51 protein-coding genes, 3 tRNA genes and 1 pseudogene (2 of these 55 only partly in view) are annotated in these 56,651 nt (G+C 56.6%); 30 read left to right on the top strand and 25 right to left on the bottom strand.

The annotated features are described in order from the left end of the window. On the top strand, positions 1-343 hold the 3' end of the coding sequence (gene hda / locus R3F64_RS11860) for a DnaA regulatory inactivator Hda (protein ID WP_085919333.1). It extends 362 nt beyond the left edge of the window; only the last 343 of its 705 coding nucleotides appear in the window; its start codon lies beyond the left edge, outside the window; its stop codon occupies positions 341-343. A gap of 121 nt (positions 344-464) precedes the next feature. On the opposite strand, the gene R3F64_RS11865 is transcribed toward hda, so the two are convergent. Beyond that, positions 465-839 carry a phasin family protein gene (locus R3F64_RS11865; RefSeq protein ID WP_332611631.1) on the bottom strand — a complete coding sequence of 125 codons (375 nt, stop codon included), beginning with the start codon at positions 837-839 and terminating at the stop codon, positions 465-467. 277 nt (positions 840-1,116) lie between these two features. Here R3F64_RS11865 and R3F64_RS11870 point away from each other — a divergent pair, with 277 nt between their 5' ends. Continuing rightward, positions 1,117-2,505: a class II fumarate hydratase gene (locus R3F64_RS11870; RefSeq protein WP_085919334.1), complete on the top strand. Its 1,389-nt coding sequence runs from the start codon at positions 1,117-1,119 to the stop codon at positions 2,503-2,505. On the opposite strand, the gene R3F64_RS11875 is transcribed toward R3F64_RS11870, so the two are convergent. Then, entirely contained in the window at positions 2,502-3,575 is a 1,074-nt protein-coding gene (locus tag R3F64_RS11875; RefSeq protein ID WP_332611635.1) for an endonuclease/exonuclease/phosphatase family protein, read from the bottom strand. The genes R3F64_RS11870 and R3F64_RS11875 overlap by 4 nt on opposite strands. Before the next feature lie 187 nt (positions 3,576-3,762). On the opposite strand from R3F64_RS11875, the gene R3F64_RS11880 reads away from it, so the two are divergent. The 3 genes from R3F64_RS11880 to R3F64_RS11890 all read left to right on the top strand — a co-directional run bounded on the left by R3F64_RS11880 (position 3,763) and on the right by R3F64_RS11890 (position 4,079). Further along, positions 3,763-3,839: transfer RNA gene (locus R3F64_RS11880), tRNA-Val, on the top strand. 43 nt (positions 3,840-3,882) lie between these two features. After that, positions 3,883-3,959: transfer RNA gene (locus R3F64_RS11885), tRNA-Val, on the top strand. A gap of 43 nt (positions 3,960-4,002) precedes the next feature. Further along, positions 4,003-4,079, top strand: a tRNA-Val gene (locus tag R3F64_RS11890). A 109-nt stretch (positions 4,080-4,188) separates the two neighbouring features. Here R3F64_RS11890 and R3F64_RS11895 read toward each other — a convergent pair. The 4 genes from R3F64_RS11895 to R3F64_RS11910 form a co-directional block, all read right to left on the bottom strand. Then, positions 4,189-4,668, bottom strand: coding sequence for a GAF domain-containing protein (locus tag R3F64_RS11895; RefSeq protein ID WP_199285250.1), 480 nt, complete (start codon positions 4,666-4,668; stop codon positions 4,189-4,191). 91 nt (positions 4,669-4,759) lie between these two features. Beyond that, the gene (locus tag R3F64_RS11900) at positions 4,760-5,545 is read right to left on the bottom strand and encodes a MetQ/NlpA family ABC transporter substrate-binding protein (RefSeq protein ID WP_332611638.1); all 786 of its coding nucleotides are present in this window, start codon (positions 5,543-5,545) and stop codon (positions 4,760-4,762) included. A gap of 93 nt (positions 5,546-5,638) precedes the next feature. Then, positions 5,639-6,292 (bottom strand): methionine ABC transporter permease, encoded by a 654-nt coding sequence (locus R3F64_RS11905; protein WP_199285251.1) that lies wholly within the window; start codon positions 6,290-6,292, stop codon positions 5,639-5,641. Beyond that, positions 6,273-7,316, bottom strand: a complete 1,044-nt coding sequence (locus R3F64_RS11910; protein ID WP_085919339.1) for a methionine ABC transporter ATP-binding protein — start codon at positions 7,314-7,316, stop codon at positions 6,273-6,275. Before R3F64_RS11910 ends, R3F64_RS11905 begins: the two co-directional genes overlap by 20 nt. A gap of 435 nt (positions 7,317-7,751) precedes the next feature. On the opposite strand from R3F64_RS11910, the gene R3F64_RS11915 reads away from it, so the two are divergent. The 10 genes and pseudogenes from R3F64_RS11915 to moaE all read left to right on the top strand — a co-directional run bounded on the left by R3F64_RS11915 (position 7,752) and on the right by moaE (position 15,556). Continuing rightward, complete coding sequence (locus tag R3F64_RS11915) at positions 7,752-8,381, top strand: riboflavin synthase subunit alpha (RefSeq protein ID WP_199285252.1); 630 nt, start codon at positions 7,752-7,754, stop codon at positions 8,379-8,381. Positions 8,382-8,597: 216 nt separating this feature from the next. After that, complete coding sequence (locus R3F64_RS11920; RefSeq protein ID WP_085919341.1) at positions 8,598-9,896, top strand: NCS2 family permease; 1,299 nt, start codon at positions 8,598-8,600, stop codon at positions 9,894-9,896. Between the two features lie 30 nt (positions 9,897-9,926). Continuing rightward, positions 9,927-10,472, top strand: coding sequence for an adenine phosphoribosyltransferase (locus R3F64_RS11925; protein WP_066315382.1), 546 nt, complete (start codon positions 9,927-9,929; stop codon positions 10,470-10,472). 7 nt (positions 10,473-10,479) lie between these two features. Next, positions 10,480-10,959, top strand: coding sequence for a xanthine phosphoribosyltransferase (gene gpt / locus R3F64_RS11930; RefSeq protein WP_085919342.1), 480 nt, complete (start codon positions 10,480-10,482; stop codon positions 10,957-10,959). A 2-nt stretch (positions 10,960-10,961) separates the two neighbouring features. Beyond that, positions 10,962-11,645, top strand: a complete 684-nt coding sequence (gene ung / locus R3F64_RS11935; protein ID WP_176243687.1) for a uracil-DNA glycosylase — start codon at positions 10,962-10,964, stop codon at positions 11,643-11,645. 91 nt (positions 11,646-11,736) lie between these two features. After that, positions 11,737-12,366, top strand: coding sequence for a uracil phosphoribosyltransferase (gene upp / locus R3F64_RS11940; protein WP_085919344.1), 630 nt, complete (start codon positions 11,737-11,739; stop codon positions 12,364-12,366). An 89-nt stretch (positions 12,367-12,455) separates the two neighbouring features. Further along, a pseudogene (locus tag R3F64_RS11945) lies at positions 12,456-13,699 on the top strand (uracil-xanthine permease family protein). 27 nt (positions 13,700-13,726) lie between these two features. After that, entirely contained in the window at positions 13,727-14,290 is a 564-nt protein-coding gene (mobB, locus tag R3F64_RS11950; RefSeq protein WP_199285253.1) for a molybdopterin-guanine dinucleotide biosynthesis protein B, read from the top strand. Between the two features lie 4 nt (positions 14,291-14,294). Continuing rightward, positions 14,295-15,101, top strand: a complete 807-nt coding sequence (moaC, locus tag R3F64_RS11955; RefSeq protein ID WP_085919347.1) for a cyclic pyranopterin monophosphate synthase MoaC — start codon at positions 14,295-14,297, stop codon at positions 15,099-15,101. A 2-nt stretch (positions 15,102-15,103) separates the two neighbouring features. After that, positions 15,104-15,556 (top strand): molybdopterin synthase catalytic subunit MoaE, encoded by a 453-nt coding sequence (moaE, locus tag R3F64_RS11960; RefSeq protein ID WP_085919348.1) that lies wholly within the window; start codon positions 15,104-15,106, stop codon positions 15,554-15,556. 27 nt (positions 15,557-15,583) lie between these two features. Here moaE and R3F64_RS11965 read toward each other — a convergent pair whose 3' ends face one another. After that, on the bottom strand, positions 15,584-17,179 hold the full coding sequence (locus tag R3F64_RS11965) for a ribonuclease J (protein ID WP_332611644.1): 1,596 nt from the start codon (positions 17,177-17,179) through the stop codon (positions 15,584-15,586). A 261-nt stretch (positions 17,180-17,440) separates the two neighbouring features. Here R3F64_RS11965 and purU point away from each other — a divergent pair, with 261 nt between their 5' ends. Beyond that, positions 17,441-18,295, top strand: a complete 855-nt coding sequence (purU, locus tag R3F64_RS11970) for a formyltetrahydrofolate deformylase (RefSeq protein ID WP_085919350.1) — start codon at positions 17,441-17,443, stop codon at positions 18,293-18,295. Here purU and lexA read toward each other — a convergent pair. After that, the gene (gene lexA / locus R3F64_RS11975; RefSeq protein WP_085919351.1) at positions 18,292-18,957 is read right to left on the bottom strand and encodes a transcriptional repressor LexA; all 666 of its coding nucleotides are present in this window, start codon (positions 18,955-18,957) and stop codon (positions 18,292-18,294) included. The two genes, purU and lexA, sit on opposite strands and share 4 nt — an antisense overlap. 302 nt (positions 18,958-19,259) lie before the next feature. Between lexA and R3F64_RS11980 the strand changes: the two genes are divergently transcribed. From R3F64_RS11980 to R3F64_RS11995, 4 genes are read left to right on the top strand one after another with little or no spacing between them, the layout of a single operon-like run. Beyond that, positions 19,260-19,937 carry a TetR/AcrR family transcriptional regulator gene (locus tag R3F64_RS11980; protein ID WP_085919352.1) on the top strand — a complete coding sequence of 226 codons (678 nt, stop codon included), beginning with the start codon at positions 19,260-19,262 and terminating at the stop codon, positions 19,935-19,937. Further along, complete coding sequence (locus R3F64_RS11985; protein ID WP_085919353.1) at positions 19,915-20,439, top strand: L,D-transpeptidase; 525 nt, start codon at positions 19,915-19,917, stop codon at positions 20,437-20,439. Before R3F64_RS11980 ends, R3F64_RS11985 begins: the two co-directional genes overlap by 23 nt. Positions 20,440-20,497: 58 nt before the next feature. Continuing rightward, on the top strand, positions 20,498-21,523 hold the full coding sequence (gene nagZ, locus R3F64_RS11990; RefSeq protein WP_332611648.1) for a beta-N-acetylhexosaminidase: 1,026 nt from the start codon (positions 20,498-20,500) through the stop codon (positions 21,521-21,523). 32 nt (positions 21,524-21,555) lie between these two features. Next, complete coding sequence (locus R3F64_RS11995; protein WP_085919355.1) at positions 21,556-22,134, top strand: hypoxanthine-guanine phosphoribosyltransferase; 579 nt, start codon at positions 21,556-21,558, stop codon at positions 22,132-22,134. 11 nt (positions 22,135-22,145) lie between these two features. On the opposite strand, the gene ppsR is transcribed toward R3F64_RS11995, so the two are convergent. Further along, positions 22,146-22,979: a posphoenolpyruvate synthetase regulatory kinase/phosphorylase PpsR gene (gene ppsR, locus R3F64_RS12000; RefSeq protein WP_085919356.1), complete on the bottom strand. Its 834-nt coding sequence runs from the start codon at positions 22,977-22,979 to the stop codon at positions 22,146-22,148. Positions 22,980-23,206: 227 nt separating this feature from the next. Between ppsR and ppsA the strand changes: the two genes are divergently transcribed. Beyond that, positions 23,207-25,582: a phosphoenolpyruvate synthase gene (gene ppsA, locus R3F64_RS12005; RefSeq protein WP_085919357.1), complete on the top strand. Its 2,376-nt coding sequence runs from the start codon at positions 23,207-23,209 to the stop codon at positions 25,580-25,582. A 195-nt stretch (positions 25,583-25,777) separates the two neighbouring features. Next, positions 25,778-27,490 carry a gamma-glutamyltransferase gene (gene ggt / locus R3F64_RS12010; RefSeq protein WP_422823625.1) on the top strand — a complete coding sequence of 571 codons (1,713 nt, stop codon included), beginning with the start codon at positions 25,778-25,780 and terminating at the stop codon, positions 27,488-27,490. Between the two features lie 2 nt (positions 27,491-27,492). On the opposite strand, the gene R3F64_RS12015 is transcribed toward ggt, so the two are convergent. The 3 genes from R3F64_RS12015 to acnB form a co-directional block, all read right to left on the bottom strand. Continuing rightward, entirely contained in the window at positions 27,493-29,376 is a 1,884-nt protein-coding gene (locus R3F64_RS12015; protein WP_332611651.1) for a glycerophosphodiester phosphodiesterase family protein, read from the bottom strand. 60 nt (positions 29,377-29,436) lie between these two features. After that, positions 29,437-29,928 carry a ribonuclease E activity regulator RraA gene (gene rraA, locus R3F64_RS12020; RefSeq protein ID WP_268902141.1) on the bottom strand — a complete coding sequence of 164 codons (492 nt, stop codon included), beginning with the start codon at positions 29,926-29,928 and terminating at the stop codon, positions 29,437-29,439. A gap of 149 nt (positions 29,929-30,077) precedes the next feature. Next, the gene (gene acnB / locus R3F64_RS12025; RefSeq protein WP_085919360.1) at positions 30,078-32,681 is read right to left on the bottom strand and encodes a bifunctional aconitate hydratase 2/2-methylisocitrate dehydratase; all 2,604 of its coding nucleotides are present in this window, start codon (positions 32,679-32,681) and stop codon (positions 30,078-30,080) included. Positions 32,682-33,099: 418 nt separating this feature from the next. On the opposite strand from acnB, the gene R3F64_RS12030 reads away from it, so the two are divergent. Continuing rightward, entirely contained in the window at positions 33,100-33,753 is a 654-nt protein-coding gene (locus tag R3F64_RS12030; protein WP_264826264.1) for a tRNA-(ms[2]io[6]A)-hydroxylase, read from the top strand. Between the two features lie 30 nt (positions 33,754-33,783). Then, positions 33,784-37,683 carry an AAA family ATPase gene (locus tag R3F64_RS12035; RefSeq protein ID WP_085919362.1) on the top strand — a complete coding sequence of 1,300 codons (3,900 nt, stop codon included), beginning with the start codon at positions 33,784-33,786 and terminating at the stop codon, positions 37,681-37,683. A gap of 74 nt (positions 37,684-37,757) precedes the next feature. On the opposite strand, the gene R3F64_RS12040 is transcribed toward R3F64_RS12035, so the two are convergent. The 4 genes from R3F64_RS12040 to queC are packed head-to-tail and all read right to left on the bottom strand — an operon-like array spanning position 37,758 to position 40,199. After that, the gene (locus R3F64_RS12040; protein ID WP_085919363.1) at positions 37,758-38,012 is read right to left on the bottom strand and encodes a YkgJ family cysteine cluster protein; all 255 of its coding nucleotides are present in this window, start codon (positions 38,010-38,012) and stop codon (positions 37,758-37,760) included. Next, positions 38,009-38,842, bottom strand: a complete 834-nt coding sequence (locus R3F64_RS12045; RefSeq protein ID WP_085919364.1) for a 6-carboxytetrahydropterin synthase — start codon at positions 38,840-38,842, stop codon at positions 38,009-38,011. Before R3F64_RS12045 ends, R3F64_RS12040 begins: the two co-directional genes overlap by 4 nt. Beyond that, entirely contained in the window at positions 38,842-39,486 is a 645-nt protein-coding gene (gene queE / locus R3F64_RS12050; RefSeq protein WP_199285263.1) for a 7-carboxy-7-deazaguanine synthase, read from the bottom strand. The genes R3F64_RS12045 and queE overlap by 1 nt, the downstream gene beginning before the upstream one ends. Further along, complete coding sequence (gene queC / locus R3F64_RS12055) at positions 39,486-40,199, bottom strand: 7-cyano-7-deazaguanine synthase QueC (RefSeq protein ID WP_332611658.1); 714 nt, start codon at positions 40,197-40,199, stop codon at positions 39,486-39,488. The genes queE and queC overlap by 1 nt, the downstream gene beginning before the upstream one ends. Positions 40,200-40,380: 181 nt before the next feature. On the opposite strand from queC, the gene R3F64_RS12060 reads away from it, so the two are divergent. Next, positions 40,381-40,797, top strand: coding sequence for an SRPBCC family protein (locus R3F64_RS12060; RefSeq protein ID WP_085919367.1), 417 nt, complete (start codon positions 40,381-40,383; stop codon positions 40,795-40,797). A 77-nt stretch (positions 40,798-40,874) separates the two neighbouring features. Here R3F64_RS12060 and R3F64_RS12065 read toward each other — a convergent pair whose 3' ends face one another. The 9 genes from R3F64_RS12065 to R3F64_RS12105 form a co-directional block, all read right to left on the bottom strand. Beyond that, complete coding sequence (locus R3F64_RS12065) at positions 40,875-41,114, bottom strand: DUF2789 domain-containing protein (RefSeq protein ID WP_085919368.1); 240 nt, start codon at positions 41,112-41,114, stop codon at positions 40,875-40,877. Positions 41,115-41,206: 92 nt separating this feature from the next. Beyond that, positions 41,207-42,244, bottom strand: a complete 1,038-nt coding sequence (locus tag R3F64_RS12070; protein WP_085919369.1) for an asparaginase — start codon at positions 42,242-42,244, stop codon at positions 41,207-41,209. Beyond that, complete coding sequence (locus tag R3F64_RS12075) at positions 42,244-43,464, bottom strand: MFS transporter (RefSeq protein WP_085919370.1); 1,221 nt, start codon at positions 43,462-43,464, stop codon at positions 42,244-42,246. Before R3F64_RS12075 ends, R3F64_RS12070 begins: the two co-directional genes overlap by 1 nt. A gap of 9 nt (positions 43,465-43,473) precedes the next feature. Beyond that, positions 43,474-43,977 carry a hypothetical protein gene (locus tag R3F64_RS12080; protein ID WP_199285266.1) on the bottom strand — a complete coding sequence of 168 codons (504 nt, stop codon included), beginning with the start codon at positions 43,975-43,977 and terminating at the stop codon, positions 43,474-43,476. Positions 43,978-44,052: 75 nt separating this feature from the next. Further along, positions 44,053-45,306 carry a DEAD/DEAH box helicase gene (locus R3F64_RS12085; protein ID WP_085919388.1) on the bottom strand — a complete coding sequence of 418 codons (1,254 nt, stop codon included), beginning with the start codon at positions 45,304-45,306 and terminating at the stop codon, positions 44,053-44,055. Between the two features lie 230 nt (positions 45,307-45,536). Further along, positions 45,537-46,019: a hypothetical protein gene (locus R3F64_RS12090; protein ID WP_085919372.1), complete on the bottom strand. Its 483-nt coding sequence runs from the start codon at positions 46,017-46,019 to the stop codon at positions 45,537-45,539. A gap of 16 nt (positions 46,020-46,035) precedes the next feature. Beyond that, complete coding sequence (locus R3F64_RS12095) at positions 46,036-46,626, bottom strand: PqiC family protein (protein WP_085919373.1); 591 nt, start codon at positions 46,624-46,626, stop codon at positions 46,036-46,038. 9 nt (positions 46,627-46,635) lie between these two features. After that, positions 46,636-48,321 carry an intermembrane transport protein PqiB gene (gene pqiB / locus R3F64_RS12100; protein ID WP_085919374.1) on the bottom strand — a complete coding sequence of 562 codons (1,686 nt, stop codon included), beginning with the start codon at positions 48,319-48,321 and terminating at the stop codon, positions 46,636-46,638. Further along, positions 48,314-49,678: a paraquat-inducible protein A gene (locus tag R3F64_RS12105; RefSeq protein ID WP_332611665.1), complete on the bottom strand. Its 1,365-nt coding sequence runs from the start codon at positions 49,676-49,678 to the stop codon at positions 48,314-48,316. The genes pqiB and R3F64_RS12105 overlap by 8 nt, the downstream gene beginning before the upstream one ends. 220 nt (positions 49,679-49,898) lie before the next feature. On the opposite strand from R3F64_RS12105, the gene R3F64_RS12110 reads away from it, so the two are divergent. From R3F64_RS12110 to cydC, 5 genes are all read left to right on the top strand, one after another. Further along, on the top strand, positions 49,899-50,873 hold the full coding sequence (locus tag R3F64_RS12110; protein ID WP_085919376.1) for a calcium/sodium antiporter: 975 nt from the start codon (positions 49,899-49,901) through the stop codon (positions 50,871-50,873). A gap of 235 nt (positions 50,874-51,108) precedes the next feature. Continuing rightward, positions 51,109-52,518: a cytochrome ubiquinol oxidase subunit I gene (locus R3F64_RS12115; RefSeq protein WP_085919377.1), complete on the top strand. Its 1,410-nt coding sequence runs from the start codon at positions 51,109-51,111 to the stop codon at positions 52,516-52,518. Beyond that, positions 52,515-53,516 carry a cytochrome d ubiquinol oxidase subunit II gene (cydB, locus tag R3F64_RS12120; RefSeq protein ID WP_085919378.1) on the top strand — a complete coding sequence of 334 codons (1,002 nt, stop codon included), beginning with the start codon at positions 52,515-52,517 and terminating at the stop codon, positions 53,514-53,516. Before R3F64_RS12115 ends, cydB begins: the two co-directional genes overlap by 4 nt. Before the next feature lie 4 nt (positions 53,517-53,520). Further along, the gene (cydD, locus tag R3F64_RS12125; RefSeq protein WP_085919379.1) at positions 53,521-55,197 is read left to right on the top strand and encodes a thiol reductant ABC exporter subunit CydD; all 1,677 of its coding nucleotides are present in this window, start codon (positions 53,521-53,523) and stop codon (positions 55,195-55,197) included. 35 nt (positions 55,198-55,232) lie between these two features. Beyond that, positions 55,233-56,651: the 5' portion of a thiol reductant ABC exporter subunit CydC gene (gene cydC, locus R3F64_RS12130; RefSeq protein WP_332611672.1), read on the top strand. Its footprint extends 246 nt past the window's final position; the window shows 1,419 of its 1,665 coding nt (coding positions 1-1,419); it begins with the start codon at positions 55,233-55,235; the stop codon falls past the right edge of the window.

The following is a 56,651-nucleotide window of genomic DNA, read 5'->3' on the forward strand; positions in this document are numbered from 1 at the left end:
TGCCTTCAATCGCCTGCGCGATGCCGGCAAGCATCTCGTGATTGCCGCCAATGCGCCGCCCCGCCAGTTGCAGGTGGTGTTACCTGACCTGGCATCGCGGTTGACGTGGGGCACGGTGTTCCACCTGCATCCTTTGAATGACGATGACCGTCTGGCCGCGCTGAAGCTGAGGGCCCATGCCCGCGGGATGCAATTGCCCGACGACGTAGGCCGCTATATTCTTCATCGCGGGCCACGCGAACTTGGCGCGCTTTGTCGAGCGCTGGAAACGCTGGATCAAGCGTCGCTGTCCGCCCAGCGTAAATTGACCATCCCGTTTGTGAAGTCCGCACTGGGCTGGTAATGCTGGTCGGCTAATAAGGCCACGGCCATAAAAAAAGCCACCAGCGGTGGCTGGCGGCTCATCAATCATCGTCTACTTACTGCGCATGACATTCGGTCATGCGAGTGACCCGTTATTCCAATCAGGCCGATTTACCCATCTTGCTGGCCGCTGTCTGTGCCTGCTTGATGTTGTCTTCAGTAATCTTCTGACTTTTCTGAACGAAGTCCTGCTGTAGAGAAACCACGTTATCAGCATCGCTTTTGAGGCGCTCTGCCACTTCTTTGGCGACTTTCTGCTGGTTTTCCATGTAGCTGCGTAGTTCCTCGGCGTCTTTCACGCTCATCAGCTTGCGTGCCTGGGCAAGACTGGTATCTACGTAGGCTTTCTGCGCATCAAGTTGCGCATTGAAAAGCTTTTCTGTCATGTCGACACTCAGCGCAGCGTAAGCGCGTGCTGGGGCCATGAAGAAATTATCGAACTGCTGTGTCCATTCGTTGGTGTTGAAAGTACTCATAATCAAAAATCTCCTGTTTAGCGGTGCTAACGCGTTTCGATGAAATGGGTAGCAGCGCCAGACGAAGTGTCGTCCTGTGGTGCTTTCCCTGATGTTCTGCGATGCAGCATAGCAGGCGTTTTTGTGCAGTGCAACATGGTTGGATAATAAAGCTGATGCCAGATCGCTTGAGTTTTATACTGCGGCCACTAGGCTAGAAATGACGCCGTTTCACGATTGCCCGTCGGTAAATTATCGTACCGACGTTTATCCGCCGATATCGACAAGGAGGACTACCATGAAAACGCGCATTGAACGCGACAGTATGGGGGAACTGGATGTTCCTGCCGAGGCGTTGTACGGCGCCCAGACGCAACGCGCAGTGAATAATTTTCCGGTCTCTCACACCCCGATGCCGGTTGCGTTTATTCATGCGATTGCACGCATCAAGCTTGCCGCCGCTCAGACTAACCAAGCGCTGGGTGAACTTGATGCTGATCGCGCCGACGCGATCATGCAAGCCGCCCGGGAAGTGATCAGTGGCGAGCATGACGAGCACTTTCCGGTGGATGTGTTTCAGACCGGGTCGGGCACTTCCAGCAACATGAACGTAAATGAAGTCATCGCCACCCTGGCCAGCCGTCGTGGTGTTGAGGTCCTGCCCAATGATCACGTCAATATGGGGCAGTCGAGTAACGATGTGATTCCGACAGCGATACATGTGTCGGCCGCATTGGCTGTACATGAGTCGCTTCGTCCGGCGCTGGTGCATCTTCGCAGTACGATTGATTCACGAGCTGCCGAGCTTTCGGATGTGGTCAAGACCGGCCGTACGCATCTTATGGATGCCATGCCGCTGCGCATGGATCAGGAACTGGGCGCCTGGTCGAGCCAACTGGGTCAGGCCATCGAGCGGCTGGACAGCTGCCTGACGCGGCTATGTCGGCTGGCGCAGGGCGGAACAGCTGTCGGGACAGGCATTAACGCACCCCAAGGGTTTGCCGACCAGGTGGCCTCCCAGCTAAGTGAGCAAACGGGACTGTCGTTTAAGCCCAACGATAGCTTTTTCGCCAGCATTGCCTCCCAGGACGCGGCCGTGGAGCTTTCCGGCCATCTCAAAGGCCTGGCGTGCATTGTCATGAAGATCGCCAATGACCTGCGCTGGATGAACTCAGGCCCGCTTGCCGGACTGGGTGAAATCGAGCTCGAGGCGCTGCAACCGGGCAGTTCGATCATGCCCGGTAAAGTGAACCCGGTGATTCCGGAGTCGGCTGCACAGGCCGCCGCGCAGGTTATTGGTCTGGATGCCGCGATAACGGTGGCCGGGCAGAGCGGGAATTTTCAGTTGAACGTCATGCTTCCCCTGGTGGCCTATAACTTGCTGACGGGCATCACACTGATGACTAGTACCACGCGGCTGTTAGCCGACCGTGCCATTGCGACGTTCACGGTACGTCGGGACAGCATTGAAACACCGCTCGCTCGTAATCCCATTCTGGTCACGGCGCTTAACAGCGCGATTGGTTACAATGCGGCAGCGGCCATCGCCAAGGAAGCTTATCAAACAGGGCGGCCGATCATTGATGTCGCCGAAGAGCACACCGACCTTGGGCGTGACCGCCTTGAGCGCTTGCTTGACCCAGAGGCGCTTACGCGAGGTGGCGTGCCTGATAACGACAAGGGCTAGGTCGTCTGTTGCTCTTCGCGCTGACCCTGGCGGATGGTCTGACTTGCCTCGCTTTCCTCCTCCGCGCTTGCATCGGGTGTTTCATGCTCGTGCTTGCGGGTGGGGCGGTAGCAAAGCGTGGCAAGCATTGGAAAGTGATCCGAGCCAAAGTCTTTCAAGCGATGCATACGGCCAAGTGTGAAGTGCTCGCTGACGAAAATGTGGTCGAGAGGCCAGCGCAGAATCGGGTAGTGAGCGTGAAATGTACTGTACATCCCCCGCCCCCGACGAGGATCCAGCATGCCGGCAACGCGGCAGAAGCGCCGAGTAGTGCGTGACCAAGCAACATCGTTAAGATCGCCGGCGACCAGTGTCGGCTGCGGCGTCTTCTGGATCTTCTTACCCACCCATAACAGCTCGGCATCCCGCCAGAGCGACTTTTCGCTTTCACCCGGCGCTGGAGGGCGGGGATGCACCGCAAACAGTCGTATTGCCTCACCACCCGTCAGCCTGATGTGGGTATGGATAGAGGGAATGTCGTCCTGGATAAGCCACTCGACGGATGTGTTCTCAAGCGGCAGCCGTGAGTAAAGATGCATGCCGTAGAGGTTGTCGAGGGGAATCTTGACGCTATACGGCCACTGCGCGTCCAGCGCCGGGTCCAGTTGGTCCTGCCACCACTGATCAGATTCCAGTGTGAGAATGATGTCGGGCTGATGTGCGTGGATCTGATCGATAAGGTCAGAAGACCGGCGGTTAGGGGTCAGGACATTGGCGACGAGCAGCGTAATGTCCCGGGCTTCATTGCAAACGTTGGCTGAGCGGACCTGTTTGGGCCAGAGCCGCGTCCAGGGCAGGATATAGCACGCCTGGATGATAATGACGGCCAGGCAAATGACGAGCGTGATCATTTGCCATGTAGGTGAAACAGGCATGAGCAACGCTGCTATAAAGCAGGCAATGGCGAGGCTCGCAATCTGTAAGCGTGGAAATTCACAGCTACGAATCCACCACCAGCGCAGTCGTATGCGGGCAACCAGTGTTGTGAGTAATAAGACGATCGCGATGCTTCCCAGCAATAGGCCTGGCATGGCCGGTCTCCCGTGTTGTCTTGCGTTCGTCGATGGGCGCTGTTCCAGTGTAGCACCCGGTTTGTTCGGGCAGCGTGATAAGTTCCCGGCGGCGAAGTGACCGTCAGTGACTGCCGATGCTTTGCTAAGTCGATAAATAGCTTGCAATTCAGTGGCGGAAACGTAAAATACGCATCCGTTGCTCGGCAGGACCATAGCTCAGTTGGTTAGAGCGCCACGTTGACATCGTGGAGGTCGGCGGTTCAAATCCGCCTGGTCCTACCATCTTGGTTGTCGTTAAACGGCCAGGCAGCAATGACACTTTTTCAGGACCATAGCTCAGTTGGTTAGAGCGCCACGTTGACATCGTGGAGGTCGGCGGTTCAAATCCGCCTGGTCCTACCATCTTGGTTGTCGTTAAACGGCCAGGCAGCAATGACACTTTTTCAGGACCATAGCTCAGTTGGTTAGAGCGCCACGTTGACATCGTGGAGGTCGGCGGTTCAAATCCGCCTGGTCCTACCAGATTCTCGATTACGCCCCGTCATTCTCGTCATGACGGGGCGTTTTTGTTTTTGTGCGATTTGTCTGGCGTGAGGAAGTATCGCGTTGCTTTGTCAGTGGGGTCAGTCCGTCAGTGATCCCAGACAGGCAGGTCGGTTTGGCGTTTAAAAGTATTCAGTAATGCTTCAATGCCGGCTTGGTCCTCTTGGCTAAAGCGTGCTTCCTGCGGGCTGTCGATATCCAGCACCCCCCATAGCTGATCATTGCTGACAATCGGCACGACCAGCTCCGCCCGGGAGTCGATGTCGCAGGCAATATGGTCGGCAACGCTGTGAACATCATCAACGCGCTGGGTGGTACGCTTTCGCGCGGCAGCACCGCAAACCCCCTTGCTGAACGGAATGGGGTGGCAGGCAGGCTTGCCCTGAAAAGGCCCTAACGCCAGCATCTCAGGTGAGCGTTGCAAATAAAAGCCGACCCAATTCAAGTGGGGTAGTGACTGCATGATGAAGGCGCAGGTTTGCGCACTATTGGTTAGCCAGTCGCGGGTATCCAGCAACGCGGCGAGCTGGCGATCGAGAAGGTCATAGTTGACGCTATCAAGTGACATGACGGCTCCCTGGTTATGCATATCCATAACGACACCGGGCCGACAGTTGTCGGCCCGGTGTGGTTGGTCTCTTGTCTGACAATGGTGAGGATTATTTCCAGCCGGGTACGGCGGCACCATCGAAGAGTTCTTCGGCTTTCTCGATCACTTCTTCGCTCTGGTAAGCGCTGACCAGCTGCTGGATCTCTTCACGGTCTTCATCACCGCCGCGGACGGCAATCAGGTTGACGTAGGGCGATTCGGGACCTTCTTTGATCAGCGCGTCGTCAAGGCTCAGGCCTGCGGGCTGCGCGAAGGTGTTGTTGATGAAGGCCATGTCGACATCCGGCAAAACGCGCGGTAGCTGGGCGGCTTCGATTTCGCGAAAACGGAAGTCTTTCGGGTTCTCGGCGATATCGATAGGTGTCGCTTCCAGGTTTTCGGGGTCATTCAGCGTGATGAGGCCTTCATTATGCATCAGGATCAGCGCGCGACCTTCATTGGACGGGTCATTGGGTAGCGCGATCTGGGCACCTTCAGGCAGTTCGTCAACGCTGTCGTACTTCTCTGAGTAAGCGCCGATGGGGTAGACAAAGGTGTAGCCTGCAATGGCGAAATCATAGCCACGATCATTCACCATGGACCGCATGTAGGGCTCGTGCTGATAAGCGTTAGCGTCCAGGCTGCCGTCTGCCAGTGCTGCATTGGGCGTTACGTAATCAGTGAATTCGATAATTTTGACGTCAAGGTTGTATTCTTCCTTGGCAATTCGGGCAGCAACTTCCATGACTTCGGTTTCAGGGCCGGCAACGGTGCCCATCTTGATGCTGGCGGCTTGAGCACTGGCGCTAACGGCCAGTGCGAGTGCGGTAATGGTGCCGAGGGCTAATGTCTTCATGGCAACTCCTGTTGGATGTCAATTTTGGTGAATGGTGATAATGAGGGTAATTTTAATGCTTTTTCGTTATATGTCCACTGGAAAGCAATGCGGTTATTTGCGGTCAGTTTTGCGCACCAGGTAATCCCCCAGGCTCTGGAAGCCCTGTACCATGACAACGAGTACCACTACGGTGATCAGCATGATGGTTGGGTTGAATCGGTTGTAGCCATAGCGGATACCCAGATCACCGAGTCCGCCGCCGCCGACAGCGCCTGCCATTGCGGAGTAGCTGACCAGCGTTACCAGCGTAATGGTAAGGCCGGTGATAATACCGCCACGCGCTTCGGGGATTAGCACCTTGGTGATGATTTGCCATGGTGTAGCGCCCATGGCCTGGGCAGCCTCGATTAAACCCGGTGAGATTTCATTGAGGGCGCCTTCGATCAGCCGGGCGACGAAGGGAATCGCGGCAATGGTCAGCGGCACTGAAGCCGCATTGATGCCGATGGACGTGCCCACCAGCATCCGCGTAAACGGAATAATCGCCACCATCAAGATAATAAACGGAATGGAGCGGCCAACGTTGGTTACAATGCCCAGGGCGTGGTTCAGTAATGGCTTGGCCAGAATCTGCCTGGGTCGCGTTACATAGAGCATCACGCCCAGCGGTAGCCCGAGTAATGTCGAGATCAATCCCGATATGCCGACCATGTAGAGGGTATCGAGCGTTGCCTGAATAATAAGCTCAATCATTGCGCTGGACATAGCCTAATACCTCTACCTGTAATTGATGGTCTGCCAAGTAGTCCATAGCGGCTTGCGTCTGCTCAGACGTGCCCAGCAGTTCGGCAATCATCAAGCCAAGTGTTCTTTCCTGAATCGATTCCACCTTGGCCTGCAGAATGCTCACATCGACGCCGCAGTCCCGTGCCAGGCGGGAAATAAGCGGTGTGGAGACCGCATCCCCCGAGAAAGTAAGCCGCACGACCGGGTGTGCGTTGGTGTCGGGGTTGTCGCTGAGGCGTTCGAGCAGCTCCTTGGGAGGAGACAGTTGCAGAAAATCGTTGAGAAAATCGCGCCCCAATTGGGTTCGAGGTGCGGTAAAGAAATCGCCTACTACGGCGTCCTCAACCAGCTCGCCATTGGATATCAGGCCGACACGATGGCAGATCGATTTAACCACTTCCATTTCATGGGTAATCAATAAAATGGTGATGCCGAGCTTATGGTTGATATCGCGCAGCAGTTCCAGGATTGAGCTGGTTGTCTGGGGGTCCAGTGCGGAGGTGGCCTCATCGCAGAGCAGGACGCGAGGGTTGCTGGCCAGCGCCCGGGCAATCGCAACGCGCTGTTTCTGCCCGCCGGATAGCTGCGCCGGAAATTGATCCGCCTTGTCGGACAGGCCGACCATTTCAAGCAGTGGGCTCACGCGATCACGAATATCTCGCCTGGGTTGGCCCATCAACTCCAGTGGCAGTGCTACGTTGTCAAACACGTTGCGTGTGGTGAGCAGATTAAAGTGCTGGAAGATCATGCCGATGCGGTGGCGTGCTTGGTTCAGCGCCGTGTTGCTCAATCGTGTGATCTCTTGTCCATCGACGGTCACCGTGCCCTGGGTGGGTCGCTCAAGCAGGTTGACGCAGCGAATGAGCGTCGACTTGCCCGCGCCGGACAGGCCGATAACACCGTGAATGGCCCCTTTGGGGATCGCCAGATTCACGCCCTTGAGGGCGTGAACGGCGTCGCGGCCGGTACCGTAGGTTTTGCTGACATTATTCAGTTCGATCATGGCGTCTGCCTTTTCTATAGGCCGAAGACGAAGGTGAGCGCGCAAGCGTAGGGGAGGGAACAAAAAAAGGCCACCCTTTCGGGTGGCCATCAACGCTGGACACACCCTTTTAGCTGCACTTCACCAAGCATTCACTCGGCGGACGCCCGCAATCTGGGTACAAATCGGCGCCTTTACATTTGCGGCGGGAGTCTAGAGAGCTAGCCAGGCGATGTCAAACCAAAAGAATAACATCTTATATTGCTGTTCAATTTAATAATTTTTTTAACTGATTTTTGTTTCTTTAAAAGTGTTAATTTCTCTTTTCTGGAGGCCCGGGTTTTCTGCAGGCATGAATACTGAGTTACGTTGATTGATCGCGCATGCCTTTGGGGTGCACAAATAGGTTTGTGCAGTAGTAAGCTTGCGCACGGATCAAATTAGAGCGAGGGCGCTATGTTTACTGGCATCGTGCAAGGCAAGGTAGAAGTCGTAGAAGTGCATGAGCTTGATAAGTTTCGTACGCATGTTGTGCAAATGCCCGATGCATTGCGCGAGGGATTGGCGACCGGCGCTTCGGTGGCGCACAACGGTGTGTGTTTGACGGTCACGGACATTTCAGGTGATCGGGTGAGCTTCGATTTGATGCGTGAAACGCTCCGGCTGACCAATCTTGGTGCAGTCGAGGTCGGGCAGTGCGTCAATATCGAGCGAGCGGCACGCTTTGGCGATGAAATTGGCGGGCATTCGATGTCGGGCCATGTGATTTGCATGGCGGAGGTGATCGCCATTGATGAGGCGCCCAATAACCGTCGGCTGTGGTTTGCGTTACCGGCTTCAGTGGGGCGGTTTGTATTTGAGAAAGGCTATATTGGTGTCGATGGTATCAGTCTGACGATTGGCGATGTGCGACCTTCGGCCGAGGGCGAAGGGGTCGAGTTCAGCGTTAATCTGATCCCTGAGACGCTGGACCGCACCATCCTGGGTGAGCGGATGCCAGGTGACCGTGTCAATATTGAAATTGATCCCCAGACCCAGGTGATTGTTGAAACAGTTGAGCGTGTTCTGGCTAGCCAGATGCGCTGATGGGCGGTATTGCCCAGGGGGCTGCGTTTCTGACCGATTGGTTAGAAGGTGGCCTGAAGTTTGCTTATGCTAAGCGATGGGAAGTAACAGGCGGGCATCAGCCCGCGTTCGACAGCTGCACAAGGTGTTCGCATCAGGCGTGACCTTTCGGTAATATGTGCGGCTTTTCGCGCTGCCAGGGTGCATTCAGCGTTTACGCGAAGGATAAAAATACCTATGAAGTTTCTGGATAAGCAGTTCGGGCTCACTGAGCACAAAACCAACGTTAAAACAGAAGTCATCGCCGGGATAACCACTTTCCTGACAATGGCCTACATCATTTTTGTCAATCCCAGTATCCTTTCCGAGGCCGGGATGGACTATGGTGCGGTGTTTGTTGCTACCTGCGTTGCTGCCGCCATCGGCTGTCTGATCATGGGGTTGTGGGCGAACTATCCCATCGCTCAGGCCCCCGGTATGGGGCTCAACGCCTTCTTCACTTACGGTGTCGTGCTCGGGATGGGGTATACCTGGGAAGCAGCGTTAGGCGCTGTCTTCTTCTCCGGGTTGTGTTTTTTCCTGCTGAGTGTTTTCAAGATCCGTGAATGGATTATCAACTCTATTCCGCTTTCACTGCGACTGGGCATTGCCGCGGGTATTGGCCTGTTCCTGGCCATGATCGCGCTCAAAAATGCCGGTATCGTGGTCGCCAATGACGCTACCTTTGTTGCGCTGGGAGATCTCTCCGAGCCTGCTGCCCTGTATGCGCTCCTGGGCTTTTTCGTGATAACCGCGATGTCCTATTTAAGGATCACCGGTGCCGTCATGATCGGTATTCTTGGCATTACCATTGCGTCGACGCTGCTTGGTCACAATGAATATGGCGGTCTCATGTCCATGCCGCCCTCTATTGCACCGACCTTCATGGCAATGGATCTGATGGGGGCGTTGGATGTCGCCATGCTCAGCGTTATCTTTGCTTTCCTGTTTGTCGACCTGTTCGATACATCAGGTACGCTGGTGGGGGTTGCGCATCGCGGCAAGCTGCTGGACAAAGACGGCAAACTGCCGCGTCTTGGTCGTGCCATGATGGCCGACAGTACGGCATCAATGGCCGGCGCTGCCCTGGGTACCTCCACCACGACCAGCTATATTGAGTCGACGGCAGGCATTGCCTCGGGTGGACGGACTGGTTTGACGGCGGTCGTCGTGGCCGTACTCTTCCTGGTCAGCCTGTTCTTTGCGCCGTTGGCAGGCTCCATTCCTGCTTTCGCCACCGCCGGCGCGCTGCTCTACGTGGCTGTGCTGATGGCTGGCAGCCTGGCCCATGCCAACTGGGAAGATCCCACTGACGCCGCGCCGGTATTGATTGCCGCCCTGGCAATGCCGCTGACCTTTTCGATTGCCGAGGGCATCGCTCTCGGGTTTATCAGCTATGCAGCGATCAAAACCCTGTCGGGCCGTTTCAAAGACCTCAATCCAGCAGTGATTATTCTGGCGCTGCTGTTTGCGGTGAAATTTCTGTTTCTAGACTAACGTGGTTTTATTAATCCAATGAGAGACGCGATGAGCATCTACGGCGATTACATCAAGTCCGTGATTCGCACAGTGCCTGACTGGCCTGAGCAGGGGGTCAACTTTCGTGACATTACCCCGCTGCTGCAAAACAGCGCGGCATTTCGCAAGCTGATCGACAGCTTTGTACACCGCTACCAGGAAATGAACCTGGATGCCATCGCGTCGATTGATGCGCGGGGGTTTATCATCGGGGCACCTCTAGCCTATGAGTTGGGCTGCAGCTTTGTCCCGGTCCGCAAAAAAGGCAAGCTTCCGTTCAAGACCATCAGCGAAACCTACACGCTCGAGTACGGTCATTCAGAGGTCGAGCTTCATTCGGATGCGTTTCAAAAAGGTGACCGAATTTTGCTGATGGATGACCTGATTGCCACCGGCGGGACCATGTTGGCGGCGGCCAATCTTATACAGCGCAGCGGCGGGCATGTGGTCGAAACAGCGACCATTATTGATCTACCCGAACTGGGTGGTTCGCAAAAAATTCGCGATGCGGGCTATAGCGTCTTCGCGGTTTGTTCTTTTACAGAAGACGAGTAACGACCCTATGAGCAGTGAACGCTATCATCAGCACTTTACCGTCTCCTGGGATCAGCTCCACCGTGATGTTCGCCAGTTGTGCCATCAGTTGGTCGAGCGTGATTTTAAAGGGATTGTCGCGATTACCCGGGGAGGACTCATTCCTGCCGCCTTGATCGCGCGCGAACTTAACGTTCGGTTGATCGATACCGTGTGCATCAAAAGCTATGACCACATGGACCAGGGCGGGCTGGATATCCTGAAAGGCGTTGATCATGACGGCGAGGGTTGGCTGTTGGTCGATGACCTGGTGGATACCGGCAAGACGGCGCGGGCGGTAAGCGAGATGTTGCCCAAGGCACATTTTGTCACTATCTACGCCAAGCCGGAAGGGCGCCCGCTGGTTGACCAGTACCTAACCGAAGTGGCTCAGCACTGCTGGATCCAGTTTCCCTGGGATATGGGCGTTGCCTACGTTGAACCTCTGGTGGACCAAGTGAAGAAATAATCATGTCGACCCCGCTTCCTGAAGACTGGAATCAGTGGCTTGGCGATGAGTTTCAGGCCGACTACATGCAGTCACTGAAACGTTTTCTGGCCGAGGAAAAAGCGGCCAAGAAGATCATTTATCCCCACTCGTCGCAGTGGTTTCGCGCCTTCGAACTGACGCCGCTCAATGACGTCAAGGTGGTGATCCTGGGGCAGGACCCTTATCACGGACCCAATCAAGCGCACGGGCTATGTTTTTCCGTTCAGGCAGGGGTCCCGGTTCCGCCGTCGCTGGTCAATATCTACAAGGAGCTGGCTAGCGATGTAGGCGCTGAACCCGTCAAGCACGGGCATCTGGAAGCCTGGGCGAAGCAAGGCGTCTTGCTGCTCAATACCTCGCTGACGGTCGAGAAGGGCAACGCTGCCTCGCACCGGGGTAAAGGTTGGGAGTCTTTCACGGATAGCGCGATCAAGACGGTAAGCGCGCATGCGCTGCCCAGCGTCTTTCTGCTCTGGGGTAGCCACGCCCGGCAGAAAAAAGCCCTGATAGATACCCAGCGTCACTTAGTCCTGGAAGCGCCGCACCCCTCGCCGCTGTCTGCCCACCGAGGCTTTTTTGGCACCCGCCATTTTTCCCGGGCGAATCAATTCCTTGTTGAGCAGGGGCGCGAACCTGTTGAATGGCAATTACCCGCCACCCCTTAACCTGGTGACGGCTTAGGGGTAGAATACCGCCCGATTTTGCATGTTTGTGATCACCCGCGTTGCCCATAACCACCTGCTGTGAGGAAGTCCCATGAGTGTCCATGCCATTAACCATCCGCTTGTTCAGCATAAGTTGGGACTGATGCGCGAAATGGATTTAAGTACCAAGAGCTTTCGCGAGTTGGCGGGGGAAGTGGCCAAGCTGTTGACGTATGAAGCAACAAAGGGACTTGAACTCGAAGATCATACGATTGAAGGATGGAATGGGGAGCCGATCGGGACACGTCGCCTGAAAGGCAAGAAAGTAACGGTGGTGCCGATTCTGCGTGCCGGGCTTGGCATGCTCGAGGGCGTTACTGACTTGATCCCCAGCGCACGCGTCAGCGTTGTCGGGTTGTACCGTGATGAAGAGACGCTGCAGCCGGTCCCTTACTTTGCCAAATTCGCCAACGATATCGAAGAGCGTATGGCCATCGTCATTGACCCGATGCTGGCCACCGGCGGCTCAATGGTCGCGACATTGGACATGCTGCGTGAACGTGGCTGCGAGCATATGAAGGTGATCGTATTGGTGGCAGCACCCGAAGGGATCAAGCGAGTCCAGGAAGCCTATCCGGATATCGAGATTTATACGGCGTCGGTGGATGATCGGTTGGACGATAACGGCTATATCGTTCCTGGTCTGGGCGATGCGGGTGACAAGATTTTCGGCACCCGATAAGCATTGATGATTCAGCAGCCCCTGGCGTTATACGTTAGGGGCATTTTTTTGCCCATCATTACCCCAAAGACCTGTGAGGAGTTTGCATAATGAATGATACGCCTAGCCAGCCTGAATCCTGGCCTCGGGTGTTGCTAACCGGCGCACAAATGCTGTTTGTGGCGTTTGGTGCTTTGGTCCTGGTGCCGCTATTGACCGGGCTTGATCCAAGCGTTGCGTTATTTACCGCTGGGATAGGCACGCTGCTGTTTCATACCGTAACCCGCCTGACGGTCCCCGTCTTTCTGGCCTCATCATTTGCTTTTATTGCGCCGATCCAGGGGTCGATCGCCAACTTTGGCGTGTCGGCCACGCTGGGCGGACTGATGGTGGCCGGTTTGGTGTACGTCGCGATTTCCATGGCGGTACGCGTCAAAGGCACCGGCTGGCTTCATCGCCTGTTGCCACCGGTGGTGGTGGGGCCGGTTATCATGGTAATCGGGCTGGCCCTGGCCCCGGTGGCGGTAGAGATGGCGACCGGTGAAACCAGCGATAACATCGGTTATGGCGCGGCGCTGTTCCTGTCCATGGCGAGCTTGCTGGTGACCCTGATCCTGGCTGTATTTGGTCGCGGGCTGTTGCGCTTGATTCCGATCATGGGCGGTATTGTCGTGGGTTATTGCCTGGCGTTGCTGATGGGGCTGGTCGACTTCACGCCTGTCCAGGACGCTGGCTGTCCATTCCGGCGTTTACCGCGCCGAGTTTTCACTGGGCGGCGATTCTGTTTATGATTCCTGTCGCCATCGCGCCGGCGGTGGAGCATATTGGTGACATGGTGGCCATCGGATCGGTGACCCGGCGCAATTACCTTGAAAAGCCGGGGCTGCACCGAACCTTGCTGGGGGATGGCCTGGCGACGACAGCGGCCGCTTTATTCGGCGGCCCGCCTAATACCACCTATTCAGAGGTGACCGGGGCCGTCACTCTGACCCGGGCTTTCAACCCGCGCTATATGGTGGTGGCCGCAGTGCTGGCCATATCGCTGGCGTTTATTGCCAAGCTGGGTGCGCTGCTGCAAACCATCCCAGGCCCTGTCATGGGGGGAATCATGACCCTGCTGTTTGGCTCTATTGCGGTGGTGGGTATGAATACGCTGGTCAGGGCAGGACATTCATTGACCGCGCCGCGTAACCTGGTCGTTGTGTCATTGATTCTTGTCTTTGGCATTGGTGGCATGCAGGTTGGCGGTGGTCAGTTTACGCTGCAAGGCGTTAGCCTGGCGGCGTTGGTTGGGATTGTGTTGAACTGGTTGCTGCCTGACGAGCCACAAGATGAACCTGATCATGCCCACTAACCTTTCTTCATTGGGAGCCGAGCGTTTATGCCGTTAGATTCATCGCTACCCTTTCCCGTGCTGGGAATTGCTGCCTGGAGTGGGACTGGGAAGACGACGCTGCTTGAGCAGTTGTTACCGCGGCTGCGGGCAGAGGGTATCCAGGTAGCGGTGATCAAGCACGCTCATCATCGGTTTGATATCGATCAGCCGGGAAAAGATAGCTATAAGCTACGTAGTGCAGGCGCTACGCCCATGCTGATTGCCTCGAGCCAACGCCTGGCACTGATGCAGGAAACGCCAGACGGCGAAGAGCCGGATTTAAATCAGTTGTTGGCAATGGTGGCCGTGCATCAACCTGACCTGGTGCTGGTAGAAGGCTTTAAAGCTTGGCCACTGCCCAAGCTGGTGCTTTATCGTGAGGGGATAGGTGATGCGCAAATCCTGCAGGGTCAGGGTGTCGAAGCCGTCGCCCTTCAGGGGGCTTCTCCCATCTCTCTGTCGGCCACGACGACGCAACTGGCACTCGATGATAGCGACGGGATTGCACGCTGGATAATCGATTGGATGGCGGGCCAACGGCTCAATGATGTTTCACGCACTGATAGGTGACCCCATGCAGTTAACGCATCTCAATAGCCGCGGCGAAGCCCGCATGGTGGATGTTGCAGACAAACAGGAAACGCGCCGGGAAGCGGTGGCTTCCGGTCGTATTGTGATGCAACCCGCTACCTTGAAACAGCTCAGCGAGGGTGCTTTACCCAAGGGTGATGTGTTGGCCACCGCCCGTATTGCGGGAATCCAGGCAGCAAAGCGCACCCATGAATTGATCCCGCTGTGCCACTCGCTGGCACTTTCCAAAGTGGCCATAGAGTTTGATGTCGACCCCGATGAAAGCTGTGTTCATGTGACCGCGAACTGCCGGTTGAATGGCCGCACAGGTGTCGAGATGGAAGCGTTGACGGCCGTCTCCGTGGCCTGTTTAACGCTTTACGATATGTGCAAGGCGGTCGACAAAACCATGCGCATCGACGCGGTGCAACTGGATAGCAAAAGCGGTGGTCAGCGGGGAGATTATCAGCGCGAAGAAGCGCCTGAAACGGCGACACCGATTGTAACGGGTCAGGGAACAGCCGGCGAAGTGAGCCTGGGCGGTCGCTGTCATTCGCCCTGCGTGCTGGTCAAGTTTCTTGCCGAACTACGCGAGCAGTTGGGTGAAAATGAGCGTGTAGTGACTTTCGATCAACTCGAAAGCCGCGATATAGCGGGCCTCAAAGTAGCGCTGGCGACTCAGGATGAACGTTTTCAGCTGTTGCAGGACCAGCGCACGCTATGTGCCATCAATCAGGTCATGGCCAATGATGATGCGCGAATTACCGACGATGACGAGGTTGCTTTCTTTCCGCCGGTCACCGGGGGCTGAAAATGGACATTACCATCCGCGTTCAAGAGGCGCCTTTTGACATGGCGTATGGCTATGAAGCCAGCATTGGGGGCCGCACGGATATTGGCGGCGTCGTCAGCTTTACCGGCCTGGTGCGTGATTTTAACGAAACACCCGATGTCACGGGATTGACCCTGGAGCATTATCCAGGCATGACCGAGTCAACCTTACAGCGTATTGCGGAAGAGGCGGGAGAACGCTGGGCACTAAGCGCCGTTACGATTATTCACCGTGTCGGCCACATGCGCCCCGGCGATGCGATCGTCAGAGTGCTGGTAGCGAGTGCCCATCGTCGCGAAGCCTTCGAAGCCTGCGATTTCATCATGGACTGGCTAAAGACTCAGGCACCGTTCTGGAAGAAAGAACATGGTCGCCACGGGGACTACTGGGTCAAGGAACGCCACTCGGATATCGAGGATGCTGCCCGCTGGTAGTCTCCGGGGAGCCAGCTTTGGGGTCGGCTAATCGTCCGCCACTGTCGCTGGCAGCTCGCTGGCCATAATCTGCAGGTGGACTTCAGGTAAATGCTGCAGCCGTTCTGCCAGCCAGGCAATCAAGCGGGGCTGAAGGCCCAGGCGCAGATCCGCCAACGTGTCGGCGTGGAGTTCGGCAAGCTGATCATCCAGCCATTCGCTGAAACTGTCTTCGTCGAATGAATTGGCACTTGTATTGTCCAGCATCAGGCGCCCGACGCGCGCCCACCCGGTTTGAGTGGCGGTCACCGGTAACGCAAGATAGAGGCTGCCGCGTCGTGGGAGGGTGCTGTTTTCGCTCTCCAGTCCAGGGTGGGGTACTACGCTGTTCTGGCTGACGATGCATGGCGGTTGCGGGTAGTGCTGCTCGTGATGCAGTCCATGCTGATCGAAGCGGATCAAGTCGCCATTGACCGGCGCCAAGGGGGCTTGAATACCCAGGGACGCGGCCAGCTGCTGGTGGGCCTGTTGATGAAGGCTTTCACCATGAACCGGCAACAGGTGGCTTGGCGTCAGCCATTGATAAAAGCGGGTGATTTCGTCCTGTGCCGGATGTCCGGTCGCGTGAAGCTGCGGATGACTGAACTCATCGAATAGCTCGACGCCCAACTGCTGAAGGCGCTTTTTCAACTGCCCGATGGGCCTCTCGTTACCCGGAATGGCCTTGGCGGAAAAAATCACGTTGTCACCAGGCTGTAAATCCACGTGAGGATGACGCCCCTGGGCAAGTCGCTGCAGGGCGGCGCGTGGCTCACCTTGGCTGCCGGTGGCAATGACCACGACTTCATCGGGCGGCAAATAACCCAGGTCATGGGCGGGCACGATGGCAGGAAAATCGTCCAGATAGCCGAGGCCGCGTGCGACACCCACCATGCGCTCCATCGAGCGCCCCATCAGGCTGACGCGCCGCCCGCACTGGTAGGCGGCACGGCCAATCGCCAACACCCGGGCGAGATTACTGGCAAAGCAGGAGACAATGATCCGGCCTTCGCAGTTGGCGAGCGTCTCGACCAGCGCTTTGGCGACATCGCCTTCGCTGCCTGAGTGGCCGGGTAGAGGGGCATTCGTGGAATCCCCCACTACCAAATCAACCGGCGCTAAGGCCTTGAATTGCGTCTGATCGATCGGCGCGCCGATAATTGGATCAGGGTCGAGCTTCCAATCGCCACTGTGCAATACACGATAGCGGCCTGCCATGACCATCAGCGAGCAGCTCTCGGGTATCGAGTGTGGAACCGCCAGGAAGCGCAGGGTGAAAGGCCCGCTTTCCAATGCCTCACCTGGCTCGACCACATGAATGGCGGCGCTTGAGAGCTGATGTTCGGCAAACTTCAGGCGCAACAAGCCTGCCGCCAGCGGCGTTGCATAAATGGGGCATTGCCAGTGGGGCCAGAGCCAGGCGACCGCCCCAATGTGGTCTTCATGGCCGTGGGTGATGTAGAGCGCTTGCGGGGCAATGCCCAGGGCTTTGGGGGTTTCCAGGTTGGGCACCTGCAGTGGCGCATTGGGTAGATCCTGGCGAATCATCATGCCGCAATCCACGACGATCCAGTGATCTTCGTACCCATACAGCGTCAGGTTCATGCCAATTTCCCCGCAGCCGCCTAACGGCAAGAGGCGTAAGGGAGGGCGACGACGGGGACGAATATGAACGCGCGGTGGATGCATCAGATTAATAAAGCCTAGAAAGTAATTGGTTAACTATACGGGATGGGGCGGGCGGCTAACAATCACTGCCATTAAGGGCGGTGATTGCGAGCGCTTCATTCGGTACACTAGACGTTTGTTTAATGCCAGCGGACGGCCCGATCATCGTCGCCCGGCAAACCGTGAAGAGTAATGACTATGTCGCATTTTTATCGTTTGGTGGTGTCCTGCCCGGACCAGGTGGGGATCGTCGCGAAGGTATCGAGTTTTATCGCGGACCAGGGAGGGTCGATTACCGAGGCCAGCCAGCATTCCGATCTGGAAACCGGGCGTTTTTTCATGCGCTACGAAATATTGGCGGATTCGCTGGGTATGTCGGCAGAGGCATTACGTTCAGCCTTCGAGCCGGTGGCGGAGCGGTTTGACATGGACTGGGCGCTGGTCGATACCCGGAAACGGCAGCGGGTTGTCCTGATGGTTTCGCGAGAATCCCATTGCCTTGTCGATTTGCTTTACCGCTGGCAGGTGGGTGAGCTGGACTGCGATATCGTGGGTGTGATTTCCAACCATGACGACATGCGTTCGTTAACGGAATGGTACGGAATACCGTATCACCATGTGCCGGTGGATCCGGCAGACAAGACTGCGGCCTTTGAGCAGGTGCAGGCGCATATTGATGATGCCCGGGCCGACAGTATCGTGCTGGCTCGCTACATGCAGATATTACCGCCAGCGTTGTGTGAACGATATGCGGGGCAGGTCATTAATATCCACCACAGTTTTCTGCCGTCTTTTGCTGGCGCCAAACCCTATCACCAAGCCTACCAGCGTGGCGTCAAGTTGATAGGGGCTACCTGCCATTACGTGACTCAGGAGTTGGATGCAGGGCCCATCATCGAGCAGGACATTCACCGGGTCAGCCACTGTCATACGCCGACCGATCTGGTACGTTTTGGCCGCGATGTTGAAAAAGCCGTCCTCGCGCGCGGTCTTCGCTGGCATCTGGAAGACCGCGTGCTGGTGCATGGCAACAAGACCATCGTGTTCAGCTAGCCGAGCGCCTGGCCATTGCCACCGCGAATAACGCCGACCCCAACCCCTTCGATATCAAGTGGTTGGGTGCGTAGGTCGATATGGATAGGGTCGAAGTCGGGGTTTTCAGCGATCAGGGTGACGTGATTCCCGTCGCGTTTGAAACGCTTGACGGTGACTTCGTCTTCCAGCCGGGCGACGACAATCTGGCCATCCCGAACGCGCTGGGTGCGGTGGACGGCGAGAAGGTCGCCTTCGAGGATGCCGACGTTCTGCATCGACAGCCCGCGAACGCGCAACAGATAATCTGCTCTGGGCGTGAAGTAGTCGGCGGGCAGCGGGCAGTAGCGATCAATATGCTCAGCGGCCAGGATAGGGCTACCCGCCGCGACTTCGCCAATGATAGGCAGGCCGTTGGCAGGGTCTGCACCTGAGGCTGGCAGCACGTCTGGCGTTTCCTGGTGTTCCTGGTTGGGCAGGCGTATGCCGCGCGACGTATTGCGAATGATGCGAATGACGCCTTTACGCTCAAGTGCGCGTAAGTGTTCTTCTGCCGCATTGGGTGAACGGAACCCCAGTGCCTTGGCTATTTCAGCCCGGGTGGGCGGATAGCCGAGCTCAGCCATGGTCTTGACAATAAAGTCGAACACGTTTTGTTGACGAACAGTTAATGGCCGCGACATACCAGCCTCCAGATTGAATAAGTGAGCAAGACTGCGTTCCTGTTTACCTATCAGTATGTAGTCAACAGTCAGTATGTAGTTAACAGTATGTGGTTAAGTATACAGCATGTTCTCCTGTCCAGTATATAATGGGGGTAAGGCAGCTAACAAATTGATGTATATGAAGATGCAAAGCGGCGTTGGATAAGGGTTGGGTGTTCAGGTATACGTTGAGAGGTAACAAACGATAACGTAGTATCCTGGTTTGTTTAAAACATCCGTTTTTTATGGCCCGCTTTTTGGCCCGTCTTATGGAGAGCAGCATGGCTCAATCGGATACGGTGACCCGCATTCTGGATACTGCTGAAGTGCTTTTTGCAGAGCGCGGCTTTGCCGAAACCTCTTTACGCAACATCACCAGCAAGGCTCGGGTCAATCTTGCTGCGGTGAACTATCACTTCGGATCCAAGAAGGCGCTCATCCAGGCGGTGTTTGCTCGCTACCTGGATCCGTTTTCCCAACGTTTTCATGGCGCTCTGGACGAACTCGAAGCGCGCTACGAGGGTCGTGACATCCCCCTTGAAGTGCTCCTCGAAACCATGGCCACAACCGTGCTGACGGTGCCTGCCGAACGCAATAGTCTCAAAGTCTTCATGCGTTTGCTGGGGCTTGCGTACAGCCAGGCTCAGGGGCATTTACGACGCTACATCCAGCAGCAATACGGTGATGTGTTCAGCCGTTTCACCGAACTGGTTCGCCGTGCGACACCGGATCTGCCCGACGCTGAGCGCTTCTGGCGGCTACACTTTATGCTGGGTACCGTCATCTTTACGCTTTCGGGACTGGATGCGCTGCGCGATATTGCCGAAAAGGATTACCACCAGCATGTCTCGGTCCGCGACCTGGTTCGCCGACTGCGGCCGGTAGTGGTGGCGGCGATGAACGCGCCATTACCTGATGAGAAGGACATTGAGCACCATGCAGACACCGTCGCTCATTGAAATGCCGCCCCGCGAGGGGCTATGGCTGGAAATCGCCGCCCAGTCGCAGAGCTTGCGCGTCTGGCAAGGCGATATGTGTCGCCATGAGTGTGAAATTTCTACCGGGCGCCAGGGCATGGGTAATCGGCAGGGCAGTGGTCAAACGCCGCTTGGCTGGCACTATATTCGTGCCGCCATTGGTACTGATGCCCCGGAAAACGCGGTCTTTAAAGGCCGCCGCTGGACGGGCGAAGTATTTGACGCCGAGCTGGCGGCGGCGTTTCCCGAGCGAGACTGGATTCTGACGCGCATTCTATGGCTGTGTGGCCTGGAACCGGGGATAAACCGCGGTGGTCAGGTCGACTCCCAGCGACGCTATATTTATCTGCACGGTACGCCGCCGAATGAGCCCATGGGTCAACCAGCCTCTCATGGATGCGTGCGGCTGCGTAATGCAGATCTTCTTTGGCTTTTCGAGCATGCTGGACCTGGAACGCCTGTCTGGTTACACGACAGCCGCTGATCGTTGGACTCCTCGCTAATCATCGTCTAGAGTTAGCGCCTTTTTTGGACACCCCGCTATGACACATCCTTTGGGCTCGGTCATGTTGGACCTTGAAGGGACAACGTTGACCACCGCAGAAAGGCAGTTGTTGAAATCGCCCTCGGTGGGTGGCGTCATCTTGTTTTCGCGCAATGTGGAAGATGCCCACCAGGTCAGAGACCTGTGCAGCGAGGTGCGTAAGCTACGCCCCAACGTGTTGCTGGCAGTGGATCAGGAAGGCGGTCGCGTTCAGCGTATCAAGCAAGGACTGACGCGCCTGCCACCAATGGCTCGGCTGGGTGAGTATTACCAGAAGAATCGTGCGGCGGCTCTGGGGCTTACCCAGGACACCGGTTGGCTCCTGGGCATGGAAATGGCCGCCTGCGGGTTGGATATCAGCTTTGCTCCGGTACTGGATATCGATAGCGGTCTCTCCAGCGTCATCGGCGACCGCAGTTTTGGCTCGGAGGCCACGCAAGTCAGTGAACTGGGTGGCGCGCTGGTAGCCGGGCTGCATGAAGCCGGTATGGCAGCGATCGGCAAGCATTTTCCCGGTCATGGCGGCGTAGCGGCAGACTCGCATCTCGCCTTGCCCGTCGATGACCGGCCTTTTGAGACGCTCAAGCAACACGATCTGGTGCCTTTCAGCACCCTGGCCAAGAAGCTTGATGGTGTCATGCCAGCCCACATTGTGTACTCGGCATTTGACAAGCGACCCGCCGGCTTTTCGCCCAGTTGGCTGGGGATGCTGCGTCAGTCGCTGGGGTTTAAAGGCTGTATCTTTTCCGACGATTTGAGCATGGCCGGCGCCCATAAGGTAGGAGGGCCGCGCGAACGCGCAGCGGCTGCTCTCGCTGCCGGCTGCGACATGTTGCTGGTATGCAATGACCGCGAGGCGGCGCTTGAGGTCGTTGCCGCCGTTCCAACTTCAGCGTCTGTCAGGCCCGGCAAGCTTCGCTACAAACGCGCACGTCCCGATTTGGACGCGCTATCCGCGCTTAGCCGCTGGCGGCGCACGCATGCCCAGTTAGAGGCCATGGCCGCTGATTCACGCAGCAGTTAACGATTGTTTTTACCAAGTAGACTGGAACTTCAATGGCAAAGCTAGACAAAGAAGCGCTCGCATCCCTCGACACCATGCGCGAGCTCATGGACAACGCGGACTGCTTGATTTCCCAGCAGCAGGTGGAGCAGGCGCTGGACCGTATGGCCGAGCAGATCAGTGCGGATCTGGGCGATAAACTACCGGTCTTCTATTGCGTCATGAATGGCGGCTTGATCACCACGGGCCATCTGTTGACCCGGTTGGGCTTTCCGCTTGAGGTCGACTACCTGCATGCCACACGCTACCGCAACGAGACCCGCGGTGGAGAGCTTTTCTGGCGGGTATCGCCGGAGATTCCCATGGCCGGTCGGCATGTCGTTATCGTCGACGACATTCTGGATGAAGGCACGACGCTATCTGCGATTCTGAACTATTGCCAGGAAGCGCAAGCCGCCAGCATTACCACGGCGGTGCTGGTCGATAAACGGCACGATCGCAAGGCAGTACCCGGATTGAAAGCCGACTACTGCAGCCTGGAAGTCGCCGATCGTTATGTCTTTGGCTTTGGTATGGATTACAAAGGCTATTGGCGCAATGCCCCGGGAATCTTTGCCCCCAAGGGCATGTGATCTGAGGCGGTTTAGCGGGGTGAAAAGCGCCGCGCCAACCCGGTTTCAGCAATCATGCGGGTGGATATCTCTTCCACGGAAAAGCGCGTGGCGTCGATAAAAGGAATGTGCAGGCGACGGTATAACGCTTCTGCCTGCTCGATCTCCTGCATGCATTGATCCATCGAACTATAGCGGCTATTGGGCCTGCGTTCGTTGCGGATGGCGGCCAGACGCCTGGCGTCGATTGTCAGGCCAAACAGCTTGTGCCGGTGTTGAGCGAGCACCGGCGGCAGTTTCAGCATGCCGTCTTCGTCCAGGTCGTCTTCCGTTAGCGGATAGTTGGCGGCGCGAATGCCAAACTGCAAGGCCAGATAGAGCGACGTGGGGGTTTTGCCGCAGCGCGATACCCCGACCAGAATAATATCGGCTTTATCGTACTGATGAGTGCGTGCTCCGTCGTCATTATCCAGTGCGAAGTGCACCGAGTGGATGCGGTCCATATAGACATCGTCGCTGCCAATCGAATGCGTTCGTCCAACGCTGTAGGAAGAGTGCGTGGCGAGCTCCTGTTCGAGTGGCTCCAGAAAGGTGGAGAATATATCCACCTTGAAGCCTGCGGCCTTGCGAATCACATCGCGAATCTTCTGGTCGACGATGGTGTCGATAATGATCGGTCGTTGCCCGTCACGGACCGCCGTCGCGTCAATAATTTCGGCCAGGGCCTCGGCTTTATCCAGGGTGTCGATATAGGGCTTGGTTTGCATGTTGATATCGACATCGCTGAACTGCGCCAGCAGGCTCCTCCCCAGACTCTCTGCGGTAATGCCTGTCCCATCCGAAATAAAAAAAGCCGTGCGCTGCATGGTGTTTGCTCTCCTGAACGTTGCGCATATTGTGTGCCGGGATGACGCTTGGCACAACGGTGCTTGAGTCGCGACTACAACAAATGTTCAAAAATGCCGCCTGTTGTAAAAATCCTCCATGCCCTTCGCTATTAGACCAATGGCGAATACACCGGGGCGGTGCTAGGGTGACCGCATTCATCACTGGCGGTTGTCATGATCGCTGGCCTATTGAGCGAGGGGGTTGCGTGAACAATTACATTCTATGGTTCGATCAACTGGGTATGGCTGACGTCGAACGCGTGGGTGGTAAAAACGCTTCGCTTGGCGAAATGATCTCTAATTTATCCGGAGCGGGGGTCACGGTTCCCGGCGGCTTTGCCACGACGGCCCATGCCTACCGAGAATTTCTTGCCCACGAAGGCCTCAACGAGCGTATCAACCAGACGCTGGCGCGGCTGGATGTTGATGATGTCAAAGCATTGGCCGAAGCCGGTAAAATGATACGCCAGTGGGTGATCGACACGCCGCTACCCCCGACGTTCGAAAGCGAATTACGTAGTGCCTATGAAAGCCTGCAGCAGCGTCACCCAGCGTTGAAGGTCGCGGTGCGTAGCTCGGCCACCGCGGAAGACTTGCCCGATGCTTCCTTTGCCGGCCAGCAGGAAACCTTTCTGAATATCGAAGGGTTCGACAATATCAAGCGTGCGGTCCATGAAGTCTTCGCTTCGCTGTTCAATGACCGGGCCATCTCTTACCGAGTTCATCGCGGCTATGCGCATGAAAATGTCGCGCTATCTGCGGGTGTGCAGAAAATGGTGCGCTCGGAAACGGGCGCGTCGGGTGTCATGTTCACGCTGGATACCGAGTCGGGCTTCCGCGATGCGGTCTTTGTGACAGCTTCCTGGGGGCTGGGTGAAACCGTCGTCCAGGGGGCGGTGAATCCTGATGAGTTCTATGTTCATAAGCCGACCCTGGCTGCGGGCCGACCCGCTGTGCTGCGCCGCAACCTGGGGTCCAAGCTGATCAAGATGGTCTATACCCAAGATGCCAGCGCCGGCAAGTCGGTCGAGACCATTGATGTGCCCCTGCAGGACCGTGGTCGTTTCTGCCTCAACGACAAGCAGGTCATGGCGCTGGCGAGTCAAGCGGTGACCATAGAACAGCATTACCAGCGGCCCATGGATATCGAATGGGCACTGGATGGGGACGATGGTGAGCTCTATATTGTGCAGGCGCGGCCGGAAACCGTTGTATCGCAGCAGGAAGGCGGCAAGCTGGAGCGTTTCCAGCTACGCGAGAAAGGCCGCACCCTGGTCACCGGTCGCGCTATCGGCCAACGCATCGGCCGCGGTACCGCCAAGGTGGTCATGACGCCCGATGACATGGACAAGATCCATGACGGCGATGTGCTGGTAACCGACATGACCGATCCCGACTGGGAGCCGATCATGAAGCGTGCTTCAGCCATCGTGACCAATCGCGGTGGCAGAACCTGCCACGCGGCGATCATTGCCCGTGAACTGGGCATCCCGGCTGTCGTTGGCTGTGGCGATGCCACCACACGATTGAATGAAGGCAGTGATGTTACTGTTTCCTGCGCTGAAGGTGATACCGGGCATGTGTATGAAGGCCTGCTGGATTTTGACTGCAAGGTCTCCAACGTTGACACCATGCCCGAGATTCCTTTCAAGATCATGATGAACGTGGGCAACCCGGATCGTGCCTTTGGGTTTGCCAGCCTTCCCCATGCCGGGGTAGGGCTCGCGCGGCTTGAGTTCATTATCAACCGCATGATTGGCGTTCATCCCAAGGCATTGCTGGAGTACGACACCCTGCCGTCCGACCTTCAGCAGGTGATCGACATGCGCACGGCCGGTTATACCGACCCGGTCAGCTTCTACGTCGATAAACTCGTTGAAGGCATTTCGACACTGGCCGCTGCTTATTATCCTCAGCGCGTTATCGTGCGGCTTTCGGATTTCAAATCAAACGAGTACGAGAACCTGATTGGCGGCAAGCTCTACGAGCCCGGCGAAGAGAATCCCATGCTGGGCTTCCGGGGGGCCTCGCGTTATGTCTCGGAGGCGTTCCGTCCGTGTTTCGAGCTGGAATGCCGGGCGCTCAAGCGTGTCCGCGAAGATATGGGACTCGACAACGTCGAGATCATGGTGCCCTTCGTGCGCACCACGGAAGAAGCCCGGGAAGTGGTCGAGCTGCTGGCGACCAACGGGCTGAAGCGCGGCGACCACGGCCTCAAGGTCATCATGATGTGTGAGCTGCCTGCCAATGCGTTGCTGGCCGACGAGTTTCTCGAGCATTTCGATGGTTTCTCGATTGGCTCCAACGACCTGACACAGCTCACCCTTGGGCTTGATCGCGACTCGGGTATCGTGGCGCATCTGTTTGACGAGCGTAACGAAGCCGTCAAAAAACTTCTTTCCATGGCGATTCAGGCCTGTAGAGCTAAGGGTAAGTATGTCGGCATCTGCGGTCAGGGGCCGTCCGACCATCCTGACTTTGCCAAGTGGTTGATGGAGCAGGGGATTGATTCGATATCGCTGAACCCGGACGCGGTGCTCGAGACCTGGTTCATGTTGGCAGGTGAAACCATCGCAGACTGATCGTTAGTGAGGTAGTTAGCAGGCTAGATGAAACACGCCCAGCCATTGTGCTGGGCGCTTGGGTTTAATAGGCTACGCTTTTATTTCGGTCTGTATACATTGGCGGAGTCGGTCGTGATGCCCTCTAAAAGAATGCGGTGGTTACTACCCAGTCTCTTGATAGTGCCTTTATATGGTTGGGGCTTTGACTATGCAATGCCCTCCATCTCGCCGGAAAGTGAGTCTGGTTACGAAGAAAAACCTGGCTGGTCTGCCGATTCCTTCGCGGTGGCGGCTGCCAATCCGCTGGCCACCGATGCGGGCTACCAGATATTGAAGGCCGGCGGAAACGCGGTCGACGCGGTCATTGCCGTCCAGATGGTGCTGGGACTGGTGGAGCCACAATCGAGTGGCCTTGGCGGCGGGGCGTTCTTGCTTTATTACGATGGTGATGACGTACGCGCCTACGATGGGCGTGAGACCGCACCCGCCGCTGTGGATGGTGGGCTCTTCATGCAGGATGGCGAGCCGTTGGCGTTCATGGATGCCGTGGCAAGCGGCCGATCGGTCGGTGTGCCGGGAACGCTGCGGCTAATGGAAAAAGTCCATGCGGCTCACGGCAGTCTGCCCTGGGAAGACCTTTTTGTGCCTGCGATGACGCTGGCAGAAGAAGGCTTTGCCGTCAGTGAGCGGCTTCATTTGAGCCTTGCCAATGACGATGCCTTGCGCAATAACGAACGGGCGCGGGACTTCTATTATGACGCTGAAGGCGAGCCCATTGCAGTGGGTGAAACCCTCAAAAACCCGGCCCTTGCGGCGATACTAAAGCGTATCGCCGAGGAAGGCAGCGCCGCGTTTTACCAGGGTGACGTTGCTCAGGATATTGTCGATCAGGTGGTTCAGCATCCGGCCCGGCCCGGCGCGATGACGCTGGATGACCTGGAAAGTTATGACGCCATTATCCGCGACCCTATCTGCACACCCTGGCAGCAATGGGACGTATGCGGTTTCCCGCCTCCCTCATCCGGCCACATCACTATCATGCAGATCCTTGGCATGCTCGATCAGCAGCCACTGCTTGAAGCCCCTTTGGATGACGGTGTCACCAGCAGCGGCTGGTTGCACCAGTTTTTGGAAGCCTCCCGGTTAGCGTTCGCCGATCGTAATTACTATATAGCCGATCCGGATTTCGTTGAGGCCCCCGGTGGTGATTGGTCGACAATGCTGGCGCCGGACTATCTCGCCAAGCGCAGCGCGCTGATCGGTCAAGAGAGCATGGGGGATAACGCCGAACACGGTCGGCCCGGCGATATTGAAACAAGTTGGGCGGCGCAGCCGACCCAGCCTGAATATGGCACCAGCCATATCAGCATCGTGGATGCTGAAGGCCGATCGGTTGCCATGACCACGACCATTGAGCAGGCATTTGGCTCACGCATCATGAGTGATGGGGGGACCGACTTGCCGGGCGGCTTTCTGCTCAACAATGAGCTGACCGATTTTGCCTTCGAGCCAGAGCAGAACGGTGAACCGGTGGCCAATCGAGTTGAACCCGGCAAGCGCCCGCGTTCCAGTATGAGCCCCACGCTTATCTTCGATCATGACAGCGGCGAGCTGGTCGGTAGCCTTGGGTCGCCCGGTGGTGCAGCGATCATTCATTACACCGCGCGTACGCTGATGGCACTGCGTGACTGGGGGATGAACGCGCAAACGGCGTTGAACCTGCCCCACGCCGTCACCCTGGGCGACGATGTATGGGTTGAGAAAGGGCGTTTTCCTGATGCCACTATCGATGCTTTGAGAGAGCGAGGTCATGACATCAGCGAGCGCGAGCTGACCAGCGGCCTGCAGGCCATCATGCGCCTGGAAGATGGCACGCTGTTTGGCGGCGCTGATCCCCGCCGAGAAGGTGTGGTGATGGGCGATTAAGTTTAACGTCGCAGCCAATTGCGCAGTTTCACCAACATCAATGCCCCGTCGCTCAGTGAGCGACGGTCGTTCCGCAGAGCGACCAGTCGTTTTGGGTAGTCGGTAATGATCGCGTCCACGCCCAGATCGATGAGCGTGGACATTCGGTCCCGGCTGTTGACCGTCCAGGCATGCACTTCATAACCATAGAACCTCGCCAGCTTTATTTCCTGTGTGCTAATACGATTATGGCGAAGGCCCAGGGCGTCAAAGGCTCCGCGATCCAGCGTGCCCGGCAAAATTAGCTGAGCGATGAGCGTGACCTTGAGTTCTGGCGCTTGCTGTTTGATGAATGGCAGCAAGCCGGGGGACATGGTGGCCATACGCATGCTGTGCATGGCATTCGGGTAGCCGCACTGGACGTAGGCCGCGATTGGGCTATCAGCCGATGCCCAGCATTGATAGCGGGCATCGGTCTCTTTTTGCAGCTCTCTCAAGACGGCACCGCTAAGCGCCTGACCCTGGCCGGGCAGGGGCTTTATTTCGATCATCAAGTCGGCTCGCCCACGTACCAGCGCAAGCGCGTCGTCGAGTCCTGGAATGGGCTCCCCCTCATACACATCGCCAAACCAGCTGCCAACGTCATAGCGCTCGAGTTCCTCGCGCGTCAAGTCCCCGAATTCCTGCTGGTCGCCTGTCAGGCGAGCCATATTGCGATCATGATAAAGCATGACCTCCTGGTCGGCTGTCAGGCGGACGTCGATTTCGATGGCGTCGGCCCCGTCCACGATCGCCTGATCCAATGCCGCCAGGGTATTTTCCGGCGCTGCCATTGAGCTGCCGCGATGGGCAATGATCGCCACATCATCGCGAATTTCGAAACTTGTCAGTATCCACCAGGCCTGAAGGCCTGCAAAGGCCAATACGCTGAGCTCCACGGCCCAGGCAAAGCGCCCCGGGTGGGCATCGTTAGGCGGCGCCGGGCGCGCTTCTCGATGGGCCAACTGAAGGTACAGGCAGGCCGACAAAAGAGCATTCACGGCAATGCCCAGAAAGGTAATCGCCAGCGTGATCAGCACATAGCCGGTCAAATAGCCCAGCATGGCCGGCACCAGGACAGCCGTATGCTCGGGTAACCACCACAATAGCGGCGTAAATAAATGATCAAACAAAAGGGTGGTCGCAATCGGCAGCGCGATAATTAGTACCAGAACCAATATGACGGCAATGCCAATCGAGCGATGCCAGCCTCGCGTGAGAACGACGCTGCGGCGAAGCGCCTGCCACGGCGAGTATTCATCCAGGGCGACCAGGGGGAGCGCCAGTAACCAGCGTAAATAAAGCCTGGCGGCCATGACCGTCCATAAAAGTAACAATGGGGTTGCGCTGGCGAGGAAGTACCACAAGACGGGGGGCTTGATGCGCTGAAGATAATAGGGATCGATACCGCTCAGCCATATGTCATACAGCCAGGTCAGGGCGAGCATGAAAGGGGCGAGCAATATCAAGTGGCTACCTACCTGCAAGACGACCAAGCCCGTCAGCGCAGGTAACCGCCGACTGCTTAGCCAGAGCGCTTCAAACGCAAGTCGATAGTGATTGTCACGCGGCCTTGAAGCTACCTGAAGCATGCCGGCCTGCTGCCAATAAATCACTACAAAGAACAGCCCGATACCGACCAGCATGCCCAATAGCCCCAGAGGGCTGAATACGAGCGAGACCAGATCGTTATTGGTCACTACGCTACGCCGCAACTGGGCGAGCAGGGCACGCATGACCCAGGCGATGGCGGGTAATAGAAGGGCTGACGCGAGCAGGGTGAAAAATAAGTGAAACGCAATCAGCGGACGTAGATGATCGCGTAACGTGCGGGCAAGGGCATAGCCAAGCTGATTCAAAGGCTGCATGGACACAAAAAGATAATGAAAAGAGGCTTCAGGGTGGCAGTAAGCGCCACCCCAGGCAAGTCACACTTGATCAAGCGGAAGTTCGCGATCGGCGATCAGGATGCCGTTATTGTCAGCGTACAGCCAATTGCCCGACGTGATGGTGGCGCTTGCGAAGCTTATGGTGACATCGCGCTGTCCTTCACCACGTTTTTCGCTTTTACGCGGATGGCACCCAAGTGCCTGTACGCCCAGAGGCAGCGTAGCGAGGATGTCCACGTCGCGAACACAACCGTACATCACGACGCCAGCCCACCCATTCTCGACCGCTTGTTCGGCCAGCAGGTCGCCGAGCATGGCACATCGTGGGGAGCCTCCGGCATCGACGACAAGGATGGCCCCGTCGCCTGGTTCAGCGACGGCTTGCTTGACGAGAGAATTATCTTCAAAGCATTTGATGGTCCGGACGGGGCCGTAAAAGGCATCAACGCCGCCAAAGTTGGCAAAGGTGGGTTCCAGTACCTGAACGTCTGGAAAGGCATCGCATATATCGGGGGTAATGATTGTCGGCATGGCGAATCCTGTCATTGGTCTCTGGTAATCGTAAGAAAAAACGCCCCGCCCTGTAGAACAGTGGCGGGGCGTTCGTTCATCGGCTCAAAAGAGCGCAGTGCTCTTTTGCGATGTTGCGAGCATCGGCGATGGAGCGGTAGCGTTGAAGCTTACGCTTCTTGAGCCACCGGAATCACGTTTGAGGCAATCTTCTGATACTCCTCAATTTCGTGAAAGTTCATGTAACGATAGATCTCGCTTGCCATGGCGTCAAACTCTCCCATGTAACGGCGATACTCGTCGACCGTGGGCAGGCGACCCTCAACGGCGGCCACTGCCGCCAGCTCTGCTGACGCAAGATAGACGTTCGCGCCATCGCCAAGACGGTTGGGGAAGTTCCGCGTGGAGGTCGATACGACGGTACTTTTCGCAGCGACGCGCGCCTGATTACCCATGCACAGCGAGCAGCCGGGCATTTCCATGCGCGCACCGGCGCGACCATAGATGCCGTAGTAGCCTTCTTCGGTAAGCTGGTGCTGATCCATCTTGGTCGGAGGCGCTAACCACAGGCGGGTCTTAAGGCTGCCTGCGGGCTGTTTCTCGAGCAGCTTGCCGGCAGCGCGGAAATGACCGATGTTGGTCATGCACGAACCGATAAACACCTCGTCGATTTTCGTGCCGGCAACGTCAGAAAGTAGACGGGCATCGTCGGGGTCATTCGGTGCACAAAGTACCGGCTCTTTGATATCGTCGAGGTCGATTTCGATAACTTCGGCGTATTCGGCATCCTTGTCGGCACGCATCAATTTCGGATCGGCAAGCCAGGCTTCCATTCCTTCGATACGACGGCTGATGGTGCGCTCATCGCCGTAGCCATTGGCGATCATCCACTTGAGCAAGGTGATGTTCGACTTGAGGTACTCGGTCACGCTCTCGTCGGAAAGCGTGATGGTACAGCCGGCTGCCGAACGCTCGGCAGAGGCGTCGGAAAGCTCGAAAGCTTGCTCAACGGTCAGGTCTTCAAGACCTTCGATTTCCAGGACACGGCCCGAGAAAGCGTTCTTCTTGCCGGATTTTTCCACCGTCAGTAGCCCCTGCTTGATGGCATACAGCGGAATAGCGTGAACCAGATCGCGCAAGGTGACGCCAGGCTGGCGCTTGCCTTTAAAGCGCACGAGCACGGATTCCGGCATGTCCAGCGGCATGACGCCCGTGGCGGCGGCAAACGCGACCAGCCCTGAGCCTGCCGGGAAGGAAATGCCCAGCGGGAAACGGGTATGCGAATCACCGCCTGTGCCGACCGTGTCCGGCAGCAGCATGCGGTTGAGCCAGCTGTGAATAATGCCGTCGCCGGGGCGCAGCGAAACGCCGCCGCGGTTCATGATGAAGTCGGGCAGGGTATGGTGGGTATCCACGTCGACCGGCTTCGGATAAGCGGCGGTATGGCAGAACGACTGCATGACCAGATCGGCCTGAAAGCCCAGGCACGCCAGGTCTTTTAGTTCATCGCGGGTCATGGGGCCGGTCGTGTCCTGAGACCCCACCGTGGTCATCTTGGGCTCGCAGTACATGCCAGGGCGAACGCCGTCCATGCCGCAGGCCTTGCCGACCATTTTCTGGGCCAGGGTAAAGCCTTTACCTGTGTCGTTGGGTTGCTCGGGCAGGCGGAATACATCTGAAGGTGCAAGACCCAGGGATTCCCGGGCTTTGCCGGTCAAACCCCGACCGATGATCAGCGGGATACGCCCACCCGCACGGACTTCGTCGAGAATCAACTGTGTCTTGAGCTCGAAGGTTGTCAGTACGTCGTCAGTCCCATGCTTGCAGACCTTGCCTTCATAGGGGTAGACATCGATGACGTCACCCATGGATAGCTTTTCAACATCCATTTCTACCGGCAGGGCGCCAGAATCTTCCATGGTGTTGAAGAAGATGGGAGCAATTTTGCTGCCAAAACAGAACCCGCCTGCGCGCTTGTTGGGCACATGCGGGATGTCATCACCGAAGAACCACAGTACTGAGTTGGTGGCTGATTTGCGCGAAGACCCGGTGCCGACGACATCACCCACGTAAGCGACAGGGAAGCCTTTGGCTTTTACATCTTCGATCTGCTTTAGGGGACCGGTCTTGCCCGGCTCCACGGGATCGATGCCATCACGCTCGTTCTTGAGCATGGCATTGGCATGCAAGGGAATATCCGGACGCGACCAGGCATCCGGTGCCGGCGACAGGTCGTCGGTGTTGGTCTCGCCAGGTACCTTGAAGACGCTCAGTGTGATCTTTTCTTCAAGCGCCGGCTTGGAGAGGAACCACTCGGCGTCGGCCCATGACTGGATAACGTCCTTGGCGACACTATTACCTGCCTTGGCACGTTGCTCAACGTCATGGAAGGCATCGAACATCAGTAAGGTATGCTTAAGCTGTTCGCCGACTTCACGGGCTAGCTCTTCGTTGTCGAGCAACTCGACCAGCGACACGATGTTATAGCCGCCCTGCATGGTGCCTAGCAGTTTGACGGCATGTACTTTATCGATGAGGGGCGATGTCGCTTCGCCTTTGGCGATGGCCGTTAAGAAACCGGCTTTTACGTAAGCCGCTTCGTCAACACCCGGGGGAACGCGGTTGGTAATCAGGTCGAGAATAAATTCTTCTTCGCCAGCCGGGGGCGTTTTCAGCAGCTCGATTAGAGCGGCGGTTTGCTCGGCATTCAGGGGCTTGGCGGGGATGCCCTCTGCAGCGCGTTCCTCGACATGTTGGCGGTAAGCTTCAAGCACGTTTGGGGCCCTCTCATCTGCTTTAATGGTGGCGACGGCACGTAGGCTATGCGCTTCACGATGCCATCGGACACCGACATACGCTTGACAAACAGCGTTGGTTGGATGCCAGTAATTCTACGTGAAACTGTCGACAATGTTAAGGTGAGTCCGCTGCCATGGCGTTGTACTTTGTGATGATGAGCCTGTTCAAAAGTGTGAAACACGCTGGGACCAAACGTTCTGACATGCTTTACTAGCAAAAAAGCACTCGCTATCGACAGAGGTTTCATAAAGTGTGATTCTCGTAACGCCGCGTTACCTCGCCTGGGCTGATAGCCTGCCTCAGGCTGAGCAGTTGGCCGTGATGGCATATTCGAATTACCCAAGGCGTTATGATTGTTGTACAATTATGTGATAGCTATTTAGTGATGGTGTTATGTCGATACAAGTAATTCCTGACAAAGCGGGTCATTCGATCGATGCGAACGACTTGTTGCCTGACAGCTTGAATGACTTTCTGGGATGTACAACACCAGATGCCTGGCTGACCTGGGCCCTGGAGAATCCCGAAATTCTTCTGATTGACCACGCTCAGTGTGAGAAGAAGGCTGCCTCCACGGCGATGAGCCTGTTGTATCGCTATGTGGATCAACCGCTGCTACTGAGCAAGATGTCGCAACTTGCCCGTGAAGAACTGCTGCATTTTGAGCAGGTAGTGACCCTTATGGAAAGCCGGGGGGTAACGTATCGGCACTTGACCGCTTCACGCTATGCGGAAGGGTTGCGCCGACATGTCCGTCCTCAGGACCCTGAGCGGTTGATAGATGTGCTGATTATTGGCGCCCTCATCGAGGCCAGAAGCTGCGAACGCTTTGCTTGCTTGATTCCTTACCTTGATGAAGAACTGGCGAAATTCTACCGCACCCTTGTCAAGTCTGAAGGCCGACATTTCGAAGATTATCTTTTGCTTGCCCGGCAGCAAACCGACCACTCGATCGACGAGCGGATCGCGTTCTTTGTTGCTCTTGAAGCAGAGCTGATCAGTTCGCCGGATACAGCTTTTCGTTTTCATAGCGGCGTGCCAGCGTAAGATGCCGTTCGTCCAGACAGGATGTTTACCATGCGCGATGCTCAAAAGTATGACCAACTGACCCTGTTCGGTCATTTTGCCCTGTCTCAGGGTGATGATGTGCTGACGCACTTTAGCTACGATAAAGTGAAAGCGTTGCTTGTCTACTTGCTGCTGCATCGACAACCTGTCAACCGCGCTGCGCTGGCAGAACTGCTGTGGCCAGATCAGGGCCTTTCATCAGGCCGCACCAACCTTCGACACGCGCTGCATTGCCTACGTCAATCATTGGGCGAAGATGCAGAACAAGTGCTCAATGTGTCGCGCCAGACCATTGCCTTTCAGCTGCCGCCCAATTGGCAGGTCGATCTGCATGAGCTGCAAACGCTACTTGAAGGGCCGCGGGATCTTGCCACTCTGGATGAGGTGCTGTCTTGCTACCAGGGCGATTTGATCGAGGAATTGCAGCTCGCCAACTGTAGTGAGTTCCAACGCTGGCTGGTGCAGGCGCGCAACGAATGGCGTCAGCGGGTTATCCGTTTTGCTGAACAGGTGCTTGATAATCATCAGGAAGTACCTGACGGCCTTCTGGAAACGCTGGTCAGCCGGTTTTCCGGTTACGGTCCTTTTCATGAACGGTTGGTTAAACAGCTTGCCGAACAAAAGCAGATGGCGGCAGCTCACGAGCAATACAACAGCTATTTGCAGCTGCTTGCCCTGTCAGGCCAGCAGCCCGAGCCTAGCTTTTTACAGCTGGCGAGCTATTGGTCCGATGGTCACCATGACGCCCGCGTCATGTCTCCCCAAGGCGCCTTTTCGCGAGCGCTTGCTACCGACAGCCAGCCTTTGCGCGAAGATGAAATTGAGCTTCGTCAACTCTCGGTAATGGCCATTCGATTGCGCCTCCAGGGGGACTGGCAGGATCGCGCCGCGACGCGTAACTGCCTTGCACTTCAACTGGAGTTGCTGCGGTGGCTTGAGCAGCAATGCCATCATTTGGGTGGTTTCTGGTTGCCTGGCGCTACTGGCGGCCTGGGGCTTGCCTGTTTTGGTACCCATGGCCCTGCCCATCAGTTGGCTGAACTGGTCGCGCTTTATGAGCATTGCCGTCAGACGCTCCCTCAAGAGTCGGCCAGGCACTGGACGGGTGAAGGTGAGCCGCCACAGTTTGAGTTGGCAGCAGGGCTGCACAGCGGGCGTGTCGTTTATTTGCCTGAACGCCAACTGGCTGACCCGTTGGGCCAGGTGACGCAAATATCCCTCGAGTTGATGAGCGCGGCAGAAGGCAGCGAACTGGTCATCTCGCAGGAGTCGAGCCAGCACATGCCACCGGCGCTCGACCTTCAGCCCCGGCTGGTCTCGCGAGTAATGTCGAGCGATGGTCGTGTGCGCCAGCGCGCGTTGGTGCTGGGCCAGAATGAAGGTGGTCCTGATGCACTGCCGCCGAGCCTGGTAGGGCGCGAAACCTCGTTAAGAACGCTGAGGGATGCCCTTGCCCGAGCCGGTATCGGGCTTCGCCAAAGTGTGCTGGTACGTGGTGCGTCGGGCATGGGTAAATCGGCCTTGATGGTAGGTTTTCGTCAGCTTGAGATCAGTCGCGACGCTGCTATTTGCTGGCAGCCCACCACGCGACTTTCGGTGCTGGAGCCCTATGGCGTCGCCCGCACGCTTCTATCATGGTACCTGGGAGGGGCGCCGGATCAGGATGCACTGTGCGCTCTGCAAGCCGACCTGGCTTTCAATGCGTTAAGCGATGAGCAGCAATGTCTGCTCGAAGAAGCCCTCGGCGTGCGTAGCGTGCAGGAAGTGTCACAGCTGACGCAAAACGGTGAAGCGGTTGAACTGGTGGTAATGCTGTTACACCGCTTGATCGAACGTCAGTCGGCGACCCATACGCTCGTTCTGATGGTGGATGACCTGCAGTGGCTCGACGAACCATCGTTCAAGGTACTGTCAGGCCTTCAGGCGCGGTTGCCCATCAATACGGCCTTTATGCTGGTGGCCAGTCACCATGGTCGTGAACCTCTGCCCGTCAAGCTGCACTGGGATCAGCAAATCACGCTGGGCCGGCTGGATGGACTGGAGTCCTCGCGACTGTTATCGCAACTCTCGCGTCGTTATCGTATTCACCTAAGCCCGCGATTGCGTAATCAGATTATCGAGCGCTGCGACGGTGTTCCACTGTATTTGCAGGAAATTTGCCGACGCCTGGACATGGATCGCCGAGAAGGGCGAAGCGTTCAGTTTGACGAGTTGCCCAAGGGGTTGCTTGGGCTGTTGGCCAGCCGAATCGACCAGTTGGAAGCGGATCGTGAAATTGCCCATATTGCCGCGGTGCTGGGAAAACGGTTCCGGCTTGACTTCCTCAGCGAGTGCAGTGGCTATGACACAGCGCGTCTGCAGCAGGCGCTGGATCATATGCGCCAGCTCGAAATCATTGAGCCGGTGGACAACGGCTCAAGCGAACATGAATTCCAGTTCAGCCACCAGCTGCTTCAGGAAGCGGCCTACCTTTCCTGCCCCCGCGATGTCCGCGTCACGCTTCACCAGCAGGTGGTTAGCCTTATAGAAGAGCGCTTCCCGATGTGGATCAGCCGCCACCCTGGTGACTTTGCCACCCACCTCCGGCGAAGCGGGCACTACGCACGCGGCGCACGTTATTTTGAGCTTGCTGCCCGGGAGGCACTAAAAGTAAGTGCCAATCGTACCGCCTTACGCATGGCGGATTTTGGCCTGGCTAGCCTGCGCCACGTAGAGCATGAGATAGAGCGCGAGGTGAGTCTGTTAACGGTGCGGGGGCAGGCTGCTTTTGCGCTTGAAGGCCATGGTTCTCCCACCGCCCACGAAAGTTTCGTTCGTGCCCGTGAATTATTGCGCCACTCAGGTGCGGATGCGCTGGAAGATCCTGAAGACCTGGAACAAATCTTTCTGGTCAAATGGGGGCTCTGGGTAGGGCGCAGCCAGCGCTACGCCCATGCCGATGCCTTCGCGTTGGCATCTACCCTGGCTGATATAGCTGCTCGGCTCGAGGACCCTCGTTACCAGCGGCTGGCTGACTATGCGCGTGCGCACTGTGAATACTGGGCGGGGCGTGTGCAGCAGGCCAACGACCATCTGAATGAAATCGACCCGCTCAACTCACCGATGATGATCGAATGGCTGCCGTTCTCTGACCATCCACAGGTGACTGCGGCGTGCTTCCAGGGTTGGGCGCTATGCCTTTGTGGTGATTACCAGCGTGCTGAAAGACAGGTTTCCGCGGCGATACGGCTGGCGGAGAAGCTGGGTCACCCCGGTACGCTTGCCATGGCGCTATTGTTTGCCGCCTCACTCTATCGCCAGCTTGGCCATGTGCATTTAGCAGCGCGTCATGCGGAAAAAGCAGCGGCAATGACCGCTACGCCGGATTTACAGTTATGGCAAATTACTGCCCAGGGAATTCTCGGCTGGCAGCGCGCGCTGGCGGGCGATCACGGAGGGCTGACTCAACTGCGCGATAGCCTGGATCAAATGGCAGAGCTTAATGGGCGTGATCGCTTCAAACGTCCTGTGCTTTGGTACTCGGATGCCTGTATCGCCCTGGGAGAACTGAGTGCCGCAGAAGATTACCTGGATCAGTGCCTGGTGATTGCCAAGGAGAGGTCCACGCTGTTTCTACCTGAGCTTGCCACCCAACTTGCCCGGGTTCGTATCATGCTCGATCACCCTGCCAATGAAGTGCGCGCCTTGGCCGAGATGGCGATTTCACAGGCGCGGGAGCACGGTAATCGCCATCAGGAGTTGGCAGCATTGGAGTTATGGTTGACGCGGATCGCCCCCGACGACGAAGCGGCGCGGGATGCCTTCCATCGTCTGTTAAGCGACGTTAGCCATAGTGACGCGCCGGTTCTGGTCCGTTGGGTAAGCCTGGTGGATCATCGTCTGGCATACCCCGAGCGACTGGAGAGTTAGCAGCCTGCCGGACTTAACACTGATCTACTGCGAATCCGTGCTTCTCGCGACGATCGGCCAAGCCCGACAGGCTGCTAGGTGTTATCTTCCAGCCATGTCAGGGTGATCAGTGCTTCTTCCCGCTGCCGTCCGCAGACGGCAGTGTCAAATTGAAACTGCTCGCATACGGCAGGTCGGCGGGGATCCCCGAACAGGCGGCATAAATTGTGCTCGTCCAGTTGGGCGCAGCGCACGCCTGCCGGTTTGCCTTCAGGCATGCCTGGAATGGCTGAACTGATCGACGGCGCAATACAGCATGCCCCACAGCCTGCCCGGCACCCATCACTCATGGGGTTGCCTTTGCCATCGCGCCTTTATTAACTCCCTCAAACGCATGTACCGTTGTGGTTTCAAGGGTTTGGGCGGCGAGCTGTTCGGCTAACCAACGAGCGATGTTTTCCACCGTGGTGGGAGTTGCCAGGACAGCGCAGCGTTCACCGGGCAGTGTGAGGCTGAAGGTTCCCTGATCTGCTTGATAGCGGCACGTCAGTGTCTGCTTATCGAGCGCGATAATGTCATTTTCTTCTACCAGATAGCGATTATCGAGCCAGGCCGCCCACTGTTGTTCAAGTTCATGCTGACGGGTTCCCCGTTGCCAGATATGCAGGCGTGAGCGATGGCCATGGGCGATTCGCTGGCAGTTGCCATTATGCAGCTTCAGGCCATGACTGTACCCATAGGCCGCACCTTCAATGGCTTCATCGCTGAGGCTTAGCTGAATCCGTGTGACGTTTTCCGGTCGCTGATCAGTGAGTGTCTGGCTTAAATTGGCGGCGACTGTGTCGCGCTCAATGGTGGCAACGGGAAGCAGGGTAAAAGCTTGTTTCGGCCCTTTTACTTCCATGGCATAAGGCGTTGTGGTGCGCACACACAAGCCTTCCTCGCAGGGGCTGACCGTGATCCCGGAAGCTTCGATAGGAACCAGAAGCGTATGGTCCAGGCCGCTATCGAGGTGATGCTTGATCCATGGCTTGACCTCGCCAAAATCGAGCAGCATGCCGTCTTTGCCAAGCTCGCCTTCAAGCACCGCGTCTACTTGCCAACTGACGCCCTTGAGGCCCTCTTCAGGGCACCACAGCGACGCATCGATATGGGTGAGTTGATTAACAAATAAAGACATCAGTCAAAGCCTGCGATTTTGTGCGTCTGAAGCGATAAACGCCATTGCGGGTTGGCCAAACAATAGGCGGTGGTGCGCGCGACAGTGTCGTCGTTGGCGTCTAAGGGGGAAAGGTCCATCGGCTGAAGAAAAAAGTGTCGGAAGTCGAGCTGTGCAAATGCCTCGGGCGGTGCTTCGGTCTGGGGATAGACCAACTTGAGTTCGTCGCCCTGATCAATGACCAGCGGGTTCTTGCCCTTGGGACTCACGCACAGCCAGTCAATGCCGGCGGGAGGCGTGAGTGTACCATTGGTTTCAACCGCTACTTCAAAACCCACGCTGTGTAGAGTGGCAATCAGTGCCGGGTCAAGCTGCAGCAGCGGCTCGCCACCCGTAAACACCACGTAAGGGACGGCAGTACCTGCGTCACTGGGCCACAGTGCGCTGATGTGCTCGGCCAGGGCGGCAGGCGTTGCAAAGCGGCCTCCGCCCTGGCCATCGGTGCCGACAAAATCGGTATCGCAGAAGGTACACCGGGCTGTGGCTCGGTCCCGTTCGCGACCGCTCCATAGGTTGCAGCCGCTGAAACGACAAAAGACGCTGGCCCGGCCGGCCTGAGCCCCTTCGCCTTGCAGCGTGTAGAAGGCTTCTTTCACCTGATACATCAGCGTACCTCCGGGTGCGGGGCATAGGGGTTTGGGGCATAGGGGAGTGGGTCGGTCACGCCATTTGCTGCAAACGCGGCCAATCGTTCGCGACAGCTTCCGCAGCGCCCACAGGCCAGCTCGCCTCCTTCATAGCAGGTCCAGGTGTATCGGTAGTCGAGCCCCATGGCCAGGCCTTGCTGAAGAATGTCGGCTTTGCTGGCATGCAGGTAGGGAGCATGGACCTTTACAGGGGAGAAATTGGCAATTCGTGCGACCTGATCCATGGCCTCCACAAAAGCCGGACGACAGTCGGGATAAAGGACGTGGTCACCGCCATGGGCACCGTAGTCAACCCGTTCTGCGCCGATGTTGACGGCGTTCGCAATGGCCAAGGATAACAATATCATGTTGCGGTTAGGGACGACGGTCGCCGCCATGTTGTCGGCGTCGTAATCACCTTGCGGCATTACCTGGTCGGTGTTGGTCAATGCTGAGTTATCAATCAGCGAATGAATCGCCCGGATATCCACGACCTGATGGGGAATACTCAGGTGTTGGCATACCTGGCGGGCAGCATCGAGTTCACGGGCGTGGCGCTGGCCGTAATGAAATGACAGCGCATGAACGTGATAACCTTCATTTAGCGCCCGGTGGAGAAGGGTGAACGAATCCATGCCGCCGGAATAAATTACCACGGCGGTGGCCCCATGCGGGGTTTGGGAAGTTGACATGATAAGCACTCTTATGCCGGAGAATTTATTGATCGTAGCGTGAAAAAAGCCGCTACTGCGTTCCGGGGTCCGGTCCGGAAGGTCGCAAGTGTACGCAATTGAGGTGTTTCTGGCTAGCGCAAGCATGCTCACAACATGGGCTGAAAGTGCTACGCTAGGGGCTTCATTCAAGGGGTTTTATATGGCCACTATCGAACACAGCGCCATCGTCAGGGCAGCGCCCGAACGGGTATTCGCGCTGTTAAGGCGCGTTGAGGACTTTGCCGATTATTCGGACCTGATCAGCGATATCGAACCGCTTGGCGACGAACGCTATCGGTGGCATGTTCGCGCACTCAGCATGGACTGGACATTTGACGTAGTGATTACCGAGGTTAAATCGCCGGATGTGCTCGCCTGGGAGTCGGTCAATGGGGTCAAAAACCAGGGACGCTATCATTTGCGTGAGGTGCCGGAAGGCACAGAAGTGGCGCTGACGTTGAGCTATGAAATAGGTAACCGTTTCATGGCAAAAGCCGTGAACAAGGCGGCAACGCCACTGGTGGGCAAAGTGAGTCGGCAAATTCTCGAGCGGGTAGAAGCGCGTTTGCAGGCATGAGTGTCATAGGGATTGAGTAGCGCCATTTGCCGGTGCTATGCAGGACGCTCAGGGATGCCCTGCATTGACAGGCTGATTTACGCTGGTTTGTGCATGGAGGCATCGAGATGGTCGACGACTTCCGCCCAATCGGCATCTTCCTCGACGGCTTCCTTGAGGAACTCTGCCTGCCCTTCATTCCAGCAGGGCGCGTCGGCCAGCGGCATTGTATCGGGAAGGGGCGCGTGGCGTTGAATAAATCGCTCAATCGAGGCCGCATCCGATGCAAGGCCCAACTGTTCGAACAGCTCGCTAAAATAATGAACCGGCTTTTCCATAAACGTTATTCCTGTTAATCGCTGGGTGTGGTTTCACTTTCACTCTAGCGTTAAACGCAGTGATTGCCAGGCGCATATTTAACGCTCTCTGGTTAACGTTCGCCAACCAGAGAGCTCAGGAAGCGATGACGCCGATCCTCTTCCGGTATCGGCTGGGCTAGCAAATGCACAAGCTTGCCAAAAACGGCTTCAGGCGTCATGTCGTCGCCGGATAACACGCCAGCGTCGAGAAGCCCTTTGCCGGCAGCGTACGCTCCCAGCTGCACACTGCCTTGAGGGCACTGACTGATGGCGACGAGCATTTTGCCTTCGCCGGTAGCCTTGGCAAGGGTGGCTAGAAGTGATGGGTCATCGGGCAGATTGCCTGCACCCCAGAGCTGAAGGATGCCTCCTTTAACGCGCGGATCGCCCAACCAGGACGCGAGCTGCCAGGCGGTGATGCCCGGCCAGAGTACTAATCGAACAATGGCACCATTGCTTACCGAGGTGTAATCGGGCAGCTCGAACCGCGGGGCGCCACGTTGCTGATCAGCCAAACCACGGCCGGGGTAATGGACAACATGGTCTCCTATACGCTCGCCGAGTAGCGGATAGTTGGGGCTGGTAAACGCATCCACGGCTTCACTGTGTTGCTTGGTGGCGCGAACTCCGCGAAGTAGCTTTCCGTGGAAGTAAATCGCCACTTCTTTCACGTGAGGTTGTTCAGCACAGCGTAGCGCCCAATATAAGTTTTCTAGGGCATCGCTGCCGGGCGCTTCAAGCGGTTGCATGGAGCCGGTGAGAATGACCGGTCGGTCGATCCCTTGCAATTGATAGGCGAGACTGGCTGCTGTCCAACTTAGTGTATCGGTGCCGTGAATGACCACAAATCCCTGATAATCTCTCTGACGCTCGGCGATATCATGGGCAAGCTGTGACCAGTTTTTAGGCGTGGCGGAGCTCGAGTCGATCAACTGCGGATAACTTAACACCTCAAAACTTGGCAAGGCCTGCTGCTGAAGAAGGGGCAGTTGGCGAAACGCTGTTGCCAGCCGTGCTTCAATATTGCCCGACGGGGTTAACCCTTGGTCGCCTGAGCACATGCCGAGAGTGCCGCCAGTATAAATAATCAGCAGGCAAGGGTGGGCCATCAGGGTGTCTCCTTATGTAAGCGACCTTTGTGTACGACAAGCTGCCCGGAGCTATCGTCGAGGCAGCGTTGGCGCCCGGCAAGCATCGCAAAGCCGCTGCACACTAGTAGCAGAGCAATCAGCAACCAGGCGATTTGGGCAACGCTGGCACCGTGTTGCAGCAATAAGCCCACCCCGAATGGGCCAAGTGCGGCGATGGTATAGCCGCCGCCTTGTACCAGCCCGGACAGCTGGCCGGAGAGTTGGGCATTTGCCGTGCGCAATACCAGCAGGCTGAGTGCCAGGCTGAAGCTTCCTCCCTGGCCCAAACCGAGAAGCACGGCGCCGGGCCATTGCCACGATAATGGGGCAATCAGCAACATCGATAGTCCGGAGGCGGTGCACAGCAAGACGCTGAGCAATGCCGGGCGCTGATCACGTCCCAGGCGTGCAAGCCAAGGGGCACTGAGTGCTGAGGCAAGCTGGCAAAGAATGGAAATGGCCATGGTCCACCCGGCGGAGGCTTCATCATATCCTCGATATACTAACAGTGTAGGCAGCCATCCAAAGACGATGTAGGCCATCGATGACTGAATGCCCATGAAGAGCATGACGAACCAGGTGAGCGGTTGACCGAGAAGCTTGAGTGCACCGGCTTGCGGGAGTGAGGCAAGTGAGGAGGTGGTTGGCGTTCTGGGCATGTAAATGACCCATAAAACCAGCGCTGCCAGGGCAAGTAGCGCCCAGCTCATCAAACTGGCTTGCCAACTGCCAAGATAGTGGGTTAGAGGCACGCTTAACCCTGCGCCGAGTGCACCGCCCAGGCACAGCGCCATGGTATAGAGGCCGGTGAGGAGATCAGCACTTTGGGGCAACTGGCGTTTGACCAATGCGGGAAGCAGGGTGCCCGCCAGCCCTATGGCCGCACCGGCAAGCGCTGATCCCAGAAAAAGAACACCGGGGAAGGGCAAACCACGTATTATCAGGCCCGTCATAAGGAGGCCCAGGGCAGTACTCAAGGCTCGCTCGCTTCCGATACGCTGGGCAAGTATCGGGGCGAGCGGTGCGGCAAGCCCCAGAAAAAGTACAGGCAGCGTGGTCAGTACGCCCGCCGAGGCAGCCGATAGTCCAGCGACCTCCTGCAGCCGGTTGAGTAATGGCGCGACCGATGACATCGCAGGGCGAAGGTTAAGCCCTACGATGACCATGAGTGCAATAAATACGGAGTGGCGTGCCCTCATAAATACGTCTTATTTCAGATAGGGGCGTAAGTCTCCGCGGACGGCATCCAGTAGCGTGATGAAGTGGTAATCCTCGGGCGTATCCAGGCAATCGACTCTTACACTGGTACGCATGCCTTTATCTACCTGCACCTGTTCGAAAATTTCCAGGGTCAACTTGCGGGCTGGTTTATCGCCGGGTGCCAGGGTGCCATCTTCAAGCGTAAAGGTTTCGACAAGCGTGACTCTTACCCGCGTGCTGTTGCCTTCGCTGAGCACCCGGCGAACGAACAGCCAGCCTTCGCAGGGCAGTGCATGTTGATCATTCCGCTTGCGTAAAAACAGGGTGCGGTAGCAGGCGCCTTCCTTTGAGGCTTTTTCCGCCATGCTGCGATACGCTTCGACGACTTGTGTCGACGACGCTCTGGCATCTTCCAGGCGTTGCACTACGCCTAAATGCTCTCGGCTTAATTGGTCTTGCCGCTGAAATGTTTGCCACTGACGGTATTGTTCAATGAGTTGGGACGACGCCATGATCACTCCGTGAAAACAGGTGCTTGATGAATAGCCTGGTAGTAACGCTACCATCACATGTTCAGATAAGCCTGACTAGCGGCGAGCACGCCGCTTGGGCGCTGCATCGCGGTCACTATGTTGGCTGGGTTTGCGTTGACTGCGCGCATTGCGCGGTTGCCGACGGCCATTTTCGATAGGCTGTGGGGTGGCATTCGGGTCCGGTTCATAGCCGGGCTCGATGTGTTTGGTCAGGGTCTGTTTTATCAGCCGTTCAATACCGCGTAACAGCGCATGCTCATCGACGCAGACCAGTGAAATCGCCTCGCCATCACTGCCAGCCCGGCCAGTGCGCCCGATACGGTGCACATAATCTTCCGCCACATTGGGTAGTTCAAAGTTGACTACATGGGGAAGCTCGTTGATATCCAGACCGCGTGCGGCAATATCAGTGGCAACCAATACCTGCAGGTCACCGCTTTTGAACGCCCCGAGCGCACGTGTTCGAGCCCCCTGGCTCTTGTTGCCATGAATGGCCATGGCGGGGATATCCTGCTTGGATAACTGTTCTGCCAGGCGGTTGGCGCCGTGCTTGGTGCGCGTGAAAACCAGCACTTGATACCATTGGTGTTGCTTGATGAGGTGCGCCAGCAGCTCGCGTTTTTTCTCACGATCCACCTGGTATACCGACTGGGCGATTTTGTCTGCCGTGGTATTGCGCGGGGCGACATCGATAAACGCAGGGTCGTTCAAAAACTGTTGCGCCAGGGTTTGAATTTCGTTCGAAAAAGTGGCGGAAAACAGTAGATTCTGACGCTTGCTCGGGACCAGTTTCAAAAGGCGTTTAATGTCGTGGATAAACCCCATGTCGAGCATGCGGTCGGCTTCATCCAGAACGACAATTTCAACGCTGGAAAGGTCAACATGTCCCTGCTGTTGCAAGTCGAGCAAACGCCCCGGCGTCGCCACCAGGATATCCAGGCCGCGTTTCAATGCGTCGACCTGGGGCTGCTGGCCGACACCGCCAAAAATAATATGCGAACGCAGAGAGAGATGTTGTCCGTACGTGGTAACACTCTCACCTACCTGGGCGGCCAGTTCGCGGGTTGGGGTTAACACCAGCGCACGCACCTGGCGTTTGGTGGCGGGTTTGCCTGCCGATAAACGCTGTAGCATGGGGAGTGTAAAACCGGCGGTTTTACCCGTTCCCGTTTGAGCACTGGCGAGCAAATCGCGGCCTTGTAACACGACGGGAATCGCTTGACGTTGAATGGGGGTCGGCTCGCGATATCCCTGGTCGGTGACAGCGCGCAGCAGGTCGGCGTCGAGGCCGAGATCAGAAAAGTTCATGCGTTCTCCCAGCGGCTGTTTACGCATGCGCATGGCATCGTTGAACAACGCACTGTTGAATGATTGGAAATGAATAACCGTAATGAATTGAAGATAACAAGGGCCGGTCACTTATGAATTGACGATTGGCGTCTTTTAGCGACATACCAGGAAGCGCATTCATGGCCGGTGACAAGATTCACTCATAACGAACGATCAATTAAGTAATCACTATATCATGCCAGAAACATTCAGTCTGGTATCTTGGCTTGATACGCATTGTGCAGCGATGTGACACGAGCAAGTGATGCAGGTGGCAGGTCAAGCGTTTCAAGAGTATGAAAAGGGAGGGCGAATAGCTGTTCGGGAGTGAATATGCCACGCGCAAACAGCTGGTTGGTCGTCGCAGGGCCAATACCGTCCAACGCCATCAAGCGGTTACCAAATAACGCCGCCCGCTCCGCGAGCTTGAGTGATGTGTCGGCGTCGGTGGGTAGCTGACGATAATACGCATCAGCTGAGGCGGCAATAAATTGTTCTGTTCGAGCCAGAGCGGCCAGGGTAGCACCAGAGGGGGTGGCAGCGGTCAGTGTTTGCCGTACGCTTGTATAAAGTGTCATGGCGCTAATCAGCAATGCCTCGCTGGCAGGCTCGTGGAGGAGCTTTTCGGCTGTATGATTGAGTCTGTGAACGGCCTCGAGGGCACTTTCTGCGTACTGGGCTGTGTCCGTCATTGCCGTGTAACTCCGTTTAATCACTGGGTCGTACATCCAACGTTGCCTGGGCAATCTGCTCGCTGACTTTGTCCCAGCTTTTACCCAAGGCACGTACAAGAGCGGGGTAGCCGTCTTCTTCGAGCGGGGTGTCGGCATCGAAGGTTTCCATTGCCAACACATCGCCCTGCTGATTGAGCAGTTGCCACTGACCACTGGCGATGGCGCGACCATCCTGGCGCCCCTGGAACTGGTCTACTTCCAAGCGTAGCGTGATTGCCTGGTCGTCGCTAGCGGCGTCGCGCACTACCCGCCATGTGGGCAGCGCCTTTGAGAGACGGGCTCGCATTCCGTGTTCCAGTTGACGGCCAATGGCTTCTGCCCACTGATGGGTGTTTGCTTCCCGCAGGGTAATATCATCGGTTTGCATGACAATACCCTCGACATCCAGATAGTGCGGGAGACGAGGCGATGTCACCTGAAGCGTGCCGTCGGGGGAGGCTGGCGGGCTCGCTAGTTGCCCGCCCGGCAATATGTAGCGGGTGGAAGGCGTTGATTGGCTGGCGCAGGCACTCAGCAGCAACGGCACCAATAACATCACCACCAGTTTTCCGAATGAATGTCGCATTGTGTATCCTTACTCGCGTGGTGCGCGAGGTATCGGGTCTTCGGTTTCGACACTCTCGAACAGCAGTGCGCGTGGGTTCTCGCTTAGTGTACGAGTCAGCGGCTGGACATCGCGAATGACGCGGTCGAGCCGTTCGACCGTTGACATCAGCTCCTGGTAGGCGGCCGATTCCGGAGACAAGCCTTCCAGCGTGTTCTGCAGCTCTTCGAGCGTACGGTTTACGTTAGTGCCGATAGACTGGGTGTCAGGGTCGTTAAGTAGCTGATTCAAGGATGCGCTAACGCCGCGAACTTCCTCAAGTACAGATTCAGATGCTTGTAGATTTTGATCAAGCCCCGTTAATAACGGCTCGATTTCCAAGCCATTCAGCTTTTCCAGTAAGTCGGTCACCTGCGCCTGAATTTGCGCAAAGCCACCTGAGGTCGTGGGGAATACTGTGTGCCCTGAGAAAGATTCCGGCACATAGTGAGCGGCCAGTTCCTCGCGGAAGTTCAAATCGACAAACATTGCCCCTGTCAGCAGGTTTCCACTTTTGAGGGAGGCGCGTAAGCCTAGGGTGAACATTCGCTTGAAGCGAGCATCCCACTCATCAAGATCCACGTCGGCATTCTCGATGCCGAGTCGCTGGGGCTCGATGCGAATCAGCAACGGGATGGCAAACTGTTCCCGTGAATCCGGCTGAGGAGCTGTGAAATTCCAGGGTACGGCGGCAACGGTGCCAAGCCGAACGCCCCGAAACTCCACAGGTGCCCCCTTGGAAAGTCCGCGAACAGTATCGTCGACAAGGAGTACGTATTCCAGATAACGGTTAAAGGTACCCTGGCGAGCACTATCTTCATCGGTGTAAAGCTCGAAGCGGGTATTGTTGTCTACGGGCTGTCCCATCGGCAGGTCTTCAGGGACGCCAAAGGTGACGCCCCCGCCCAGCAATGTTTCGATGGAGTCAACGTTGACACGAACGCCGTCGGCATCGAGTCGAAAATCAATGCCGCTGGCACTCCAGAAGCGCGTACTTTCTGTAACGAGCTGATCATACGGCTCTTCAATAAATACCTGATGATGCATGGTACGTGACTCAGCATCAAAGCGTGTTTCCTCAATACGGCCGACAGTGAAGCCCTGATAGGATACCGGATCGCCCACGCGCAATGAATTACCCAGTTGGCTGATGAGGCTGACTTGCAAACCTGCGACGCCAGCAGGGGCGACAGGCGGCGTTTCCATGACTTCAAACTCGCGTTGGGGCTCAGTTGAAGAGCCTGGCTGAAGTTGAATGTAGGCACCCGACAGGACAGTACTCAACCCACTGATGCCTTCACGGCCGATACGCGGTTTCACGACCCAGAACCGGCTATCTTCGCGCAGCATGGCTTCTGCTTCAGGTTGGATGCGGGCGCGTAAAACGGCTCGGGAAAGATCGTCGGATAGCTGAACGCTTTGTACGCGGCCGATTTCAACGTTGCGACTGCGTATCAGCGTATTGCCGGCTTCGATCCCCTCGGCGTTTGGCATCGTCAAGGTGATCATGGTGCCCCGGGAGGAATAGTTGTCGTATACCAGCCATAAGCCAATGACCAGGGCGACAATCGGTACAATCCAGATGGGTGAAAGCCGTGTCTGGGGGCTGGGTTTGGCACGATGCATTGCCGCCTCGCCCTGTGGTTCGTTGGAGGGCATGTCGTTTTCGTTAGCCATTAATCACTTCCTTACGGGCGTCGCCTTGTCCTGTATATTTCGTTATGGGGGTATCCCATAGCAAACGTGGGTCAAAGGTCATGGCGGCCAGCATGGTCAGCACGACCACGGCTCCAAAGGCGAGCGCTGCCGGCCCTGGATTGATCGTCATTAACGAATCAGCGCGGATTAGCGCTACGAGAATGGCGACGACAAACACATCGACCATCGACCATCGACCGATAAACTCAGTGATCCGGTAAAGCGTTGTGCGCGTTTGCGCATTGAAAGCATCGCTACGGTTAGCCACGCTGCATAGCCAGGCCAGTGCGAACAGTTTGCCGACGGGAACAATAATGCTGGCCACAAAAATGACGCCTGCTATTGGCCAGGAGCCGCCCTGAATCAACTCGACAATGCCGCCCACGATCGTCGAAGGCGAGCTATTGCCCAGACTGGTCGTGGTCATGATGGGAAATACATTGGCAGGAATGTACATGATCGCAGCAGCCGCGAGTAATGCCCAAGTGCGCTGGACGCTATGCGGAAAGCGAGGGTGCAGCCGCTCATGACAGCGCACGCAATAATGCTTACCGTTTGGCGCCAGCCGATTGATGAGCCCGCAGGTGGGGCAACTGGTAAGCTGCTGGGACGCGGCTGATGCCCCTGTTAGTGTGCCCTCCGGGGCGAGTGGCTCGCCTTCCAGAGCAAACCACATCCAGTCCGCATCAATCGATTGCACCGTCATCAGTAGAAGAAATGCAAAGACGCAAAACGCCCAAAACGACAGGCCCAGTTCAATATCAGCAAGCCCTGCAACCTTGATCAAGCTAACCAGAGCGCCCACGATAAACACGTCGGCCATCATCCAGGGCGTTAAATGGCTCAATGAACGAGCCGTCGAGCGACTAAAGGGCAACGGGGCGTTGCGTAACAAACCGTATTGCAGCCACAGGGTACCTATCAAATACACAGCAGGTAATACCACGATGGTCATGATAACGCCGATAGCCACCAGAGGTTGATGAAAGGCAATCAGGGTGGTTGCCGTTTCGGCAAGTTCGATACGGTTGCTCACCCCGCTGTAGCTGAAACTCACGAACGGGTAGGAGACGGCCAATAAAAGCGCAATAAGCGAGGCCATCGCGAGTGCCATGCTGCGCTGGGCGGGGTACCGGTTACGCTTGACCAGGACATGCGAGCAACGTGGGCAGCAGGCTTTTTCACCGGATTTAAGGGGGGGTAACGCTGCTATCCAGTCACATTCGTGACAGGCGCGCAGGCGCCGCCTCTGGGTGCGGGTCTCCGGCGGTTGTTGGTCAACAAGCGGTGCATTGACCTTCAAATTGGGGTGTTTAGGTAGCCAGTTCTGGGACAAATGGTGATCTCGCTAGCGTGAGTAGGCAAAGCAATACGCTCTCGTTTATAAGTCTGTCAAATGTTGGGTAAAATTCATCGAATCGTGAATAGGTTGTCGTTGACCTTGAGCGATGAATGAATAATGATCGCCACGCTCATTTGCCGCTTATACGGTCATGTCTGGCCATTCAAGGCTCAGATCATCGACACCCCATGAAAACGCCATCCAAAGGAACCTTATGTTACTTGCTCTTATCGCCGTTGTCGTTGGCTTGATACTGCTTATCTGGAGCGCTGAAAAATTTATTGATGGCGCCGCGGCGACGTCCCGGTGGCTGGGGCTTTCCCCCTTGTTGATTGGCATGCTGGTCATCGGTTTTGGTACATCGGCTCCCGAGATGATGGTATCGGTACTGGCAGCAATGCAAGGTAATCCGGGGTTGGCGGTGGGTAATGCCTACGGTTCCAACATCGCCAATATTGGTCTGGTGCTGGGGTTTGTTGCTTTACTGGCCCCATTGGCCGTGCACTCGAGCGTCATTCGCAAAGAGATACCGTTGTTACTGGTAGTGATGCTGGTAACCGGGCTGATGCTATTGGATGGTTGGGTAGCCCGCTGGGAGGCGGTCTGTTTATTGCTGGCATTGGTGGTATTTATCGTTATCAGCGTTGTGCGTTCTAAAGGCCAGCAGGACGATGCACTTGTCTCGGAAGTGGCGGAAACGCTGGATAGCAAGCCCATGTCGCGCGGTAAAGCCATTATGTGGACCCTGGTTGGTCTGGTGCTGTTGATTGCCAGTTCACGTCTTTTGGTCTGGGGGGCTGTCGAGATCGCTGTCGCGTTTGGCGTCAGTGACCTGATCATTGGCTTGACCGTTGTGGCGATTGGTACCTCATTACCTGAGCTGGCCTCATCGATTACCGCACTGCGACGTAATGAACACGATATGGTGCTCGGCAATGTCGTGGGGTCGAACCTGTTCAACAGCCTCGCCGTGGTGGGGTTGGCAGGCGTCATTACACCGATTGAAACCGGCCAGGAGGTGCTTCAGCGTGACTGGATTGTCATGCTGGTGATGACGGTGCTGATGATGTTGTTCGCGTTCTCCTGGAAAGGGCGCCCACGGCGTATCAACCGTTTTGAGGGCGGTGGTTTATTGGCGCTTTTTATCGCCTATACAGGCTATCTGGTGAGTGTGGTGGTGTTGGCCTGAGTCGCTTGTCACAACAGTCGCTATTGGTTGCGACTTAAAAATTGACCTGCGTCAACGCGACACGGTGAAAACCCAAAACGCATGCCGCATCCATACCTTCTAAGCTGTAAACTCAAGGGGTTGTTGATCAAATAAGCTTAGTGACTATAAAAAGAAGAGCGTGATCCAAAGGGGCTCACCTAAGCTTGTTTTAAACCTTTGAAACGAAGGTTCTATGGGGCCTTAGGAGGGAGTTATGGAACTTGATCCGCTATTGCTATCGAGACTCCAGTTCGCATTTGTTGTGTGTTTTCACGCTATCTTCCCTGTCTTCACGATTGGGCTGGCGTCCTACATTGCCGTGCTGCACGGGATATTCTATAAAACGGAAAACGATGCCTGGGATCGCCTGGCACAATTCTGGACCAAGATGTTTGCCGTTGTGTTTGGCATGGGGGTGGTGACAGGCATTGTGATGTCGTTTCAGTTCGGTACGAACTGGAGCAACTTTTCTTTTGCCACGTCAAATTTCCTTGGGCCTGTACTCAGTTACGAAGTGGTCACCGCTTTCTTCCTTGAGGCGGCGTTTCTGGGTGTATTGCTCTTCGGGCGTGGAAAAGTGCCAGAAGGGGTGCACCTTTTTGCCGCGATCATGGTGGCGGTGGGAACCTTTATTTCCTCGTTCTGGATCCTCTCTGCCAATAGCTGGATGCAAACACCTGCGGGCTATGAAATGGTGGATGGTCGCTTCCATATCACTTCCTGGATGGCGGCAATTTTCAACCCCTCCTTCTGGTATCGCTTTGTGCATATGGGCATGGCGTCGTTCCTGACCGGTGGTTTTGTGGTCGCAGGTGTCAGCGCCTGGTTCCTCCTGCGTCACCGTGATGTTGAAGCCAATAAAAAAGCCCTTTCAATGTGCCTGTGGCTGTTGCTTTTCCTGGCGCCGGCGCAGGCTGTTGTCGGTGATTTCCACGGCCTCAACACGTTAGAACATCAGCCAACCAAAGTGGCGGCAATGGAAGGTAATTGGGAAACCCAGTCCAACGTGCCACTTTTGCTGTTCGCCTTGCCCGATCAGGAAGCTCAGGAAAACCGCTTTGAAATCGGTGTTCCCAGCCTGGCCAGCCTCATTCTGACCCATAGTGCGGACGGCGTAGTCCCGGGTATCAACGAAATGGCGCCTGATGAACAGCCCCCTGTGGCGCTTGTCTTCTGGTCGTTTCGTGTGATGGTGGGGATTGGACTTTTGATGATAGCCGTCGCGACGGTTGGCTTGTTTTTACGCCGTGGAGGACGTTTCTTCCAGTCGCCGCTCTATCTTAAAACACTGGTAGGTATGATTATTTCCCCTTTCCTGGCAGTGCTGGCCGGCTGGGTGGTCACCGAGTCGGGGCGCGCGCCATGGCTGGTCTACGGTGTCATGACCCATGCTGAAGGGTTAACCCCTTCGCTGACAGGCGGTATGGCGCTGTTTACGCTGCTGGGCTACGTCGCTGTGTATGCCGTCGTGTTTTGGGTAGGTATTTACTATCTTACTCGTGTCGTGCGTAACGGCATGCTGGCGGATTCCATGGAAGTAACCGGCGAAGTCGAGCGAGCCAAACGTCCTTTCTCTGCGGCTCACACGCCTTTCGATAGTGATTATGAGGGAGCAGTCAAATGATCAGCCTTGACCTTGCAATAATCTGGGCCGGCATTATTGGCTTCGGCGTTATCATGTACGTCATTATGGACGGCTTCGATCTGGGACTGGGGATACTTTACCCCTTTGCACCGGATGAAGAGTCGCGTGATGTGATGATGAACTCAGTCGCGCCGGTGTGGGACGGCAACGAAACCTGGCTAGTATTAGGAGGGGCTGGGCTTTTAGGCGCTTTCCCGCTGGTTTACTCGGTGTTCCTGCCGGCACTTTATATTGGCGTGTTTTTGATGCTGGCGGGGTTGATCTTCCGGGGTATCTCATTTGAGTTTCGCTTCAAGTCGAAGAAAAATCGCCATTGGTGGAACCGCGCATTTTGTGGAGGATCCGCTGTCGCTGCTTTTGCTCAAGGTGCTGTCGTAGGCGCTTATATACAGGGCTTTGCGGTAGAGGATTTTGTATATGTGGGCGGTGCGCTCGATTGGCTGACACCGTTTAGCGTACTGACCGGCCTGGGCTTGATGGCAGGCTATGCGTTGCTGGGCTCGACCTGGCTGATTCTGAAGTCGGAAGGTTATGTTCAGCAGTGGGCCTACCGGATAACCCCGAAGCTGTTGCTGGCGGTGCTGGTGGTGTTTGGTATTGTCAGTCTATGGACACCGTTGGTGAGCCCTGAGGTGCGCGACCGCTGGCTCAGCCAGATTCATTTGATCTGGGTGTTCCCCATCCTTGCGATGGTCTGTGCTTATGTGCTTTTCCGTGCCGTGAAGCGTCAGCAAGAAGGCTTGCCATTTGTCGCCTCGCTAGGCTTGTTTATCTTCACCTACCTGGGGTTGATTGCCAGCAAGTGGCCAGTCATTGTGCCACCCAACTACACGATCTGGGATGCATCTTCAGCCCCTGAATCACAGCTCTTCCTGTTGATCGGTGTTCTGTTTGTCATCCCCATCGTGCTGGCCTACACCGCCTGGACCTACTGGGTCTTCCGCGGCAAGGTGCGTGTCGGAGAGGGCTACCATTAAGTCCATGGCATCAGTTCACCGCCATAAGGAGCTTACGCCGCGCCACTGGTTAACCTTGCTTGCTGCATCAGAACGCAAGCGGCTAGCGGGCGCGGCGTTTTTTGGTGCCTTGGCAGGCTGCCACACCGTATTGATCGTGACCGGCCTGGCCTGGTTGATCGATCAACTGGTGGTTCAAAACCGGTCGCCAAGTGATTTGACGCCTGTTTTCGCGCTCCTGGCCGTCGCCGTATTATTGCGCGCGATGTGCCAGTGGGCCTCAGAGAGATTGAGTCTGGATGCCAGCCTTCGCATCAGGCGCAAGGCCCGTGCTCAGTTGCTTGATAAAATCACTGCCTTGGGCCCTGCTTGGCTGACATCACAGCAAAGTGGTGCTATTGCCGCTCAGGCGGTAGAGCATATCGACGCCTTGGACGGCTATTTTGCGCGCTATCATCCGCAACTGCGGATCACCGTGTGGGTACCGCTCGTCATTCTTGCCGTGGTGATGTGGCTGGATTATCTGGCCGCTGTGTTCCTGTTGCTGGCGGCGCCGCTGATTCCGCTGTTTATGGCCCTGGTGGGGATGGGGGCTGAGCGCATGAACCGTGATCAGTTCGCCGCCGTCGCCCGACTGTCAGCGCATTTCATAGATCGAGTGCGCGGTATCACAACGCTCCAGCTTTTTGGTCACACAGCAGCGGCACAACAGGCGGTCTGGGTGGCCTCAGACCAGTATCGACGCCTGAGCATGCGGACGTTGAAGCTGGCATTTTTATCCTCGGCGGTGCTTGAGTTCTTTTCGTCGGTGGCCATCGCGGTAGTCGCCATGTATGTCGGCTTTGGTCTGCTGGGTTATATCGAGTATGGCCCCGCTCCTTCATTGACGCTGTTCTCCGGCCTGGCGGTGTTGCTGCTGGCGCCGGAGTTCTTCCAGCCTTTGCGCACGTTATCCATGCATTATCATGATCGAGCGGCTGCATTGGGGGCGGCAGAGAGCATCGTCAATACCCTCAACGAGCCGCCAGTGATGAGCGATGCCTCTCCCTCAATTACCAGAGCCGACAATGTACTGGTGGAGCTTGAGAGGGTTCAGGTCAGCTATCCGGGGCGTGGTGTGGTGATGGGCCCCTTGGATCTCGCCCTAACGCAGGGTGATGTGATCGCTGTCAGCGGAGAGTCGGGCAGTGGCAAGTCGACATTGCTCGCGTTATTGGCAGGGTTCATCGGGCCCAGTCATGGCGAGTGTCGACATGCAGCGACGGACCAAGTCGCGTGGCTGGATCAGCAGCCCTGCCTGTTGCAGGGGAGTCTGGCCGACAATCTGCGCCTGTCGAACCCCTTGGCATCAGAAGATGCAATGCAAGCAGCGTTAAGGCGTGCCGGGTTGATTGATGTGGTCAATGGCCTTCCAGAGGGGCTGGATACCTTGCTTGGCGAGCGCGGCGTCGGTTTGTCGGGTGGCCAGGCTCAGCGTCTGGCGCTGGCGCGCGTTTACCTGAGTGGCGCACCACTGGTCCTGCTTGATGAACCGACAGCAAAGCTCGACGAGGCAACAGAGCAGGCCGTGGTGGCGGCGTTGATCGACTGGATAAAAGAAGGGCGCACGCTGGTCGTTGCTACCCATCATCCTGCGGTCATCAAAGCGGCGAATCGTCACTTCAAAATGACTCAAGGACAGATCGAGGAGATGCCCGTTTGAGGGATATCTATCGCCAATTCTTACCGTGGTTGAGATTGCTTACCCGCCGTCGGCGAGCTTTCATGTTGGGGGCCTTGCTGGCAGGGCTAACGCTTTTAGCCGGTGTTGCACTACTGGGGCTGTCTGGCTGGTTTATCACCGCCAGTGCGCTAACCGGTATTGCGCTGGCGTTGGGGATTCCCGCCATACTGGATGTCTACGTGCCGGGTGGAGGTATCCGTTTCTTTGCGCTATTGCGGACAGTCTCGCGGTACGCCGAGCGAGTCTATAATCATAATAGCGTATTGGCATTGTTGGCGGATTTGCGCTTTCGTGTATTTGGCCAATTAACCCGCCTTGATGATTCAACCCTCGGCCGTCAGCGGGCGAGTGATTGGCTGACCCGCCTGACTTCCGATATCGACACCCTGGATAATTTCTATCTCCGAGCCTTGATGCCACCTATTGTTGCGCTGCTGGGTAGCGCCATCATGGTGTTGTTTATCGCGCTGTGGCTGCCTTATGCGGCCTTGTTGGTGGCGGGCGTTCTCGGGGGGCTCTGGCTGGTCACGACAGTGGGCTTTTCCGTCTGGGGGTGGCGACAAAGCCACTACCATGTTGGTGATCAGGAGGTCTTGCGTCACTTGGTGATTGATCAGGTTCAGGCCAGCGCAGAGCTGACCAGCTATCGTAGTGATCGCTGGCACCGCGGCTTTGTCGATACTCATGAGCAGCAGGTCCTGAACAATCAGCGGCAAGTAGGTAATAAGCAGGCGCTTGGTAATTCGATTGTTGCCGCGGTGACGAGTTTGCTGGCATTAGGAGTGCTTTGGCTGGCGGGGGAGGTGTTGGCGCAAGGCCAGGTTGACGGTCCTATTGTTGTGATGGCCGTGCTGATGGCGCTGGGTATCAATGAAGCGTTCAGTGTTCTACCCAATGCGTTTGTTAGATTGGGGGCTAGTTATGCCGCTGTTGAGCGATTGAACAAACTTGAGCCGCGCGATTCGTCGCGCAGTTTTTCACCTTCAACCGCTGTGTCGTTAGACGATGGTGTGGTTTTTGAAAGCGTATCGTTGCGTTATCCCAGTTCGCTTTCCCTGGCCTTGAGCGACGTTGACTTTCGCCTTCCTGCAGGCAAACGCGCTGTGGTGACAGGCATGTCGGGGGCTGGAAAATCGACATTGGCGTCACTCATCCTGGGTCGCCTGGTGCCCACTCGCGGCGTCGTCAACGTCCTGGGGGTAGCGCCCCAAACGTTGGCTGATACACAGCGCGCGGCGCATTTGGCAATGCTGACCCAGCAAGTGGATCTATTTGATGCTTCGCTGGCTGAAAATTTGCTCATTGCGGATCCATCTGCAAGTGATGAGCGGCTTTGGCAAGTGCTTTCTGACGTGGCGTTGGCCGATTGGGCTGAACGTTTACCCAGAGCACTCGACACAGCGGTGGGCGAAAAGGGCCAGCAACTTTCTGGG

This window comes from Halomonas sp. 5021 (assembly GCF_036663435.1).
GTDB classification, from domain to species: Bacteria; Pseudomonadota; Gammaproteobacteria; order Pseudomonadales; family Halomonadaceae; genus Vreelandella; species Vreelandella janggokensis.

What these genes read in the sequence shown, in the direction of transcription:
- R3F64_RS12015 (WP_332611651.1), bottom strand. Translation starts at nt 29,376, where the DNA reads ATGCAGCCTTTGAATCAGCTTGGCTATGCCCTTGCCCGCACGTTACGC.
- R3F64_RS11875 (WP_332611635.1), bottom strand. Translation starts at nt 3,575, where the DNA reads ATGCCAGGCCTATTGCTGGGAAGCATCGCGATCGTCTTATTACTCACA.
- R3F64_RS11865 (WP_332611631.1), bottom strand. Translation starts at nt 839, where the DNA reads ATGAGTACTTTCAACACCAACGAATGGACACAGCAGTTCGATAATTTC.
- R3F64_RS11920 (WP_085919341.1), top strand. Translation starts at nt 8,598, where the DNA reads ATGAAGTTTCTGGATAAGCAGTTCGGGCTCACTGAGCACAAAACCAAC.
- R3F64_RS12065 (WP_085919368.1), bottom strand. Translation starts at nt 41,114, where the DNA reads ATGGAAAAGCCGGTTCATTATTTTAGCGAGCTGTTCGAACAGTTGGGC.
- ggt (WP_422823625.1), top strand. Translation starts at nt 25,778, where the DNA reads ATGCCCTCCATCTCGCCGGAAAGTGAGTCTGGTTACGAAGAAAAACCT.
- cydD (WP_085919379.1), top strand. Translation starts at nt 53,521, where the DNA reads ATGGCATCAGTTCACCGCCATAAGGAGCTTACGCCGCGCCACTGGTTA.
- mobB (WP_199285253.1), top strand. Translation starts at nt 13,727, where the DNA reads ATGCCGTTAGATTCATCGCTACCCTTTCCCGTGCTGGGAATTGCTGCC.
- R3F64_RS11980 (WP_085919352.1), top strand. Translation starts at nt 19,260, where the DNA reads ATGGCTCAATCGGATACGGTGACCCGCATTCTGGATACTGCTGAAGTG.
- R3F64_RS11995 (WP_085919355.1), top strand. Translation starts at nt 21,556, where the DNA reads ATGGCAAAGCTAGACAAAGAAGCGCTCGCATCCCTCGACACCATGCGC.
- nagZ (WP_332611648.1), top strand. Translation starts at nt 20,498, where the DNA reads ATGACACATCCTTTGGGCTCGGTCATGTTGGACCTTGAAGGGACAACG.
- gpt (WP_085919342.1), top strand. Translation starts at nt 10,480, where the DNA reads ATGAGCAGTGAACGCTATCATCAGCACTTTACCGTCTCCTGGGATCAG.
- queE (WP_199285263.1), bottom strand. Translation starts at nt 39,486, where the DNA reads ATGTATCAGGTGAAAGAAGCCTTCTACACGCTGCAAGGCGAAGGGGCT.
- R3F64_RS11910 (WP_085919339.1), bottom strand. Translation starts at nt 7,316, where the DNA reads ATGATCGAACTGAATAATGTCAGCAAAACCTACGGTACCGGCCGCGAC.
- R3F64_RS11905 (WP_199285251.1), bottom strand. Translation starts at nt 6,292, where the DNA reads ATGTCCAGCGCAATGATTGAGCTTATTATTCAGGCAACGCTCGATACC.
- R3F64_RS12045 (WP_085919364.1), bottom strand. Translation starts at nt 38,842, where the DNA reads ATGTCTTTATTTGTTAATCAACTCACCCATATCGATGCGTCGCTGTGG.
- R3F64_RS12070 (WP_085919369.1), bottom strand. Translation starts at nt 42,244, where the DNA reads ATGGCCCACCCTTGCCTGCTGATTATTTATACTGGCGGCACTCTCGGC.
- R3F64_RS11985 (WP_085919353.1), top strand. Translation starts at nt 19,915, where the DNA reads ATGCAGACACCGTCGCTCATTGAAATGCCGCCCCGCGAGGGGCTATGG.
- cydB (WP_085919378.1), top strand. Translation starts at nt 52,515, where the DNA reads ATGATCAGCCTTGACCTTGCAATAATCTGGGCCGGCATTATTGGCTTC.
- R3F64_RS12085 (WP_085919388.1), bottom strand. Translation starts at nt 45,306, where the DNA reads ATGAACTTTTCTGATCTCGGCCTCGACGCCGACCTGCTGCGCGCTGTC.
- R3F64_RS12030 (WP_264826264.1), top strand. Translation starts at nt 33,100, where the DNA reads ATGTCGATACAAGTAATTCCTGACAAAGCGGGTCATTCGATCGATGCG.
- lexA (WP_085919351.1), bottom strand. Translation starts at nt 18,957, where the DNA reads ATGTCGCGGCCATTAACTGTTCGTCAACAAAACGTGTTCGACTTTATT.
- R3F64_RS12090 (WP_085919372.1), bottom strand. Translation starts at nt 46,019, where the DNA reads ATGACGGACACAGCCCAGTACGCAGAAAGTGCCCTCGAGGCCGTTCAC.
- R3F64_RS12035 (WP_085919362.1), top strand. Translation starts at nt 33,784, where the DNA reads ATGCGCGATGCTCAAAAGTATGACCAACTGACCCTGTTCGGTCATTTT.
- R3F64_RS11870 (WP_085919334.1), top strand. Translation starts at nt 1,117, where the DNA reads ATGAAAACGCGCATTGAACGCGACAGTATGGGGGAACTGGATGTTCCT.
- pqiB (WP_085919374.1), bottom strand. Translation starts at nt 48,321, where the DNA reads ATGGCTAACGAAAACGACATGCCCTCCAACGAACCACAGGGCGAGGCG.
- R3F64_RS12040 (WP_085919363.1), bottom strand. Translation starts at nt 38,012, where the DNA reads ATGAGTGATGGGTGCCGGGCAGGCTGTGGGGCATGCTGTATTGCGCCG.
- R3F64_RS11900 (WP_332611638.1), bottom strand. Translation starts at nt 5,545, where the DNA reads ATGAAGACATTAGCCCTCGGCACCATTACCGCACTCGCACTGGCCGTT.
- R3F64_RS11915 (WP_199285252.1), top strand. Translation starts at nt 7,752, where the DNA reads ATGTTTACTGGCATCGTGCAAGGCAAGGTAGAAGTCGTAGAAGTGCAT.
- R3F64_RS12110 (WP_085919376.1), top strand. Translation starts at nt 49,899, where the DNA reads ATGTTACTTGCTCTTATCGCCGTTGTCGTTGGCTTGATACTGCTTATC.
- R3F64_RS12115 (WP_085919377.1), top strand. Translation starts at nt 51,109, where the DNA reads ATGGAACTTGATCCGCTATTGCTATCGAGACTCCAGTTCGCATTTGTT.
- purU (WP_085919350.1), top strand. Translation starts at nt 17,441, where the DNA reads ATGTCGCATTTTTATCGTTTGGTGGTGTCCTGCCCGGACCAGGTGGGG.
- R3F64_RS11925 (WP_066315382.1), top strand. Translation starts at nt 9,927, where the DNA reads ATGAGCATCTACGGCGATTACATCAAGTCCGTGATTCGCACAGTGCCT.
- ppsR (WP_085919356.1), bottom strand. Translation starts at nt 22,979, where the DNA reads ATGCAGCGCACGGCTTTTTTTATTTCGGATGGGACAGGCATTACCGCA.
- R3F64_RS12075 (WP_085919370.1), bottom strand. Translation starts at nt 43,464, where the DNA reads ATGAGGGCACGCCACTCCGTATTTATTGCACTCATGGTCATCGTAGGG.
- R3F64_RS12095 (WP_085919373.1), bottom strand. Translation starts at nt 46,626, where the DNA reads ATGCGACATTCATTCGGAAAACTGGTGGTGATGTTATTGGTGCCGTTG.
- queC (WP_332611658.1), bottom strand. Translation starts at nt 40,199, where the DNA reads ATGTCAACTTCCCAAACCCCGCATGGGGCCACCGCCGTGGTAATTTAT.
- moaC (WP_085919347.1), top strand. Translation starts at nt 14,295, where the DNA reads ATGCAGTTAACGCATCTCAATAGCCGCGGCGAAGCCCGCATGGTGGAT.
- ung (WP_176243687.1), top strand. Translation starts at nt 10,962, where the DNA reads ATGTCGACCCCGCTTCCTGAAGACTGGAATCAGTGGCTTGGCGATGAG.
- R3F64_RS11895 (WP_199285250.1), bottom strand. Translation starts at nt 4,668, where the DNA reads ATGTCACTTGATAGCGTCAACTATGACCTTCTCGATCGCCAGCTCGCC.
- R3F64_RS12080 (WP_199285266.1), bottom strand. Translation starts at nt 43,977, where the DNA reads ATGGCGTCGTCCCAACTCATTGAACAATACCGTCAGTGGCAAACATTT.
- moaE (WP_085919348.1), top strand. Translation starts at nt 15,104, where the DNA reads ATGGACATTACCATCCGCGTTCAAGAGGCGCCTTTTGACATGGCGTAT.
- R3F64_RS11965 (WP_332611644.1), bottom strand. Translation starts at nt 17,179, where the DNA reads ATGAACCTGACGCTGTATGGGTACGAAGATCACTGGATCGTCGTGGAT.
- upp (WP_085919344.1), top strand. Translation starts at nt 11,737, where the DNA reads ATGAGTGTCCATGCCATTAACCATCCGCTTGTTCAGCATAAGTTGGGA.
- rraA (WP_268902141.1), bottom strand. Translation starts at nt 29,928, where the DNA reads ATGCCGACAATCATTACCCCCGATATATGCGATGCCTTTCCAGACGTT.
- R3F64_RS12060 (WP_085919367.1), top strand. Translation starts at nt 40,381, where the DNA reads ATGGCCACTATCGAACACAGCGCCATCGTCAGGGCAGCGCCCGAACGG.